We start from the raw sequence: 44747 nt of genomic DNA, 5'->3' as shown, positions 1-44747 counted from the left end.
CTTATTTCAGGACGGGACATAGAAACTAAAAAAGCGGGCTTACTAAAAAGTCCGCTTTTTTTTAGTAGAATGGAAGCCGGTGAGCCAAAGAGAATAGAGATGAAACAAAAATTCAAGCTATTTTTTAGAGCTATCACTGAGGTTTTCTTTGCTAGCCCAAAATGTTTTTAAGGGTAGAACTAACGATTTCAAAGTCATAATTAGGCTCGTAAAAATGTGAAGGCATAGGTTCAAAATAATTGCGTATAAAGCGAAGTCCTTACTTCAAATTGGAATAACAATTCGTACCATTTTTTTACAATGAACCTTGTATTTCTTAGGTTAATATAATTTGTAATACAATTATCTGTATTGTTTTTAAACCTAATCAATAAACAAACCGAGGCAACACCATGGCAGAAGAAAATAATAAATCTAAAATAGTGGCGCTTATAACTCTACAAGAGGGCAAAAGTGAACAATTCCACCAACTTACTGATGAATTGATCGCCAACAGTAGAAAAGAAGCGGGCGTTGTGACCTATAAATTATTTAAAAGTACTGAAAATGACAACGAAGTCCTGTTCTTTGAAGAATATGCTGACCAAGAAGCGATGCAACAGCACTCAAAATCTGATCATTTCAATAAGTTTATGGAAGCGGTTAAGCCTTTATTGGCAAGTGAGCCACGATTAGAAATGTTCTAAAAGTTATCTTTTAGCCATTATTAAATGCTCAATATTAATAGTCAAATGATGCAACTTAGACTCGTAACTTAAAACCGTAGCCTTTTTTGCTAATAGATAAAAGCGCAAAATAAAACCCCATTTAAGGGGTTTTATTTTATTGATAACTAACGAAAGAACATCTAAGATAAGTTAGGATTCAACCACTTCTCAGCGGTCTTGATATCCCAATCCTTACGTTTGGCATAGTCCTCTAACTGATCACGCTCAATTTTACCCACGTTGAAGTAGACACTCTCCGGGTGTGAGTAGTAGAAGCCACTCACCGAAGACGCAGGCCACATCGCAAAGCTTTCAGTTAGATAAGTACCGATGGTATTGGTGGTGTCTAACCAATCAAACAGTTTGCCTTTTTCAGTATGCTCAGGGCAGGCAGGGTAGCCTGGTGCAGGGCGAATACCCACATACTTCTCTTTAATTAGCTCTTCATTGGTTAGCTGCTCTTCAGGCTGATAGCCCCAATACTTAGTACGGATCAGCTCATGCAAATGTTCAGCAAAGGCTTCTGCTAAGCGGTCACAAAGTGCTTGAACCATGATGGCGTTATAGTCATCACCAGCTTCTTTGTAAGAGTCGGATAACTCTTGAGCACCTTCAATAGAGACGGTAAATCCGCCTAAATAGTCAGTGTGTTCATCTGAGGGTGAGATAAAGTCCGCCAAGCTATAGTTGGGTTTACCACTGGCTTTATCTGACTGTTGACGCAGATGCTCAAATACATGGGTTGGCTGACCGCCTTCACTAGGCGGTTTGTCATAGACAGTAACCGTGTCATGATCCGTGCGTTTGGCTGGCATGATTTTGAACACCCCTTTCGGCGTCACTAAGTTCTCATCCATAAACTTCTGTAGCAACTCTTTGGCATTGCCAAATAAGTCTTTGGCTTCTTCACCGACGACTTCATCGTCAAAGATTTTTGGATATTTGCCCACTAAGCCCCAAGAAATAAAGAACGGTGTCCAGTCGATGTAGGGAAGTAAGTTTTCAATAGGATAGCTGTCGAAAACAACTTGTCCCAGCTCATTCGGAGTAGGCGGAGTATAAGTCTCCCAATCAAACTGGAAGCCTTGCTCGATAGACTCTTCATAGCTTAGTTTGGCCGCTTTTGGCTTACGATTGGCCAGACGCTCGCGTACTTTTTCATACTCTTCACGCGTCTCACGAATCAGCTCGACACGGTGCTCTTTAGAAAGCAGCTTGGTCACCACACCCACAGAGCGTGAGGCATCAGACACGTAAATTACTGCATCGTTTTGATAATTGGGCTCAATTTTAACCGCAGTATGGGCTTTAGAGGTAGTCGCACCGCCAATCATGAGAGGTAGGTCCATGCCACGCTCTTGCATTTGCTTGGCCACATAGACCATCTCATCAAGACTAGGAGTAATTAGACCAGACAGACCGATAATGTCTGCTTTTTCAGCAATGGCCGTGTCCAAAATTTTGTCGCAAGGCACCATAACGCCTAGGTCCACAACGTCATAGCCATTACAGCCCAGTACCACGCCGACGATGTTTTTACCGATATCGTGAACGTCACCTTTGACCGTGGCCATAACCACTTTACCCTTAACTTCACCCTCTACCTTTTCAGCTTCGATGTAAGGGTTTAATACCGCCACCGCTCGTTTCATAACGCGGGCTGACTTCACAACTTGAGGTAGGAACATTTTACCCGCCCCAAATAAATCGCCGACCACGTTCATACCGTCCATTAATGGCCCTTCAATCACATGTAGCGGTTTGGGGTATTTCAGGCGTGCCTCTTCGGTATCTTCATCAATGTAAGTGGTAATACCTTTGACTAAAGCATGCTCAATGCGCTTTTCAACCGACTGTTCACGCCATGATAGATCGACTGTACCATCGTTTTTCTTACCGCCAGCCACATAGGCTTCGGCAATAGTCATCAAGCGTTCAGTAGCGTCTTGACCACTTTCACCTTGGTTGCGGTTAAGCATCACATCTTCGATGGCTTCACGCGCCTCTTTTGGAATTTCGTCATACACCTCAAGCATGGCGGGGTTGACGATACCCATGGTTAGCCCCGCTTTAATAGCGTGGTATAAGAAGACCGCGTTAATCGCTTCACGAATGGGGTTACCACGGAAACTGAACGAAACGTTTGAGACACCACCTGATACCATCGCATTGGGTAGATTGTCAGTAATCCATTTGGTCGCGTTAATAAAGTCTGCGCCATAGTTGTTATGCTCAGGGATACCGGTTGCTACTGCAAAGATATTGGGGTCAAAGATGATGTCCTCACTTGGAAAGCCCACATCATTAACTAAGACGTCATAACTGCGCTGACAGATTTCGATTTTACGCTCAAAAGTATCGGCCTGACCGTCTTCATCGAAGGCCATAACAATGATTGCTGCACCATAGCGCATGCACAGCTTGGCTCTTTCAACAAATTCGTCATGGCCTTCTTTTAGCGAAATGGAGTTCACCACCGCCTTGCCTTGAGTGCGTTTTAAACCTTCCTCGATGATGTCCCATTTTGAAGAGTCAATCATCAGCGGCACACGGCTAATGTCGGGCTCGCCAGCGACTAAGTTTAAGAAGTGAATCATCGCCCCTTTGGAGTCGAGCATCCCCTCATCCATGTTGATGTCGACGATTTGAGCGCCGCCCTCTACTTGGTCGCGCGCCACATCCAATGCTTCAGTAAATTCGCCAGTCTTAATTAAGCGTAAGAACTTTTTAGAACCGGTGACGTTGGTACGCTCACCGACGTTCACAAATAAGCTGTCTTCGGTGATATTAAAAGGCTCTAGACCAGACAAGCGACATGCTGGTGGGATAGTCGGAACTTTACGAGGCGGATATTGTTGCATCACGTCATGAATAGCTTTGATGTGCTCAGGGCGAGTTCCACAGCAGCCCCCAACGATATTTAGGATTCCCGCTCTACCAAAGCCATTGAGTAGGGCAGCGGTTTCTTCAGGAGTCTCGTCATATTCACCGAACTCGTTAGGCAAGCCGGCATTGGGGTGCGCAGACACATAAGTATCAGCAATATCCGATAACGTTTGAATGTGAGGTCTTAAAGCATCAGCGCCCAAAGCACAGTTGAAACCCACTGATAGCGGCTTGGCATGACGAATTGAGTTATAAAAAGCTTCAGCGGTTTGACCCGATAAGGTACGGCCCGAGGCATCGGTAATCGTACCTGAAATCATAATAGGTAACTCATAACCGATTACTTCAAATACCCCAGTAATGGCGAAAATAGCCGCTTTAGCGTTTAGGGTATCAAAGATAGTTTCAACCAAAATAAGGTCAATACCACCTTCAATTAAAGCGTATAAAGCTTCGGTATAGTTATCGACTAGCTCATCAAAAGTGACGTTACGAAAGGCAGGGTCGTTAACATCAGGTGATAGCGAGCAGGTGCGAGAGGTTGGTCCGATAACCCCGGCCACAAAGCGAGGCTTGTCAGGGTTTTGCGCAGTGAACTCATCAGCTACTTCACGAGCGATACGCGCCGCTTCACGGTTAATCTCTGGCACAAGATGTTCCATTGCATAATCTGCCATAGAAATCTGAGTCGCATTAAACGTGTTGGTTTCGATAATGTCGGCCCCCGCATTCAGGTGATCGCGGTGAATGCTTTTGATGATATCTGGCTGGGTCAGTACCAGTAAGTCGTTGTTACCTTGGACATCTCGATGAAAGTCAGCAAAGCGCTCGCCTCGATAGTCCGCTTCTTGCAGCTTAAAAGTTTGAATTTGGGTACCCATTGCCCCGTCAAGCATCAAGATACGTTGTTCTAAGTGTTCAACGATACGCTGGCGGGCGGTTTGTTGCTGCTCTTTATAAGGCAAGGTGGCGGGAGGTACTAAATTGAAGTTATCGGGATTGTGTTCTTTTTTTGCAGAATTTTCTGGGAGGTCTTTTTGGGTATTGTGTTCAGGATGTGAGCAATTGGCCATAGTGCTATCTTATATATTGAGTTAACAGGGACAGAAATCTCTTCTACAGCTATATATATTTGGAACTACGGGTTGCCAAATAAGATTTCTAAAATCTAGCTTAGTGTAGCATACTGCTTGTGAATATCTAATTCTCTACAGGGATAAATCCATAGCAATATGGAGCAAGGTAGCTAAGCTAATGGGACTAATTTGACAGGGTTACCCCTAAAATTAATAACATAAAAAAAGTTTGTCTGAGTATACAAGAAAATAGACACAACTTATTTTCTTTGTATAAACTAAGGTGACTTATACAAAAGGACGTATTTTATGATAAAAACTATGCCCGTATGGACACTGGCTATGGCTTTAATGGCATTTACTGCTGGCCCAAGCAATGCACAGACTAAGACGCCTGTTTCTAGCGGCTCAGCCACAAACTCCATCGTTAATGAATCTATGCTGCGACAGCCCAATGCTATTTATAGCAGCTTCGGTCAAAGCTCCTCAGCGCTTAGTCAGCCTGTGCAAGCTCCTTTATCTAATACCGCCACTGCATTTACTTCTACCCCCATAAATTATGATGCTTCAGAGAACGCCTTACAGTTGGCAAGACGAAATCCTAATTTATCAATATTGGTAGAGGCTATTGATGCAGCAGGGTTAACGGGCGTGCTTAGATTTGCAGGGAGTAATTACACAATTTTTGCGCCAGATAATGCCGCCTTTGAGGCTTGGTTTAATGAAACTACAATGACCAAACAAAAGCTGATGCAAAATAAGCCCTTACTGCGTATTTTATTGGCTTATCATGTGCTAAAAACACCTCAGCCACTAACTGTAGCGCAAATGCAGCCCAGTCGGTTGACCACTTTTAATAATTATCAATTGACTATCACCAATCAAAAGATGATTAAAGATGGCATAGGCCGAACAGCGATGATTAAAGCGGCCGATATTCCTACTCGCAATGGTACGGTTCATGTGATTGATAAGGTGCTTTTTCCAGAGGGCTAGTGCAGTAGATTATAGACAGACATAAAAAAACCCGATGCTTATAAGTATCGGGTTTTTTTAAATTAACTGGGTTGTTAACTTGCTGATTTATTTAAGATCGTTTTTACGATTGGATTCAACAGTCTGCTTGTAGCGCTCTTCCCAGTAAGTGGCATTTTTGATACCGAACTTCTTAGGATCAAACACGAAGCGTTTTTCTGAAGTACCGCCACCCGCTTTTAACTGTGCCTCATAGTCTTTAAGCATAGTTAATGTTGGTTTGGCTACAAAGAAGATAACAATAATACCAACGATGTTTAACCAAGCCATCAAGCCAACACCTACGTCACCTAAGCCCCAGATATAGCCTGAGCTGTTTAAGGCGCCATAAGCTACCATAATCATGATGACAACTTTTACTAAGAAGGTACCCGTTTTACTGGCGCCTTTACCCATAGAGCGGGTTAAGTAAGAGATGTTAACTTCAGCGATATAGTAGTAGGCTAAGATAGTAGTAAACGCGAAGAAGAATACCGCAATCGCAATAAATGAGTCACCGAAGGTACCATACACTGATTCCATCGCCATTTGAGTAAATGAAGGCGAGTTAATCTCAATATCTGCAGCAACATTTTGGACGATAAACTGACCGTCAGGTAATGTGCCTTGAATGTTGTACATACCGGTAGACAAAATCATGAACGCAGTAGCAGAACAAACTAGCAGAGTATCTACATAGACTGAGAAAGCCTGAACCAAGCCCTGTTGTGAAGGATGATCCACGGCGGCAGCAGCTGCGGCGTGTGGTCCTGTACCTTGACCGGCTTCATTAGAGTAGATACCACGTTTTACACCCCAACCAATAGCGGCACCAAAGCCTGCTTGAGCTGTGAAGGCATCACCGATAATCATACCAAATACTTCAGGAACTTTACTGAAGTTGGTGAACATGATTAAGATGGCTAAAACGATATAACCTACGGCCATAAAAGGAACGGCATATTCAGCGAAGTTAGCAATACGCTTAATACCACCGAAGATGATGAAACCTAGCACTAATAAAATAATAGCTAGAGCAATTAGACGGCTAGAGCCAACGTCCATGCCCATAAAGTTCATCAATGTACCTTCACCGGTTACTTGGGCTACAGCGTTAACCACACCGTTGGCCTGCACACCAGGTAAGAAGATACCACAAGCAATAATAGAAGATATAGCAAATAAAATACCATACCATTTTTGACCTAAAGCTCGTTCAAAGTAATAGGCTGGACCACCGCGATATTCGCCAGTGATAACATCACGCTCTTTATAAATCTGACCTAAGGTAGATTCTACATAAGCAGTAGAAGCGCCTAAGAAAGCCACAATCCACATCCAGAATACTGCCCCTGGACCACCGAAGCCGATAGCAGCAGCAACACCGGCAATGTTACCCATACCGACACGGCCGGCAAGGGCAACAGCAAGAGCTTGGAATGAAGAGATACCGTCATTGTCTGGTTTGCCTTTAAAAAGAAGACGAAGCATCTCTTTAAATAGACGAATTTGAACAAAGCGGGTCATGATTGAATAGAATAAACCTGCGCCCAAACAGAGGTAGATTAGGGCAGGGCTCCAAATAACGGAGTTTAAAGCACTTACGATGCCTTCCATAGTGTGTTTCCTAGTGTTAACAAATTGAGTAACTTACCTGTCGCTCAATTAATTGTAATAATCTAAAGGTGTGTACAGCGCTTATTTAATTAACAGTTCTGTAGAAAAAATCTAACCAATACAATTAGATAAACACAAACACATAAGTAAGTTGTACTCTTAGTAACTGTAAGTTAGATTAGCTAAATGTTACTAAAAAGTACCTCTAAGTAACTGCAATTTGCCACAAAAAAAAGCAAATTGCTAGATTATTTTTTACTATTTGATAAAAAAAAATATAAAAATTAGCAAGTTGATAGACTTTGCCTAGGCCATTACTATCGTTATATTGGGGTAAAGAGGTTGTATTTAGGTAACAAAAAATTGTATTAATTGTGCTTTGACATCATTCAACAGTACAATTGCAGTACCTTACTATTAAGTTTAAAAAATCTAAAGTGAGATTACTGGGTTTACCTTTAATGTAAAATAATTTGAAAATTTTCGGAGTAGTTATGTCACGTAAATCAATCCTTAAGCCGCTTATGTTATCTACTGTTTTAGGCATGTCGGCAGTGAGCTTATCAGGTTGTGGTTATAACAACCTGCAAGCACAAGATGAGCAAGTTAATGCAGCTTGGTCAGAAGTAGTTAACCAATATCAGCGCCGTGATGACTTAGTACCAAACCTAGTCAAAGTGGTTAAACAATATGCGGATCAAGAGCAAGAAGTATTCACTCAGGTTGCTGAGGCCCGTTCAAGAGCAGGTAGCCTTCAGCTAACGCCTGAAACCTTGAATGACCCACAAGCAATGGAGAACTACCAAGCGGCGCAAGCTGAAATGACCGGTGCTTTATCTCGCTTAATGGCCGTGTCTGAGCGTTATCCTGAACTTAAATCAGATAAACTGTTCCAAGATCTACAAGCACAGCTTGAAGGTACTGAGAACCGTATTACTGTAGCTCGTAACCGCTATATTCAAGAGGTTCAAGGCTACAACACCACCGTCCGTCAGTTCCCGACCAATATTACTGCTAAAGTGTTTGGCATGGATCCTAAGCCTAACTTTACTGTTGAAAATGAGAAAGAAATCTCTACAGCGCCAGAAGTTAATTTCGGTGAGTAGTTAGAGACTAGCTAAAACCTTGGCTGATATTCAGTTAAACATGATGTTGTTTTAATAAAGTAGCTTATAAGCATTTGGCCTATAAGCTACAAATTTACCTGTCTTTTCATTAGTTAGTTTTTTAGCTAATTGGGTTTTATGAGAGGACAGCTATAAAATAAGTTTCTTAGAGTAAAGTGGTGATGATGCGCATGCAAAAGTTGAAACGTAGTTGGTCAATATTGTCAATAATAGGCGCGACCCTATTGGTAACGCCTGTAAGTTTCGCTGTGAATGGTGAAGCTTCGAGTGCGGCATCATCTCAGTCTTCTCAGCAGTTGGGCGACCAAAGTGTTGAGGATATGGTGGCCATTGCCAAAGCTGGCCAACAAAACGAAGCTATTAATGACGCTATTTTCGGCAACGAGGCCATTACTGATAATATACCTACTCTTGGTGAGGCTAGTGCTGAGGATAATCGCAGTCAATCAGAGGTAGCCACGGCTGAGCCTCGTCAATCTACTGCCCAAGGGGTTGATAGCGATAAACTTATTTTAAACTCGCCTGTGGTTGACCAGGCCAATATTTTTACCCCTCAAGAAAAACAACTATTAACCCAAAGATTACGTCATATTTACGATCAAGGCTTGGCCCAGGCCGCCTTAGTAACCGTACCTACCACCAATGGTATGGATATTTTTCAATACAGTTTGCAGGTGGCAGAAAAGTGGCAATTGGGTAATAAAGATACCGATGATGGTCTATTGATACTGGTCGCAGTTAACGATCGTAATATATATATCTTGTCAGGTTATGGTTTAGAAGGGGTGCTCCCTGATGCTGCTTTAAATCGTATTATCGATGAGGAAATTACTCCTTCATTTAAGCAAGGTGATTATGCGGGTGGCTTGGTCAAAGGGATTAACCGTATCGAAGAGCGTTTGGTCGCCGATCCTGATGTTTTAGCACAGTCAGATGCCCTAGCCAAAGAGCGTGCTCAGCAACAAAATCAAGCTGTGGGTGATTCTCCTTCCTTATTTGGTACTTTTCTTATTGCCCTAATCTTTGGTATGTTTTTAACCTCAGCTTTAGGCCGTATCCTTGGGTCGTTTCTTGCAACAGGTGGTTTTGCCTTGATGGCTCTATCTGCAGGCGCTGGGCTATTTACCACTATTTTCATGGCCATCTTTTTATGGCTATTCCTAATTTCACGCGGCGGTGGCGGCGGTGGAAAGGGGGGCGGAAAAGGTGGTAGAGGCCGTCGTGGGGGTGTGGTTGTATTCCCAGGTGGTGGTTTCGGTGGCGGTGGTTTTGGTGGTGGCGGCTTCGGCGGCGGTGGTTTTGGCGGTGGTGGTGGCGGCTTCGGTGGTGGCGGTGCTGGTGGCTCATGGTAAAGCTGGCATTTATCTCGTAACATATCGCATTAATGCCCTTAATACATAACTCTCTATGGCTACGATAGCTAATATAAAAATAAGGTTTGAGGTAAGACTGACATGCAACAAAAAGCAAAGCCCGACTTAAAATCTGTGCACCCCAATGTCGCTGAAGGACATACTGTGGTCAGTGAGCCAAGCTTTGCAAGATGGTGGCGTCAAGCAATATTCATCCCGATATTGCACAATCGTTGGGTATCTGATGAAGTCATGCAACGTCTTACTCAGAAGGTCACCGAAGTAGAGAAGGGTCATCGTGGCGAGGTGTTCTTAGTGATAGAAAACCACTTGCCCATTAATCTAGCTTATAGGGTAGGTACTCGTGAGCGAGCTATTGATTTATTTAGCTTGTACCGAGTGTGGGATACAGAGGAAAATACTGGGGTACTGGTATACGTTAACGTTTGCGAGCATAGCTTAGAGATTGTGGCAGATAGAGGGATTAATACTCATGTTAGCCCGACAGTTTGGCAAGCCATGTGTGATAAAGCAATAGCAGGTATGGCCAAAGGCAATATAGAACAAAGCTTGCTGGATTTATTAGATGAAATCGGCTTATTGCTAAAACAGCATTACTACTTAGAGCACGATCCAGAAGGTAATGAGCTTTCGGACACTGTGGTATTTTTAAAATAAAATTGTCCTTGTAAAGTAAAGAGTGACATTGGCCCTAAATAATAAAAAAGCTAGGCTTCGTAATAAAGCCTAGCTTTTTTTATGTTATTTGTTTTATAGCTCTTTTATACCAAATCCATTAGAGCAGTGCGGCAGATAGGGTAGGCAACACCTCTCCAGCTTTGCCTGCCAATACCACATCAATTAATGGGTTTTGAGTCGGATGCAAGTTAATTTCAATTAGTTTGGCTCCCTGACTCTTTGCCAATTGTGATAAACCAGCCGCCGGATAAACTAAGCTTGAAGTACCGATACTTATAAAAACATCACAGTCTGCTGAAGCCTGTTCGGCATACTGCCAAGCACCCGATGGTAACATCTCGCCAAACCAAACAATGTCCGGTCGAATATAAGCCTCACATTCAGGGCAATTAACCAGAGCGTCCTGGCTATAATCAATGTCACCTTGGTAGGCTACATCACATTGACTGCATTTGTTTTTCCATAAATGACCGTGCAAGTGAGTGACCTGACTGCCTGCTTGTTCATGAAGGTCATCTACATTTTGGGTGATGAGGCTTAAAGTTTTGCCCTGAGTCTTCGCCCACTGTTGTAGGCTGGCTAGAGCGTGATGAGCAGGGTTGGGCTGTTTGTCTTTGACCAGATTGCGTCGCCATTGATACCACGACCAAACCATCTTAGGGTCACGCTCAAAGGCCTCAATACTGGCTAAATCTTCTGCCCTAAAGTTCTCCCAAAGTCCCGTTTGCTTGTCCCGAAAAGTAGGGATGCCGCTTTCTGCAGAGATACCTGCTCCAGTTAAGACGCAGATATGTTGTGCGTTTTGAAGTAGAGTAATGGCTTGTTGTACATCATTGGTCATAAAACACCTATATAAGCTTGGGTTTGTGTATCATAATATACTATCAATAATAGGAGGACGTATGAATCAGACTTTTAGTGGCGTGGTGTTGCTCGGAGCGGTGCTCTTATGTGCTCTGGTATTGTTCGTTATTGGCTTGGTTATGAAGCCTAAGACAGCAGGTAAGGGGCTTCATAAATCTGCCAACAATAAAATGAATTTAGATAAAGCCAAGCCTAAGTTTAATAGTAAGGCTGGAGCATTTAGCAAAACATCCAATGAACAATTGTTAAAGCTAAAAAACTTAATCAGTAAGAATTTTCCAGATATCACGGCCCTGATGCGTGAGCACCATTTGGTGTTAGAAAGAAATGCCAAAAAGGTAGCTTTACTGACGTTAGATGTCAATGCTGCCTTGGGACGTCGACGCTTGGGTGAGGTGACAGTTATTAATTTTCATAAGCTTCCTAGTGTGGAAGAGCTAAGAATAGAGCTAAGTGGCGTATAGCTGGGCTATTAACCTTTGTGATAATACAGTAAACTGGGTGTTTTAAATTTTGTGAGGCTCATTTACTGAGCTCAATATAGATCATTTTTTTATTCATTAAATTTACAGGCTCACGTTACTATGCGATGGCAACAAGAAAAAACTCTACAGGATGTTGAGTTAAGGGCAGAGAGTAGACCAGATACCGGTTTTTTATCTTGGTCCAACTATATAAAAAAGCACAGGGAGGATCCCAATCAAAGATACCAAGTCGCTCAACAGTTTTTGCCTTGGCCCATCGGTTTTAAAGAATCCGTACTTGCCCTTAGAGCCATAATTCGAGATAAAAACAAAGCCAATTTGGATTATAAGTCTGATCTGTTGTCTCTGTATCATCTTGCAGCCTGGGAGTCTTTTTGTCCAAAGCAATGTGAAAGCATAGAAGAGCCTGCTTTTAAAGTATTTGAGCAAATACCAGGCGGGCTAGTGGCTGACCTGCCAGTTGACTATCAGCAATTAGGGTATGAGCAACTAAAATTGCTAACCAAAACCGATGCCAAAATGCTGGTCAACTTATATGGTGAACCAAAGCAGCACAGCACTTTGAATCAGCTATATGCAGAGGTTTGGCAACAAGCTGAGCAAGACTATATTCAGCGCTTACAGCAGTGCCAATCTGCTGAGCAGCTCAAGAACCAACCCAAGGATTATGGTGCTGAATTAAAGCCAAAATATGGAATCAGCAGTGCTTCTAAAAAATATGATGCTAACGGACAAGCGATTGTCGCAGCAAAGCCTGCTTCTCAAGCGGAAAAGCACATTAAGGCCAGGATAAAGTCTAGCCAAAAGGTAACTCAGGATAAGCAAAAGGAAGGTAGATATTCAGCTGTGGTTGCTCGGGGCAAACAGTTCACTGGATTGGCTGTACAAGCTTTAAGAGAGAGAGCTTTAATTAAAGAGAGGGTTTTGGGTAGTTCCCTAAAGAATATCACACATACCTTAGCGGACAAAAAAATGGTGGTGGTTTTGGGGGTAAGTTGTTTAGTAGTAAGTAGAAAACTGCGCTCTCAGAATCGTAATAAGTAGTCCACTATAAGAACCTACGATGGGCTTTGCGAGCCCTATTTTATAATGTGTTTAGCTAGGCTCGTTTTTTATTGCAAGCGGGAAGGGATGTAGAGATAATACAGACTTACAGAAGATGGTGCGCTTGGCGGGAGTCAATCTAAACTATGAAGGCCTTTAATACAAAGGGTTTTGGAGTTTTATTAAATCATATGCACAACATTATGTACAACATTTAGCAAGTGCTACTGACGTTTTATAGTGCTTCTTGATTGAGTAAAGGTAGATAAAAAATATTGTTACCATTTGTAATTTAATCAATGTTTCCTAGCATCAATAGTTTGTACGCTCACCTTGATAGCTCCTATGCTGTTTGTGTTGCTATCATCAATGCCACTATCCAAGCCACATATCTTGGCCTTACTCATAGTTGCACTTATCATGGCAGTAGGGTTGCCATTCTCCTTGGCTATGTGCCTTGCCTCATCAAGCTCAGCTATTAAATCATCAATAGTCAGCTTTGTCATTATTCACCTCACTTGATAGCTCATCAATCAGATCACTCAGCAAGCTTACCTCGCTTGGCTCATTGGCAGGCTGTGGCTGATCATAACCTAAAAGCTTGGCCTGACTCATCACACTATTAATGAGGCCATTAACATTCTCATTTTTTATCGCAATCTCTTTAGCTAACTGTAAATCTTGGATAAGGTCATCTAGTGTTGGTAAGTATGCCATTATATTAACCTCTCTATTATCTGTTGTGCTATCTCATCATGCTCATTAACTAGCCTGTTATAGGTCTTTTGCCACATACCTCGAGGCTTACCACCATGACCATTAACAATGCCTTGAGGCCAGCCTAAACGCTCTCTAATGACTGCTACACGCTTGAGTAGCTTATCAACTGGCTGTTGTAGTTGTGATTGATAGTTAAGGCCTATGCAATGCCTGCACTGGTAGGATTGATTGAAGTATAAGACTGCTACACGCCTGCCACACTTAGGGCAATGCCACCAATGACGATGCCCACCATAGGTGCAAGGTGTGTTACTGATATTAATAGTTATGCTGTGGTCATTGCCTAGGTAGTTATAAGATATGGTTACAGTCTTAACTAGGCCATGCTGTTTGAGGTAGTCACGATATGAGCTAATAGGTAGTTTAGAATAATTGTTAAGGGTAGGTGTGTTTGCTAGTTTTGGCATAATCGTTATCTAAATAATTAATACTTTTGTTATATTATAACAATAATAGGTATGATTGCTCATTTTTTAAACAATTTAACCTTAAAATTTATCAATATGCTCAGATATGGCACTGACAAAACCTATTAACAGACACAAAAAAGGGCACTATTTTTGAATAATGCCCTAATTAACTTAATTACATTTGAGTCGTAAAGTAGTAATAGTTATTTATTGGTATAGTAGATATTTAATAAAGGTTTTTCTATAATATTCCTGACTATAAATCTTGATCCTTCTCTACTTAAATGACCATAATCTGTCTGAATTAGCTTTTGATCATTTGTATAAACTCGACACTTTATATTCTCATCCGTGTTTTTTATGCAGAGCTTACTTATTAATGAAATATATTGAAATTCTGATTCTTCAGCTAATGACCTCATTGCTTGATCGGTAAGAATCACATCGTTATTTAGATTTTTATCTTCTATGAAAAGCTCTTTGGTTTTCCAATGGTTTGGCTGAACTACAATGCTAGGTAGACTTTTCTCCCACTGAGAAACAGGGCCTATTACTAATAACTCTGCATCAGATATCTTAGAGATTTTTGTACTGAGCTCTTTCCAATCCTGTTTATCATGTTGATCTTTTTGAGCAATTATTATCAACTTAGGATGGATTTGATTGATAGTATCAAGTGCTTTCTTATTAGCATAGTTACAAGGCTCACTTAACTCAGCTCTTTCATATATATCTGGTTTTAAAGAAGGTCTACAGCCAGAGGATGTAACTTGAGAGAAACCTATATTTCTTTCTTGAAATAGCTCTCTGAGACCTAAAGATAGCGCCTGTGCATGTGAGTCTCCCCATAACAAAACGCCATCCGATGATGACGTATTAATACAACTACTGTCTAAATTGTACTCTTTGCTTTTATTATGAGCTGAATACATATCGCATTTTAACCAATAGTCTTCATATTTATTTTCTTTCTCTTGTTTAGCATAATAATCTATGAAGACTGCTCTTTCAGAAATAGCACCTGGTCTAAAGCTAAGTGGGCTGCCTCCTGAATAAAAAACTGCTGTGCTTCCTATTAATATTATTAAAGATATATGTATAGGCTTACATTTAAGATAGCCTAGAAGAGTAGGAAAGCTTCTAGGAAATCTAATGCGTTCAATATACTTATAACTTAAATATCCAAGTAAAACGGATAAAGCCATTCCAATGTAGATATATTGGTTTGGTAATGAGAATGTATAAATAGCAACAACAAAGGGCCAGTGCCATAAGTAAATAGAATAAGACCAAGCACCTAGTTTTTGGAATAAAATATTACCAGTTATGATACTTTCATTACGCTGAGCTTGGATAATTAAAAAAGTACCTAATACAGGGAACAGTGCTAAGTAACCAGGCCATGGATCATCACCAGTAATAAAGACATATGAACCTACAATTAATACTAAGCCCAGTATTTCTACTAGCCTTTTATTATTTTCTTGCAGTTTAATAGGATATAGAAAAGCAACACCACCTAACATCATCTCCCACGCTCTCATTGGGAATAGGTAGTAAGATGCACTTGGCCATTTATATGTTGCGTAAACTGAGAATATAAAACCTACTACTGTAGCTGCTATGATTAGTGACTTTAATGTTTTAAGGCTAAATACTCTTTTTAAAACAAGCAGTACTAGCGGATAGATAATATAAAATTGCCATTCGACAGATAGTGACCAAGTATGTAGTAGCCATTTCTCATGCGATGCAGCATCAAAATATCCTGCTTCACGCCAATAAATTACATTGGATAAGAAGCCTACACTGCTGGCAGCGTGTTTACCCAATGCTTTATACTCTAGGGGTGTTAGATAGAACCAACCAAAGACTAGAAGTGCTAAGCATAGGGCTGCAAGTGCTGGAATAATTCTATTTGCTCGAGCAACATAAAAATTTAGAACTGAAAAGTTATTGTTCTCTAATCCTTTAAAAATAATCCCTGTCATCAAAAAACCAGAGATAACAAAGAATACGTCAACACCAGCAAAACCGCCTGGCATCCAAGAAGCATTAAAGTGAAATAGTACAACTGCAATTACTGCAAAGGCTCTAAGGCCATTAATATCCTTTCTAAACTTCATGTAAGATACTCAGCATTAATTAAAAAATTCTGAATATTGTATAGGAATATTAATGATTTGTAATTAGAACTAAATGTTTCTTATCTTTGACAATAATGTATCTGATTGAAGTCAGATAAAAAAGGGCACTATTTTTGAATAATGCCCCAATTCACAACTGACAAAACTGACGAAACCTAACTATATGAGCTCTTTAATACGTGGGTTAATGTAATAACGCTCAGTAGGCCTACCACCTTGGCCAGTGCTCTCTACTGTTTCCCATCTTAGCCAATCATGCTCAGTAAGCACCTCTAAAGCATTAAGCACCTCATCTGTATCGGTAAGGCTTTTCCACCCTCTACGGATAAGCTGGCGAGCTGTAAAGCCATAGTATAGCCAATCTGTTTTATCATCTTTATCACCTCCCTTTTTAACCATAGCTTTGAGCTTATCTGCTAGATAGCTGGCCTTAATGTTTGAGCTGTCAGTAACTAGGCTGTAAATTCTATTCATGTGCGTTTCAAGCATCAGATGCCACTCAATAGCAGTCTTTAAAGCTGTTTTGCTTACTGCACCTAAGTTAGCTTGATACTCTATGCAATCCACTAGATGAAATATTAAAGCCAATGATGCTACTGTGTTTGGGTACTTGGTCATGTGCTCAGCTATTACGCTATGCTCAGCATCATCGGCCTCAGCTTTGAGCTGGTCATACCAAGGCATAAACACATCATAGGCCTCTTTACTAAAGCGGTAATAAGGCCGTTTGTGGTACTCATCGGACTCATTTGCACCATAGTTAATAAAATCCCACTCACTCATGTTATCTATTGTTTCAAACAGGTCATACACTACTTGCCTGATATCTTTATCAGGTGCTATGTCATTCTCTTTACGCCCTTTCATATGATCAGGATAAACGGCAAGTTGGAAACGTTGCATCATGCCATCATTATCTAAGCCTTTAATGGTTCTCTCTAAGTAACGCTCGAGCTTGTTTGGCTGTATGCCTCCTATGATGGATAGGCAATGGCTTTCAATAAAGACTGAGCCCCTGCCAATCCTATCCATGATATGACTGCCAGTACCGTTAAAAGCCTCCAAGTAGAAGTTACGAGCCTCTGAGTTGCTTTCTCCATCTAATGAGGCAAGCAGGCCAGTAAGCTCATCACGCTCAATTACAAGGCCGTTGCTGGTCTGGCTCAGCATCTCTCCTAGTTTCTGATAGGTGCTATCATTGGCTATGTATCGCTTTAGCTTTGGCTCATACTCATCAGCATTGGTGGCCTCTGCTATGGCTTGAGCCTTGGCCAGCATATCATCATCAGTTACTTTGGCCTCATCATCATCAGCTTGCTTGGCTTGTTTCTTAGCCATTGCTTTTAACTCATCATCTAAAGCCTTGGCCTTATGCTTGTTAATCTCCTTATATGTTGCAAACTCTTTTTGTGCTTGCTCATACTCAGCTTTAGCTTTATAAGTGAGGTTATGTAATGGCTTCATGCCTGCACTAATAGAGGGTGTCTTTTTAGTTGAGGGGTTACCAATAATTGCACCCCATAAGTTTGGCACTATTTCCCAATCATCTAAGAATTTAGGGAATATGCTTACCTTAGTACCTATGATGCCAGCCAATGCGGTAATTAATGGAATAGCTACATACTCATGCGGTACGCTTAAACGCTCAGCTTGGTTATCAACATAACGCCATAAGCTGTCAGGTAGCATATTCTTGGTAATTGTCTTGACTGGTGGCAGGTCTGTTAGTATGGCTTTGGGTGCGTCCCAATCACCGCCCATGGTGCTCTTTAGGTCATCGGGTGACACTAGCCCCATAGCGGATAAAGCCCCTGTAATAGCCTGTATTGCACTGCTTACGCCCATTCCTGCATGGTCAGCTAATAAGCTAAAGCCATCGCCTGATATGGGTTCGCCTGTACCTTGTGAGCATATAAATGTACCTTTACCATGCTCATCATCAAATCTAAAGCGATCTGAGCCACTGCAAACAGGGCAGGGCGTATGGGCTTTGGGGTCACTGCTTACGCCATAGCCTAAAGCATTAAGAATAGATGACCAATGGCCTCTACTTAACGCCCTTACCTTATCGGCTGTTAATGTGCTTAACTGGCTATCATGCTTAGCTTGAGGTAAAATAGTAGGCGTGTGTTGGTAATGTTTGCTATTGCTTGCTTGCTCTATCATAGGTAGGGCTGGCAAGCTCTCCATACTATCAAGCCACTCTATCAACTCTCTTGCCTCATATCGTTTACCCTCGTAAACAACTCTAGTCATAAACGGCTTACCTGTTAAACCATCTTTAGCTTTAACCTTTACATGGTAGTAACCTGCCAGCCTCATGACTCTAGGTAAGTCATGTATAGCTTTGTCAGGTGCATCACCAGTACCAGTAAAAAAACCTATGAGCCTCTTTTGGTACTCAGTAAATTTATCAATAGGCAGGCCATCAGCTAACCAATAGGCATGATGCTTGTTTGGTGAGCTTTCTACTATCATAGAGGGCTTTAATTCAAGGCTGGTTAAGCGGTTCACTCTGTCAGCATCTTGGGTATCAAAATCAACATACAAGCCCCTGATAGCTGTTACTGTTTCAGCTAAACGCCTGCTACCTTGTACCTCATTAATAGTTACATACACGCCTACGCCCTTATTGTTGAGCTGTGTTAGTTGCTCATGCCTATCTTGTAGCGTGCCTGCCAGTGTTCTAGCAAAAATATCATATCCTTTGTTGGCCTTTTTTCTCTCAGTGTTGTCATCAAACACTTGGAATACAAACTTATCTGTATTAGGTGCAAGCAGTGCCAGCATCTTATCTGTTTGGCTGTGGTCAGGTTGTAAGCTCATTATTTAGCCTCCTTATCACTTGCTGGCAGGCTTACGCCCTCTAAGCTATCCAATGCATCATAAATGCCAATCTGTAACGATCTGATTGAGTCATCTATACGCTTGCTATGGTATGTGTCTGTTCTCTTATCTCTGCTTATGTGAGCTAAGATATCAGCATGATAAGAGGTACTGTGTAGCTCATCACTCATACGATGCAATAGCTCAATAGCCTCAAGTTGTTCGCCTGTATCAATCTGCTCATAGTCAGCTTTGGGCACCTCATTACGGTATGCTGGCAAGCATCTGAGCATAGTAATAGCTTGTCTTAACTCATAGTAAAGGCTATCTATGATATAGCTGGTATCAACTTTATAGCCTGTTGGATTGCTTGCTAAGGCGGTAAGCTCTAAGCAGGTGCATAGCTTCTTATCAAGCCTGCCATGCTTTGTGCGTGGATTAGGCATAGCATCAGCAATAGAATGAGCCTCAAATAACTTATCCTTAATCATGTTATACGCCCTCCATGCTGATAGAGTGATCCAGTGGTAGCTCTGGCTGTACGATGGCCTCAAGTTTCACTATCTCAGTTTTAATGGCAGGCTTAATCTTTTTGCCATAGTAGTTAAGGGCATAACCTGCCTTGCCAGCCTCGAGCGTTGCATAGTCATACTCTCTATGTAACTGCATCAAGTGCTTATAGCTATGCTGGCGTGTCATCATGTCATCAAATGCACGTATAACAGCTAAGGCAAACTCTGGGCTAATCCACATAGCATAGGCATACACAAGCTCTCTACATAGATAAGTGCCTTGTCTTTTGCCTTTGCCTCTTACGATAATAACGGCCTTTCTTTTTGATGTTGGAATATCAACATCATAGGGCTCAGCTTCATAAGCCCCTTGCATCTCTTTAATGTGTTTCTGTTTTAAAAAGTAGGTAACTCTGTTTTTATTCTGAGCACCACTGGCATTAAATAAGTCTAATGCTGAATAATGAGTGCCGTTTATAGTGTGTATGGCTTTGTTTGCTATGGTCATCATCTTACACGCCCTCCACATCAGTTGAGGTGCTATGACTTTCTATCCACTGGTTAATATCAGAGACACGCCATAAGCTAGCTCTGCCAATTTTGATAGGGGCAGGGAACTTGCTTTGATTGATTAGATGGTAAAGGTGTTTGGCAGAGAAACCAGTAATGCCACGTGTAGCAGGTTTTGCTGTAACGGTTCTAGTTTGGCCGTTTTTAGTTTGGTAGGTTTTTGCCTTGCGCTCAGGTTGGTTGGCAAGGTCTGACATTCTTAGGTACTGATCTTTGACTTTCATTGCTATTCACTCCATAGCTATTAAAGGAATGGGCAGTAATGCCCTTGGCTATGGAGGAATATAGTTAAGACAAAAAATTATTGCAGAATGTGAGGGTGTTGAATGACATTAAAGGGGGTAAAATGATAAATTAAGTTTTAGATATGGCGCTTCTATGCTTACTGATTATATTAGATAGCGAGCGCTCGGTATAATTAAGGCTGTCATTTTTTGCTTTGAAATACGCGATAATCTCTCTCGCTGTTTCATCGTTTGAATAAATGAATTTTCCGTTATCCTTTCTTTTCATGAAAAACTTATCATGATATGCAAGCGCTTTTTCCTTATCGGGACTATATATCTCTCTTTTTTTACTACCACCTATCTTTCCAGCTCTGACGCTTTTTAAATGTACTGTTAGCATACTATTAGTTTCATCGAATATAGCCTTAAATCCTAAAGACGCTATATAGTTTTTATTGAGATAAGAAATGTAAGTTAAGTAGAGTTCTAGTGTAGCTTGTAATAGTATTTTAAAAATCTTGTCAATAGTAAATGACCTGGTGAAGTCTGTAGTCTTATAGCCTTGAAATATTTCCTCACAGTTGTACTTGGTTGCAATTGAATTTGTAGAATATAGGCGCTCAGCTTGAGAGTAAACCTTGGATAGAATTGCATACAAGTCATTTACTAAAATATCTCTATTAGACAAGCATGGATTGTCGCGATACGTGCTTATTTTTTTATGTTTTGAATATAGGTTAAATCTGACCAGTTGATGATAACTATATATTGCGTATAGATAGGCATGACCTAAACTCTCATTTGCTTCTTTCTCGCTAGTCACGCCTATATCTATAAACTCATACGGCTCTTTAATGTACTGAAAACTCATAAATCACCTTTGCACCTTTATATAAATAAGATGCAAGGCGGTGACTGCTTAAAGGTGTAAATGGCAGTCGTTCGGGTAATTACTCCTAGCCTTGCAATGGGGTTTTGTCAGTTTTGTCAGTCATGTTTCTGAGCATTTCTAGTTTTTTAACTGCTTTGTTAGCTGTTCAATTAATTCAGGCGATACGCCTTGCACTTGTAAACTATTAATGAGCATATCTGTATCATGGGTAATAATATCTGTAGCTTTACGACCTCGCTTGGCCATAACCTCATCAAGCTCTTTTGGTGAAAGCAAATCAAACTTAACAGGCTTGCCAGCTCTCAAGTCATCAAGATGGCTTGCCCATTCATTCATCATTACTTGGCGCTCAGGCAGATGCTCAGAGGTATCATATCTCTTTTTAACACTGCTTTGCTCTAAGTGTGCAAGCTGTATTTCAATAACATCAGATGAGAATTTAAGCTCATATAAGCCAGTGCTGGCAAGTTTCCTAAAGCCATGACCTGTCATTTTAGGATAGGGGTCACCAGTGTAGCCCATTCGCCTTAATGCCTGATTAAACCACCCCTCGCTATAAGGCTTACCACTATCAAAGTTGTAAAACACATAGCCTGTATTGCCTGTTATAGGCCTCATACGCTCTATTATTTCCATTGCCTGTGGTGATAGTGGGATAATGTGATCTTGTCTCATTTTCATCTTATGGGCAGGTATGCGCCATACGTTTTTATGATAATCAATCTCTGACCATTCAAAATGCCTTAATTCCTTAGTACGTACAAAACAGAGCGCCATAAGCTGTAAGCCTGCCACTGTTTGCGGGTGTGCTTTAGCGTGGTTGTCAGTATAGGCATCTATATTTCTAAGTAGGTCAGCAAACTGGTGTTGCTCTACTGCTTTCATGCCCTCAGCTTTATGAGGTCTTAGGGCTTTGTTTCTGCCATGTGCAATATTAACTATGTCATAACCTTGAGTATTAATAGCAAACTCATAAATAGAGCTGATTAATCCCATACACTTATGGGCAGTCTCAGAGGTACGCTTGCCCTGTGCCTCAAAGTCACTTTGAATGGCTAGGCCTGTTTGGATAATATCTTGAGCTGTGATAGCACCAATCGGATAATCACCGATATGCTTGAGAATGTGATTATTCAGAAAGCCTTTAAGCTTTTGAACATTTTTGGGAGTGGTTTCTTGTTTCTCAGAGATATAAGCTCTAGCTATGACTTTAAATAAGTCTTTTTGCTCATACTGGTTTTTTGCTTTGCTTTTTTGCTCATTAGGATCAATACCATCAGCTAATAACTGTTTAGCCTTATCTCTTTCAATTCTTGCCTGCTTTAAAGATACCTCTGGTTTGAATTGACTATCCACTTGCTGGCTTGCTGGCTTATATGAGCCAATATGATATGTTTTTTGTTTTGGCTTAATATCTTTGTCAGATTGATAGCGATATGACATTACCCAATATAAAGCGCCTTGGGGGTCATGTATTAATGATAGGCTGTCACCATCAGAATATCTAACACGCTTGGCAGGTGGTGACTGCTTAGCTATAGATTTAACGCCATTATCAGAAAGCAAATAATTCTTTCTCTTACTCATCTTTGCACCTATAAGATATAAATTGCAATGTACAACATTATGTACAACATTCTATAGGTGATAGTAGGTAATGACAAGATACCTTAAAAGACTAAAGTCTTGTATAATAAAGGCTTTGAGGGGGTAGAGGTAATAAGAGGTAATGCTGAAAGATGGGGGTTGGTGCGCTTGGCGGGAATCGAACCCACGACCCTCGGCTTCGGAAACCGATACTCTATCCAACTGAGCTACAAGCGCATATTTTGGCAATATTGAGTGAATTTTAGCTCTCTAACTCAAAAACAATCTTTTGAATTGCTAACGATAACCGCACTCAAGCTCGCTAGTCTAGCAAAATACATCAAAAAAACCAATGTTATCACGCTTAATAAATGACAAAGCCTACGAAAATTTGATACATTAGGCACCATTCGTAATAATTGGGTAACTTAATTAGGTCAAAAACTGCCTTTTGTCGTAAGAGTCACCATTGAAACATGGCTTTTAACCCCCTTTTCCCATTATAATATTGGGGAAAAGAATTTATTACTGGTTTTATATTAAAAAGTTAAAACAATTCACTCAATCATACACGACATCTTGGGATTGCTTATATTTAGCGATAATCACCCAGAGAAGTCGCTCTAAAAAGAGATTGTGACGCATGAAAAAAATCGTGATGTTATCCGCCGCCGCCATCCTTGGTCTATCAGGCATTTCTTTAAGCCAAGCTGAAGACGCTGCTGCTCCAGCTGCGCAAACCACTGAAGCGGCTACTGCGACTACTGATGCTAAAGCAGAAACCACAGATGCAGCAGCAGGTGAACAAGCTACTGATGAAGCTGCTGCTGATGCGACAGCTACTGATGGTGCGGCTACTGATGCCGCTGCTGCCGATGGAGAAGCTGCTGCTGCCTCTGCAGAGCCAGTGGAAGAAGAGCCTATTCCTGAGGACACTCCTCAAGTTAAAAAGTTAATCGCTTTATATCCAAAACTTGTTGAACGTATTCAGCCTTACGGTAAAGTTTGCTTTGACGGTGATGACAACTGTGACATCACTTTAACTGCCTCAAGTGCCGGTGTTGAAGGTCAGGTTCGTGATGGTAAAGCGGTTTATGAAGCCATTTGTCAAACTTGTCATGGCAGCGGTGTATTAGGTGCGCCTAAGTTTGGTGATGCAGGTGCATGGGGTTCTCGTATCGCACAAGGTAAGAACACTTTATATGATCACGCTATCAACGGCTTAAATGCTATGCCAGCCCGTGGTGGTGCAGACATTCCAGATGAAGAAGTTCAAAACGCTGTTGATTATATGGTTGAACAGTCTAGCTAATCGCTGAAGACTGAACGGCTTTCATAACGGCTATTTGCTATAACCCAAGCTGATTAGCGCTCTATTACAGCCCTAATTGAAACTTGGGTTAGAACCTTCTAACGCTAATAGCGTATAACGAAGACGCTTACTGTAAAGTGAGCGTCTTTTGTTGTTTCAATGATTGATTGAAATTATCAATGCCTATGTTTGCCTCAAGGTGGGTTTAAGAATAGATTTTCGGCACCATATATAGCCATTATCATCCCCACTATAAAAGCTAATAAAGATGTGAGTTTATGACTAATACAACGCCTGCATTACAGATTAATAATCTATCTAAAGTCTATGGCAATGGTTTTACTGCCTTAAAGAACGTGAATTTAACTGTACCACAAGGCGGTTTTTTTGCTTTGCTAGGGCCTAATGGTGCTGGGAAATCAACCATGATCGGCATTATTAGTTCGTTATTTAAGCCTACTGAAGGTAGCGTTAAAATATTTGGTACTGATTTATTACAAAACCCTTCAATTGCCAAGCAGTACTTAGGTATCGTTCCGCAAGAATTTAACTTTAACCAGTTTGAGAAGGTTGAAGACATCTTAATTACTCAAGCGGGTTACTTCGGCATTGCTGCAAAAGAGGCTAGACCAAGAGCCAAAAAATTGCTGACCGCTTTAGGGCTTTGGGACAAACGTAATAATAAAGCCCGCGAACTCTCAGGGGGTATGAAGCGTCGATTAATGATTGCCCGAGCGCTAATCCATAAGCCCAAGCTTCTTATTTTGGATGAGCCGACTGCAGGGGTGGATATTGAGCTGCGACGCTCAATGTGGGAGTTCATGCAGCAGATTAATCAAGAAGAAAAAACCACCATTATCCTGACTACCCATTACCTAGAAGAAGCAGAGCAGTTGTGTCGTTATATCGCCATTTTAGACCATGGTGAAATTCGTATTAACACTGAAATGAAAGAGCTACTAACTCAGCTGTCTATTGAGACCTTTATATTAGATTTCAAAAAGCCCGTGTCAGGTGAGGTGTCTATTAGCGGTATCACCTCTTATTCACAGCCTGATAATCAAACCCTTGAGGTTACTTTAACGGAAGGCGAGTCTTTAAACGGGGTGTTCCAACAATTAACACAGCAAGGCATCGAAGTATCAAGTATGCGCAATAAAGCCAACCGCTTGGAAGAACTATTTATGCGTCTGGTAGAACAAGGTGTCCAAAGCAAAGATAGTATGAAGGAGGCTGGACTATGAGCAACATCAATAATCAACCTGTTAGCAACGCCACAAATAATGACGGCTTAACTTTTGCTCAAAAGTGGATTGCCTTTCGCACTATCTTGATAAAAGAAATTCGTCGTATTTTACGTATTTGGCCACAAACCCTGCTGCCGCCTGTGATTACCATGAGTTTGTATTTTATTATTTTCGGTAAAATGATTGGCTCACGTGTGGGAGAAATGGGCGGTGTGCCTTACATGCAGTTCATTGTACCGGGTCTAATTATGATGTCGGTCATTACCAACAGTTACTCTAACGTGGTCTCAAGCTTCTTTAGTGCCAAATTTACTTCCAGTATTGAAGAGCTCTTGGTGTCTCCGGTCTCTAAACATTCCATATTAATTGGCTATATTGGAGGCGGCGTATTTCGGGGACTTATGATTGCGATTATTGTCTCTATTGTGGCTCGGTTCTTTACTGAATTAGGGATCGAACACTTCTTTGTTATGGTGTTTACCGTATTAGGAACTTCTATTTTATTCTCATTGGGCGGATTTATTAACGCAGTATTTGCCCGCTCATTTGATGACATTTCGATTATTCCAAGCTTCGTGCTGACCCCGTTGACTTATTTGGGTGGGGTGTTTTATTCCTTAGAGAACTTATCCCCATTTTGGCAAAACATATCGCTATTGAACCCGATTGTTTATATGGTTAACTCATTCCGCTACGGCATCTTGGGTTATTCTGATGTGAATGTCTGGTACTCAATGGCCGCAATATTCGTATTCTGTGCGATTTTTTATGCCATTGCTTATCGTCTACTGGATAACGGCTCTCGCTTAAGACTATAACCTTTTAATTTTATATTTAAGATAGGACTTACTTATGAGTATTCATGGTGTATTAGGGGAGAGCACCAGCTACCCAAAAACTTATCAACCAGATACTTTATACGCAATCCCACGCTCCATGGGCCGTAACGAAATTAATTGGCAAGAGGATAAGTTACAGGTTGGGGTAGACTGGTGGCATGCCTTTGAAGTGTCTTGGTTGAATTCTCAAGGCATTTCACAGATGGCGATTGCCCGCTTTGCCATACCTGCCAGCTCACCCAACATCGTTGAGTCCAAGTCACTTAAGCTATATCTAAATAGTTTAAACTTTACTGAATTTGAAAGCTGGGAAGCCGTTGAGCAAACCATAGCAAAAGACTTGGCGGCTTGTGTTGGAGCCGAAGTTCAAGTCTCGCTGTTTGGTCTGGATGCCATTAGCTCTGGCAGTGATGCTGACTCAGGATTTTTAATTGCTCATCCTCAAGGCAAATGTATCGATCAGGCATTAGATAACTTACCAGGTAAAGTTGAGCTGGTTGAGCATCCTGATGCTAGCCTACTAGCAGAGGATACAGACGTTAGTGCTTCGCTTGATCAAGCAGAGAAACAGTATCAACTGTACTCAAACTTGCTGCGCAGTAATTGTCCAGTGACTAATCAGCCGGACTGGGGGACTTTAGCGATAGATATTAGCACCTCACAGAACATTGATGAAGCGAAATTATTAACCTACATTCTTAGCTTCCGTCAGCATAATGGCTTTCATGAGCAGTGTGTAGAGCAAATATTTGCTGATTTAAGTCAAAGATATAGTCCTTCAAAGCTGATGGTTCGTGCTTGGTATACTCGTCGTGGTGGCATTGACATTAACCCTTGCCGCGTTAGTGATAGCAGTTTACTGCCGCAACCTAGCCGTTTAGTACGCCAGTAGAAGCGGTCTACCTTATAGAGTTTACTAAAGCTAAAAAAGGTCTAAAACACCGTTCAGCTTATTGAGCTTTATCATTTTATCATTGTATTTATTTATTAAACCCAAGAGTAACTCCACTCTTGGGTTTTTTTATGTCCAAAAATTTATCATTTAGTCGCAATTGATAAATTTAGGTATGGTGTCTCATGAATTAAATTTAGTTGACATAACTATCAAAACAACGGATTATAGAATTATGATTAGTCGGTTAACCTTCTCTACCGAGTTAGTTAACTAAAAAGTAGCAACTATTGTTGAATTACCATTCGCTTTAGGGTGGCTTCTTTTGATGTGATGAATTAGACAGTTTGCTTTTACTGTTATTAGTTCAGGGACTTATCGGTCTACAGCGACTAAGTAATCATTCTGAATAGTAGTCATAATCTTATGATAGCTTCAGTTTGATGGGTATAATTTTTTATACTTTTTAACCCGATTTGTATGTTTCAATAGTGGCATTTAACCATGCAGCTTTGAGTCAATAGCACACCAATCTTGTTAAATTCTTAAAAATGCTCTTATTTCTCTGATAAGACATTGCTTTGTTAAGCGTCGTTTCGTCACCGTATTTTTAAGTTCCCATATCACATGGCTGATGCCTGTTGGTATTTTTTGTCGTGTCTGTAGGGTTATTTAATTTTATGGATATGAGCTGTAAATTATGAATAAAATGAAAGTTTGAATAGAGTTAAAAGTAGGTCAAGAATCTTTTAACAGACTATTTAAAGTATTAGGTGCATACCACGAGTATGCTTTGCTGACCAGCAACTTTTATAATAAAAGCCTTATCACATCCCGCAATAAAATAGGTGATGACAGTGACTCAAACAACCCAAAGCCCTAATATGACAGGGCATACCCAAACCGCACACGCTGCCATTAACTTTGGTAAAAAGCGTGAACTTCTAGAAAATGGCGATGGGCCAATCATGCTCTCTGGCGGTGAAATGCTTGTCCAGTCATTAATTGACGAGGGCGTCGAGTATATTTTTGGTTATCCAGGTGGTGCCGTCCTACATATTTATGATGCTATCTTTAAGCAAGATGCTATTGAACATATCTTAGTGCGCCATGAGCAAGCGGCGGGTCACATGGCAGATGCCTATTCACGTCGCACTGGTAAAACAGGCGTGGTACTAGCAACTTCAGGTCCTGGTGCAACCAACACGGTAACCGCCATCGCTACTGCGTTTATGGATTCAATTCCAATGGTTATTATTTCAGGTCAGGTACCTAAGCACCTAATTGGTGATGATGCCTTCCAAGAAACAGACATGGTTGGGGTTTCTCGTCCTATCGTGAAACACAGTTTCCAAGTACGCCATGCCAGTGAAATCCCTGAAATCATCAAAAAAGCATTTTATATCGCTCAGTCTGGCCGTCCAGGTCCAGTCGTTATTGATATTCCAAAAGACACTACTGCGCCGCACGAGAAGTTTGAATACAACTATCCAGAATCTGTAAACCTACGCTCTTATCAGCCTTCAGTAAAAGGCCATAGTGGTCAGATTAAAAAAGCGATTGAAACTTTATTAGCAGCTAAGCGCCCAATTTTATATTCAGGGGGTGGCGTTATCTTGGGTAATGCTCATGAAGAGTTAACCAAGTTGGCACGTCAATTGAACTTGCCCGTTACCAATACGCTAATGGGCTTAGGGGCTTTCCCAGGCTCTGATCGTCAGTTCGTGGGTATGCTAGGCATGCATGGTACTTATGAAGCCAACATGACCATGCATCATGCTGATGTTATTTTGGCAGTAGGTGCACGTTTTGATGACCGCGTAACCAATGATGTGAAAAAATTCTGTCCAAGTGCGACTATCATTCATATCGACATTGATCCTGCGTCAATTTCAAAGACCATTAATGCCGATATTCCAATCGTAGGTGATGTGAAGTCAGTATTAACGGATATGCTTCAGCTACTAGAAGGCGATGATAAACAGTTGGATCAGCCTGCCTTGCTAGACTGGTGGTCACAGATTAATGAATGGCGCAAGCGTCATGGTCTACGTTATGACACCAGTACTGATAATGGCATGAAGCCGCAAGCTGTTGTTGAGAAGCTATATGAAGTGACCAATGGTAATGCCATTATTACCAGTGACGTGGGTCAGCACCAGATGTTTGCTGCGCTTTATTACAAATATAATGAGCCTCGCCAGTGGTTGAACTCAGGTGGTCTAGGCACCATGGGTGTTGGCTTGCCGTATGCAATGGCCGCCAAATTGGTAGAGCCTGAGCGTGATGTGGTCTGTATCACCGGTGAAGGGTCGATTCAGATGAACATTCAAGAGCTGTCTACTTGTTTCCAGTATGGATTGCCGGTTAAGATTTTATGCCTAAATAATGCTCAGTTGGGTATGGTCAAACAGTGGCAGGATATGCTGTATGAAGGTCGTCATGCCTCTTCTTATATGGAGTCACTACCAGACTTCGTTAAGCTTGCAGAGAGTTATGGCCACGTTGGTATTAAAATTACTGATCCAGCCAAGTTAGATGAGCAACTGGCTGAAGCAATGGCAATGAAAGACAAACTTGTATTTATTGATGTTTACGTGGATCGTAATGAACACGTATATCCAATGCAAGTTGCAGGGCAGTCTATGCGCGATATGTGGTTATCTAAGGGGGAGCGTACCTAATGCAACACTTAATCTCTGTACTAATGGAAAACGAAGCTGGGTCGCTATCACGTCTGGTTGGATTGTTTTCACAGCGTGGTTACAACATCGAAACCCTAAACGTAGCCCCTACTGAAGACGAAACGATTTCGCGTTTGACATTGACTACCAACGCCAGTGCCGACAAAATTGAACAGATCACTAAGCATTTGCACAAGCTAATTGAAGTAGTTAAAGTAATTGATTTAACAGACAATGCTCACGTAGAGCGTGAGCTGATGTTGATTAAAGTACGAGCTACCGGCAGCGCTCGAGCGGAAGTTAAGCGCAGTGCAGATATCTTCCGTGCTCAAATCGTGGATGTCACTTCAAGCCTTTATACCATTCAAATTGTTGGTGATGAGGCTAAGCTTGACGGCTTTATCGAAGTTATCGGCCGTGACCGTATCTTAGAAGTGGTACGTTCAGGTGTGATTGGTATCTTACGTGGTGAGCGTACCCTCAGCCTGTAGTTTTATTTAGTAGTAGTTTTATTTGGTAAATTTATTTTGTAATCGCTCAAGCCCTTGTCGATTTCAGTTTAAATAGTTATTTGCAAAGGCTTGAGCTAATCTGAAAGTTGTAAAATTAACAAGTTGAATTTCAACACCACCCTCTATTTTCAAAACTATTTGAAAGTATTTAAAAGGACTAAATTATGAACGTTTATTACGATAAAGATTGTGACTTATCAATCATCCAGGGCAAAAAAGTAGCTATTATTGGTTATGGTTCACAAGGTCACGCCCATGCGCTTAACCTTCAAGACTCAGGTGTTGATGTAACTGTAGGTCTACGTGCAGATTCAGGCTCATGGAAAAAAGCTGAAAATGCTGGCCTAAAAGTAGCTGAAGTTGCAGAAGCGGTACAAGCTGCTGAAGTGGTTATGATCCTAACTCCAGATGAGTTCCAAAAATCTTTATACGAAGACGTTATTGAGCCAAACATTAAGGAAGGCGCCACTCTAGCATTTGCTCATGGTTTCTCTATCCATTATAACCAAGTAGTGCCACGTAAAGATCTAGACGTGATTATGGTTGCTCCGAAAGCGCCAGGTCACACAGTACGTTCTGAGTTCGTTAAAGGCGGTGGTATCCCTGATCTAATCGCTATCTATCAAGATGCTTCAGGTCAAGCTAAGCAAGTGGCTTTATCTTACGCAGCCGGTGTGGGTGGTGGTCGTTCAGGTATTATCGAAACTACTTTTAAAGATGAAACTGAAACTGACTTATTTGGTGAGCAAGCTGTCCTTTGTGGTGGTGCAGTAGAGCTGGTTAAAATGGGCTTTGAAACCCTAACTGAAGCGGGTTATGCTCCAGAAATGGCTTACTTTGAGTGCTTGCATGAGCTGAAGCTTATCGTAGACTTAATGTATGAAGGCGGTATCGCTGATATGAACTATTCAATCAGTAACAACGCTGAATACGGTGAATACGTAACCGGTCCTGAAGTGATCAACGAGCAGTCACGTGAAGCCATGCGCAATGCTCTAAAACGCATTCAGTCTGGTGAGTATGCGAAGATGTTCATCAACGAAGGTGCTACTAACTATCCTTCAATGACCGCTCGTCGTCGTAACAACGCCGATCATGAAATCGAGAAAACTGGTGCTAAGCTACGTGCTATGATGCCTTGGATTGGTGGTAACAAAATCATCGATAAAGAAAAGAACTAATTTAGTTTTAGTTGTCAGCTAAAAGTGCTGGCTGGGCTTAGATAGCTGTTATCACAGTTTATGTGATAAGCTGTGATGAAGTAAGCAGGGCTAGCATTGATTAAAGCTCATGTGTCTTAGACGCATGAGCTTTTTTAATGTTAGATTTTTTGATGCTAGGTTTCTAAGGTTAGACGACGGCCCCTTGAAGCAATCAAAAAAATCGCTATATAGACTCTAATGTCTAAATTACTAAAAATCGAACAGAAAACAAAAAAGGAACGACTTAGATTATGGATACCCAGTGGCTTGTTAATATTAATCTTCCCTCAATTTATATAGCCCTGAGTGCAGGGGTAGCGCTGTTAATCTGGATAGAGGGGCAGATGCTAAAAAAAACTGAGGGTAAGCTGCCAAAATCAAAGTTTTTCCAGGTGAGCTCGGTAGTGGATACTTTATGGTTATTTGTCTCTATTGCAGTGGTTTACCTATTAGATTTCAAGTCTATTGAGATGACAGTGCCGGTAGCCTACTGGATTTATGCCTTATCTGGCTGGGTGTATGGCAGTCGCTTATTGAAACGCTCTGGACTGCCGGCCAGTCCTGAAGAATTGGTTATTCCTAAACCCTATATAGCTTTCAGCCAGTCATTTGCCACGACATTCTTTGCTTTATGTGTCTTTGTATTACTGTTTTCTAAGCCAATTAATTAGTTAAAATTTACATTTTTTACATCAAACCAACCAAAACTACAGATATTGTTAGGACAAGCCGTTTAAAGCTGTTATACTATCCCATAGTAAGTAAGTTACTTTTTGAATGAATAGCACAGCTACTGATTCAAACATGACTGCATTTAATCGTAGAAATGTAACCTAAGTGGCTATTTATTAGAGTGATGATTAGTCAACATTCTAATCAATACTACTCGATTTACGTTTTCTACTGGCTCGTTATCTACCCACTAGAGTAGAGCAAGTCTGTTAAAAGCATCATGACTATAGTTAAATCAATTTTATATTAGGAAAAGTTATGTCAGAACGTGTACAAGGTACTGTTAAGTGGTTCAACGAAGCTAAAGGTTTTGGTTTCATCGCACAAGACGATGGTGGTCAAGACGTATTTGCTCATTACAGTGCTATTCAAGGCAGCGGTTTCAAAACCCTAGCCGAAGGTCAAAAAGTTACTTTCGTATTAGGCCAAGGCCAAAAAGGTCCACAAGCTGAACAAATCGAATCAGCTGAATAATTTATTGTAGGCTTTGACCTACAAATAAGCATGAATCGCCTAAAAAGGTGATAATGCTATAAAAAGACAACCACTGGTTGTCTTTTTTTTGGCTAAAATTCATTATTTCATGCTTAGATGGCCTAAAACAATCTAAAATAACAGGTAATATCGGCATTACTAGAGACGAAAAAAAAGAATTCTAGGTTAAAATTAATAAATATTGAAAAAATTTATGACCCTTTATTCACGGCAACGGCTTGACCTAATGGGGTTGGTCACGCAATATAAGAGTCGTTTGATAATAAATGTTTATTTGTATCCTGCTAAAACCAAAAAAATGGTTGTTCAATACTATCTTGGGTTTAGTAAAACTGATTAGGGGTGAATTAACGGGCCTAAATAGGGAATTAAATCTGTTAATTAAATCCTACAAATTGTTATATATATTGGCTCCTATATTGGCTAAGATGTATAAGAATTAATTTTTCGGTGCGAGATAAGATATACTTTGCACTGGGTTTGAAATCGTAAGTTTAATTATTCATAACATTAATAAACGAGGAACGTATGAAAGCATTAGTCGCTGTTAAGCGTGTGATTGACTATAACGTAAAAGTTCGCGTTAAAGCTGATAATTCTGGCGTTGATCTAAGCAACACAAAAATGTCTATCAACCCATTTTGTGAAATCGCTGTTGAAGAAGCAGTGCGTCTGAAAGAAGCAGGCGTGGTAGATGAAGTTATTGTTGCTTCTATCGGCCCTAAAGAAGCTCAAGAACAAATTCGTGCCGCTCTAGCACTAGGTGCTGACCGTGGTATTTTGGTTCAGACTGATGACAAAGCATACCCTCTACAAGTTGCTAAAATTCTTAAAGGTATTGCTGAGCAAGAAGGTACCGAGCTTATTCTTCTTGGTAAACAAGCTATTGATGATGACAACAACCAAACCGGTCAGATGCTTGCTGCCTTAATGGGTATCGGCCAAGGTACTTTTGCTTCAGAAGTTAAAGTAGAAGGCGATAAAGTAAACGTTACTCGTGAGATTGACGGTGGTCTTCAGACTGTTGCGCTACCATTGCCTGCAGTAATCACTACTGACTTACGTCTAAACGAACCACGTTATGCAAAACTTCCAAACATCATGAAAGCTAAGAAAAAGCCACTAGATGAGAAAACACCAGCAGATTTCGGTGTAGACATGGCTTCTAAGCAAGAAATTGTGAAAGTAACTCCACCAGCTGAGCGTTCTGCAGGTGTTAAAGTTGGTTCAGTGGATGAGCTAATTGACAAACTAAAAAATGAAGCAAAAGTTCTTTAATTCTTGAACTTAACTTCTAATAAATTTGATTAGTTTTGTTGATTATCAGCCTGTCATAAAATGAATTAGAGTCAGTTAGAGCTAATAGGGCAGGCGATAAAGAACAGTTACCAAATCACAATCTTCTATAATTATTTGAAAGGATAATAATCTCATGGCAATTTTAGTATATGCAGAACATGATAATGCCGAGCTAAAAAAGGCAACTCTAAGCACAGTTACCGCTGCAAATCAAATGGGTGGCGACGTTCATGTATTAGTAGCGGGTTCTGGTTGTAAGCCAGTAGCTGAGCAAGCTGCTAAAGTAGCAGGCGTAAGCAAAGTAATTTGTGTTGATAACCCAGCATACGAATATCAATTAGCAGAAAACGTAGCTTTATTGGTTAAAGATCTTGCTGGCGATTATAGCCATATCGTTGCTCCAGCAACTTCTAATGGCAAGAACTTCTTACCACGCGTAGCCGCTTTATTAGACGTAAGCATGATCACTGATGTGATGCAAGTTATCGATGCTAACACGTTTGAGCGTCCTATCTATGCCGGTAACGCCTTAGCCACTGTTAAAACTTCTGAAGATAAAGTATTAGTTACTGTACGTGCTACAGCATTTGATGCTGCAGCTGCGGAAGGTGGATCAGCCTCTATCGAAGAGCTAGACAACGCTCAAGATGCTAGTAAATCAAGCTTCGTTGGCGAAGAGTTGGCTAAGTCTGACCGTCCTGAACTAACTTCTGCTGAAATCGTTGTATCTGGTGGCCGTGCATTAGCAAACGGTGAAAACTTCACTAAATACATTGAGCCATTAGCAGACAAGCTAGGCGCTGCTATCGGTGCTTCACGTGCCGCAGTTGACGCAGGTTATGTTCCTAACGATATGCAGGTTGGTCAAACTGGTAAAATCGTTGCTCCAAGCTTATATATCGCAGCCGGTATCTCTGGTGCTATCCAGCATTTAGCAGGTATGAAAGATTCTAAAGTTATCGTTGCTATCAACAACGATCCAGAAGCACCAATCGCAACAGTTGCTGATTACTTCTTAGAAGCAGACTTGTTTGACGCACTACCAGAATTAACTAGCAAGCTGTAATTTCTTTACGCTAAGATAGTTTTTCAGTAGTCAAAAGCCTTCAACCTAGGGTTGAAGGCTTTTTTGATGCTTTTATAAAATCGTTTGTTTGTCCTCTAGCCATAAGTATTTAAAGGATTTGCCCCCATGAGATATTCTGAAATCCCTAATCTCTGCCAAATTACCACTGCAGACTCTGACCTGCACTTACTACGTCAAGTCGCTGAAATTGAGCAAATGTTGCAGTTAGACAACTGGAGTGAGCAACAGATTAGTGAGCTACTACAGCAAGATATTAATCAGTGTTGGGGTTTATTAGAAACTGACTTATCCCAGAGGTCTGAAGAGAAAATAGTGGCTTATTGCCTTATCAGCACCGTATTTGAGGTGGCGGAAGTATTACGAATAGGCACTCATCCCGATTATCAACGTCGAGGGTTGGCAGCTGCTTTGCTACAAGCTTTAATCAAGGTCATGCCTCAAAGACAATTAGAACGAATTTTGTTAGAAGTTAGGCAAGATAATGTGGCTGCTATCGCTCTGTATAAAAAAATGGGCTTTGAAGTGATTCATGTTCGCAAAGGCTATTACTCTATCGCCTCAAAGGAGGGGGAAGAGGAGACCAATTGTGATGCGTTAATTATGCAATATGAGCTGACAGCCTAATAACGAGCAAAGTTTTATTTATATCAGAAAATTTGTAATCAGAAAAACTTTGCAGGTGAGGTATTAATTAAACTCAATACTTCATTATGATCTGGTGTTTGTGAGAAATAAGTCCAATGGTTATTTATTAATAACTCAATGGGAGTGTAATCAGTTTTGTAGCTCATCTTTTTGACAGTAGGAATCCAAAAGCCCAAATACACATAATCTAAGCCTAAGCTCTTAGCAGCCTCGATCTGTTTTAGAATACAAAATACCCCAAGGCTGCGAGAGTTATAACTGGAGTCGGGATTAAAAAAAGTATAGATGCTGGATAATCCATCACTTAATCGGTCGGTTACGGCCACTGCAATGAGTTTATTATTGGGCTCTCTTACCTCCATAAATAAAGTATCTGTTGGACTGTCTACCAAAAACTGCTCGAAAGTATGTAAGCTGGGTGGGTACATATCTCCATCAGCATGACGTCCAGAGATGTATTTTTGGTACAAAGCATAGTGTTCTTGCGTGGCTTGGGTAGCAGCAACAAATTTAACGCTTACCTCACTATTACGATTGAGCACTTTGCGATAGCGCCGAGAGGGCAGGAACTCTTTCACGACCACTCGACTGGAGATACACTGAGCACAGTTTTGACAATTTGGTCGATAAAAAGCATTGCTACTGCGTCGAAAACCTTGAGTGCTTAGCTGAGTATATAGCTCAGAATCGATACTTTGATTCGGCTCTAGCAGCAAAAAAGTCAGCTGAGATACTTGGTAGGGAAGGTAACTACACAGGCTTGGAGGAGAGAGATTAAAGTGGATTGGATGCTCTAAACTCTCTTGATGTATTGTATTTTCACGGGTGACACTGTTGTCTGCGTAAGGATACATTTTACTTAATCCTTGCAGTTAGGTTGGGTGGTACTAGAGAAGGGGTCAGAAGAGGCGCTGGATGTCTGGCTAAGTGTTGGCACAGTGGTCTGCGCTAACTGGTTAACTAAATATCGCGTGTCAGAAAATAACTGCCAATCTAAGCTAGGGTGGGATATCCAGTCATTTAACTTGGCTAAAAAAAGCTGTCTTGGCATGATATCTGCACCTAGGCTTTGCAAATGGGGATTGGGCAATTGACAATCTATTAGCTCAACGTCCGTATGTTGGCAAAAATTATTTAATGCCCAGAAGGCAATTTTTGAGGCATTACTTTGACGATGAAACATCGACTCGCCAAAATAGATTTGACCGATTTTTAAGCCATATAGGCCCCCAATCAAATTCTTACCCTCCCAAATCTCAAAGCTGTGTGCATAACCCAGCTTATGAAGCTCGGTATAAGCTTGTATCATCTCTTCATGAATCCAAGTGTCCTCAGCATAACTACGGGGAAGGCTACAAGCATGAATAACTTCTTCAAAGGCACTGTTAACACTCCAGTGCCAGGAACTGGCTTTGGCTAAGCGCTTTAAGGACTTACTAGGAGTAAAAGAGGTTGGATCAAGCACGCAACGCGGCTCAGGAGACCACCAAGCAATCGGCTCATCTTCATTAAACCAAGGAAAAAGCCCTTGTGAGTAAGCGGATAGCAGCGTTTCAGGCGATAAGTCAGCACCAATAGCCACCAGCCCTAAACCTTCAGGATCTGCCACATCAGGTTTTGGGAATAAGTAGTTACAGTCAAATAAAGCAGAGGTAATAGGTGAGTCTTGTCTACTTTGTGAAGGGAAGTTTGAGTCGCTTTGATGGTCTGAAGTCACAAAGTTTATCCCATATCAAAAAAGTAAATTAGTAAGTTATATCCGCTAAGATAGCACGATAGAGCCACGATTTATTAAGTATATCAATTGCATACGCATTGGCAATGATTACGATTTATTATTAACGTAAAAAAAGTGCCAATCAATATCTGATCAGCACTTCTATGATTTTAGCTTAACTCATTAGTCCTTATGGAAGATAAATTATCAGCTATCAGCTTAGGCTTGGTCGTCTGCAGTTAAAGTCGAGGCGTAAGTATGATCTTTGGCATTGGCCTCACCAACTGAGTCAAGATATTTCTCAGCATCTAACGCTGCCATACAGCCGGTACCTGCTGAGGTAATGGCTTGACGATAGACGTGATCTGCCACATCACCAGCTGCAAATACCCCTTCAATGCTGGTTTGAGTGGCATTGCCTTGAGTACCACTGTTAACGATTAAGTAGCCGTCTTTCATGTCTAATTGACCAGCAAACATATCCGTATTTGGCTTATGACCAATGGCCACAAACACACCCATAACGTCCAGCTGCTTAGTGCTGCCGTCTTGGGTTGAATCGATGATCAAACCGTTGACTCCCATATCATCACCCACCACTTCTTTTACTTGGTGGTTCCATTCAATGGTGATGTTGCCATTTTTGGCTTTTTCAAATAGCTTGTCTTGCAATATTTTTTCAGAGCGTAGGCTGTCACGGCGGTGAACTAAAATCACTTCTTTAGCGATATTTGATAGGTATAAAGCCTCTTCAACGGCTGTGTTACCGCCACCGATAACCGCAACTTTTTGGTTTTTGTAGAAGAAACCGTCACAAGTTGCACAAGCCGATACCCCTAAGCCTTTAAATTTAGTTTCTGATTCAAGACCTAAATACTGAGCAGAAGCACCGGTGGCGATGATTAGCGCATCACAAGTATAAGTACCGGCATTACCTTCTAGCTTAAAGGGACGCTCAGTCAGAGTTACTGAATTTATGTGATCATTGACGATTTCAGTGCCAAAGCGTTCGGCGTGTTCTTTCATGCGGACCATTAGATCTGGACCAGTTAAACCATGAGCATCACCTGGCCAGTTATCAACCTCTGTCGTTGTTGTAAGCTGTCCGCCGACTTGCATACCAGAGATAATTACTGGCTTTAAGTTGGCTCGCGCTGCATAGACTGCCGCTGAATATCCAGCAGGGCCTGACCCTAAAATAATTAATTTTTCGTGGCGAGCAGCATTGGTGTCTTGTGTCATGTTTTTTCCTTATGTTTTGGCATATTTTATCAGAGGGTGTCAGTTGAATAAGGGCATAAATAACTGTGTTAATGCCTCTTTTTATCGACGTCTGTATTTATAAGAATGGGGGCATTTGTTTACAATAGCAAATGAGTTTAAGTTATCATGTTTATTTATATGATAAATAAGCCAGTCAAGGCTCGAAAATACAATGCAATTTGCTATTATAGTGGATTATACAGGCTAGGCTAATATTTTTGCCAAATCGCACCTATTCACAAACCACGAACGTCTACTTGTCACCATAGTTAAGTTTCAAATGTTGGGAAAAATTAATGATAACGGCACATCATCTTTACACGCTTAAAAAAATCGTTTTTACCTTGCTTGCCGTCCTCTTGTCTGCATTCTTGTTCGTTATCTTGGTTACTTACACCCCCAATGATCCCAGCTGGTCGCGTATCAGTAGTGACATGGGGCAGGTGAGTAATATGGGCGGCTCTGTTGGCGCTTGGCTGTCAGATTTGCTATATACCTTCTTGGGCTGGCCAGCTTGGTGGTTAATGGCATTTTTGGCTTATGAAGCGATATGTCTTTGGTGGAGCCGTGAACAAGCGTTTGGTCCTTTACGAGCCATAGCTTATGTGTTCTTGGTATTGGCCAGCTGTGGGCTTACCGCTATCACTCCACAGTTGTTAGGTTATAGCACCGATAATGGTGCCCGTTTTGGCGGTATTTTAGGAGCAGAAGTTGCTACGCGCTTAGCAAGTCTGCTGACCATCTATGGAGCAGCACTATTTCTGCTGGCCTTTAGTCTAATAACCATTACTTTTGCTTTTGATATTCATTGGAAGCGGGTATTCAAACAGATCTTTAGTCTGTCATGGCTTGGTAGTGGTATACAGCGAGACTCTGCAGAGAAAGAAGAGCTTATTGAGGACAGCCCGGCTTTAACTGAAGAGGAATTGCTGGCTGCACAACAAGCAATGAATGAAACCGAGGGCTCTCAGACAGAATCGCCTTTATTTCAACAGCTAAAGTTATCCTTGCCCGAGAGTTCTGATGAGCAGGAGGCTGATGCTCACTCACAGCAGTCAGAAGCTACTCAGAAATCGGATCCCGCCTTAAGCAATGTATTGGATGATTTCTTAGTTAACTCAGGATTGACTGAGAGTATCTTGGCATTACGTGAGCAAGAGGCGCAGCAGGAGCAAGCTGAATCAGAAAGGCAGCAAAAAGCTCAAGCTGGTCAGCAGCCCTCTATAACTGCAGCGGGCGCGAAAAAGCAAGAACCCAGCTTTGCGTGGAATGATCAAGAGGTGATTAATGAGCTGCTTGATGAGCAGGCTTTACCAGAGGCTGTGGCCAATAACCCTGAAACCTCAACCTCTCCTGCAGTACAAACACAAACCTTAGAAGTACAGTCTACCGAAACAGTTGATGAGACCCCTACTGAAGAGGCAATTGAAAGTGAATCAATGTTTGTAGAAAAAGCAGAGGATGACTTTGCAGATTCTATAGCCGCTGATTCTGAGCCAAAGCAGTCAGAGACGACAGTAACTATAGCCGAAGCGGAAGAAGTAGAAGAGCAACCAGAACTAACAGCAACTGATACTGCGGATGTTGAGCAAGCTGATTTTGACGCTGTGGATGAGCCGGTAGGACAGGAAGAGTGGAGCAGCCAAGACGACGAAGCTCTGCTTGATGAGGAAATAGATTTAACTCCGACCAACACCCCACCGTCTAATCCAAAAAAGCCGCATGAGCCTAGTAATGAGGACGGCCCAACTCGAGTGACGCCAACCATACGCTTTGCTACCCCAGAGGGCGATGCGAGCAATCACATCGAAGATATGGTACCTGATAGTGACGATGAAATAGACGAGCAGAGCGAGGTCAGCCTTCCTGAGATTCACGATGATTCGGCATTTGCCTCTAGCAGTCGTGCAATGCAGACCGCTAAGTATCGTGAAGGCTTATCACCGATTCCAGAGCTGTCTATTTTGGATAAGCCAGATCCAGATCGTAAGCCAAGCTATACCGAAGCTGAACTAAAGCAACTATCTGAGCTGCTTGAAATTAAACTACAAGAGTTTAACGTAAAAGCAGAAGTGGTAAACGCCATTCCTGGGCCTGTGGTCACGCGGTTTGAAGTGGATTTAGCCCCTGGAGTAAAAGCCAGTAAGGTGACCGGTATTTCACGCGATTTGGCTCGCTCGTTATCTATGGCTTCATTGCGTGTGGTAGAGGTTATCCCAGGTAAGCCTTACATTGGTATTGAAGTACCTAATAAAAAACGTGAAATGGTGCGTTTGGTTGAATTGCTGCAAACCGAAGATTACAAGAATCCCAAAGCACAAATTAGTATGGCCATGGGTAAGGATATTGGTGGTAAGCCCATTATCACTGACCTAGCACGTGCGCCGCATATGCTTGTAGCGGGTACCACAGGTTCAGGTAAGTCAGTATTGGTTAACGCCATGCTGTTATCTATGCTGCTGAAATACAAACCGTCAGAGCTGCGTTTAATTTTAATTGACCCTAAGCAGCTTGAATTGGCCAACTACAATGATATTCCTCACCTATTGACCCCTGTGGTGACCGATATGAATGAGGCTGCAAGTAGCTTGGCTTGGTGTGTGGCTGAAATGGAGCGCCGTTATCAGTTAATGAGCTTACTCAAAGTGCGTAAGTTAAGCGAGTTTAACAAAAAAGTCATCGCTGCCGAAAAGGCAGGTAGACCGATGTTAGACCCCCTATGGCGTCCTAATGATAGTGTTAGCATCGATAAAGCGCCTAAGCTTAAGACCCTACCGATGATTGTCATCGTAGCCGACGAATTCGCTGATATGATTATGCAGGTAGGTAAGCAGGCGGAAGAGCTGATCACTCGTTTGGCACAGAAGTCTCGTGCGGCTGGTATTCACTTAATGCTAGCCACGCAGCGCCCATCGGTAGATGTGATCACGGGTTTGATTAAAGCCAACATTCCAGTTCGAGCTGCCTTACGCGTTAACTCAAAAGTGGACTCTCGCACTATCTTAGATGCAGGCGGTGCTGAGGATATGCTGGGTAACGGTGATATGTTGTTCTTAGGCCCAGGTCAAATTGAACCGGACCGTGTGCATGGTGCCTATGTCAGTGACGAAGAGGTTAACCGAGTTTGTGATGCTTGGCGTGAGCGAGGGGCTCCCGATTATATTGATAATATGGCAAGCAACTTCGATTTAACTAGCCCTAGTAGCAGTGGTGCTGGTAATACCTCTGGAGAGGATGATGCGCTTTATGATGAAGCAGTGGCTTTTGTCATGGAGACTCGAAAAGTATCAGCTTCGAGTATCCAGCGTAAATTCAGTATTGGTTACAACCGCGCTGCCCGCATTGTTGACTCTATGGAAGAAGCGGGTTTGGTCAGCTCTATGGGTAAAAGTGGTAAGCGTGAACTGTTAATGTAGTAATTTAAAGTAAGCATAATTTATTAAGAAAAGGGGCTTCGGCTCCTTTTTTTATGGCAACTATCTCGATCATTTAATAGCCCCTTAACACTCCTTTTAACAGGTATTAAACTCTTTACACAATTAAACTTAAGTTAATAGTATAAGTTGTTGATTAAGATAATATTCATTATATAATAGCCTCATTGAATAAAATACAGCTATAAAAATGAGGATTACCTATGAAAACTATCGTACATAAAGCCAATACCCGTGGTAACGCAGACCATGGTTGGTTAAAAAGTAAACACACTTTTAGCTTTGCAAACTACTATAATCCTGAACGTATGGGATTTGGCGCCTTACGTGTTATTAATGATGACCATGTAGAAGGGGGAATGGGTTTCGGTACTCACCCTCACCGTGATATGGAAATCATCTCAATTCCAACGGCAGGTAAGTTAGCTCACAAAGATACTATTGGCACCAATGGTATCATTGAAAGTGGCGAGATTCAGGTGATGTCAGCAGGAACAGGGATTGCCCATAGTGAAATGAATGGCAATGCGGATGTACCGGTTAAATTCTTTCAAATTTGGGTAATGCCAAACAAACAAGGGGTAGAGCCTCGTTATCAACAGTTAAAAATAGCAGATATGTTGAAGCCTAATGAATTTGGCCAAATTTTATCGCCAAACCCAGATGATGCCGGGGTATGGATTCACCAAGATGCCTGGTTCCATATGGGCAACCTTGATAAAGGGGTGAGTGCTAGCTATGAGCTAAAAGGCAACCAGCACGGGGTTTATGCCTTTGTCATCGAAGGTAAGGTTAAAGTGGGAGATGAGGTATTAGATACTCGGGATGGTATGGGGATCATCGATACTAAAGGCTTTGAGGTAGAAGCTTTAGAGGACTCTCGTGTTTTACTTATGGAAGTCCCTATGTAATCCCAGTAGCTAAACACGAGCCAACAAAAAGCCAAACTTTCGGGTTTGGCTTTTTTGTTGGCTTTCATATAAGCTATCTACTTATGAATCCACACAACTGAGCAAGGAAGGCTATGTTTAAAGAATATCCACAATATGATGCCATCGGATTGGCAGAGCTTATCCAGTCAGGCGATATCAGTGCCAAGGAAGCCTTAGAAGCTGCCATCTATCAAGCCAATAGCTTAAATCCTAAGCTAAACGCCATTATCCACCGCTTTGACGAGCGAGCATTTAACGCTGCTCAGCAAGGTTTACCGCAGGGAATATTCACCGGCGTTCCCTATCTACTAAAAGATTTAAACTACTTGTTTGCTGATGAGCCTATCAAGATGGGCAGTCGCAGTGTGCATATCGTGCCGGAGCAAGACAGCGAGATAGTAAAACGGATGCGAGCGACTGGGGTTAACACGTTTGGTAAAACCAATACTCCAGAGTTTGGGCTAATTATTACCACAGAGCCCAAATCCTTTGGTCCCACTCACAACCCATTTAAAAAAGGCTATAGCAGCGGTGGCTCATCTGGGGGCAGTGCTGCCGCAGTAAGTGCTGGTATTGTGCCTATGGCGGGTGGCGGCGATGGGGGTGGCTCAATTCGTTTCCCTTCTGCTTGGTGCGGCGTGTTTGGGTTAAAGCCCAGCCGAGGTCGTAATCCCAGTGGTCCTATCTATGCCGAGGGCTGGGAAGGAGCTGTGGCAGATCATGTGATTACTCGTAGTGTGCGTGACAGCGCTGCCATGCTAGACGCTACTGCTGGTAGAGAGGTGGGTGCTCCTTTTGTGACCGACGCCTCTAATAAAGGCCAGTTTTTACAGGCCACAAAGACTCCGTGTAAACCATTAAAAATTGCTCTAATGGCAGAGCCCTTGTTTCCGGGCGCTAAAGTAGATAAAGAGGTGTTGGCTGTATTAGAAAAAACAGGGCAACAGCTTGAAGATATGGGGCATAAAGTAGAATACGCTGCGCCAAAGATTGATAGTGATCGTATGTGGCGAGATTTCTTCACAGTAGTTTGTGCTCATACTGCCTATTTTGTAGAAGACTTATCTTTGCGCTACGGACCTCAGCAAGTAGCGAATTTGGAGCCACAGACGCGAAATATGGCTATGATAGGGCGCTCACTAAGCGTGGTAGATCTGCTTAAAGCCAAGCAAGGCTGGCACGACGTACAGTATCAGACCGGACTTATTCTTGAAGAGTATGACATGATTTTGTGCCCGACAGTGCCAACTACTGCCGTCAAACACGGGGTGCTCCCTCCTAGCCGTATTGATGAACTACTGCTAAACGTAAGTGGCGTTATTGAAAAAGGAATTAATCTGGGCAAATGGATTTATAACTCAAGTTTGGTTGAGAAGCTAAGCTCACCTGTATTAAGCAAAATGGCCTTTACCACATTGGGTAATATCACAGGATTACCGGCGATGTCTGTTCCCTTAGGGATGAGCAATAAAGGCTTACCGATTGGGATGCAATTTATTGGACGTATGAATGATGAAGCAAGGCTTTTTGCTTTAGCAGCGGACTTTGAGCGGGCAGGATTATTTACCGATCCGGCTATTTAGTATTCTCTAAGTTAATTTTTTAAGCTAGCCATGTCTCGTCCTGAAATACA

At 41.6% G+C, this 44747-nt stretch carries 37 protein-coding genes and 1 tRNA gene; 22 read left to right on the top strand and 16 right to left on the bottom strand.

The window, feature by feature from the left end; all coding sequences use genetic code 11:
• The first annotated feature begins 392 nt into the window (after positions 1-392).
• Positions 393-686, top strand: coding sequence for a putative quinol monooxygenase (locus tag B3S92_RS08070; protein WP_296204722.1), 294 nt, complete (start codon positions 393-395; stop codon positions 684-686).
• 161 nt (positions 687-847) lie between these two features.
• Here B3S92_RS08070 and metH read toward each other — a convergent pair whose 3' ends face one another.
• On the bottom strand, positions 848-4666 hold the full coding sequence (gene metH, locus B3S92_RS08065) for a methionine synthase (protein WP_296204720.1): 3819 nt from the start codon (positions 4664-4666) through the stop codon (positions 848-850).
• A gap of 312 nt (positions 4667-4978) precedes the next feature.
• Here metH and B3S92_RS08060 point away from each other — a divergent pair, with 312 nt between their 5' ends.
• Positions 4979-5665: a fasciclin domain-containing protein gene (locus tag B3S92_RS08060; protein ID WP_296204718.1), complete on the top strand. Its 687-nt coding sequence runs from the start codon at positions 4979-4981 to the stop codon at positions 5663-5665.
• A gap of 87 nt (positions 5666-5752) precedes the next feature.
• Here the strand turns inward: B3S92_RS08060 and B3S92_RS08055 are convergent, their stop codons facing one another.
• A complete protein-coding gene (locus tag B3S92_RS08055; RefSeq protein WP_296204715.1) occupies positions 5753-7300 on the bottom strand; it encodes an alanine/glycine:cation symporter family protein in 1548 nt (515 codons plus the stop codon).
• A gap of 494 nt (positions 7301-7794) precedes the next feature.
• On the opposite strand from B3S92_RS08055, the gene B3S92_RS08050 reads away from it, so the two are divergent.
• From B3S92_RS08050 to B3S92_RS08040, 3 genes are all read left to right on the top strand, one after another.
• Positions 7795-8406, top strand: a complete 612-nt coding sequence (locus B3S92_RS08050) for a LemA family protein (RefSeq protein ID WP_296204713.1) — start codon at positions 7795-7797, stop codon at positions 8404-8406.
• Between the two features lie 191 nt (positions 8407-8597).
• The gene (locus tag B3S92_RS08045) at positions 8598-9779 is read left to right on the top strand and encodes a TPM domain-containing protein (protein WP_296204711.1); all 1182 of its coding nucleotides are present in this window, start codon (positions 8598-8600) and stop codon (positions 9777-9779) included.
• A gap of 102 nt (positions 9780-9881) precedes the next feature.
• Positions 9882-10457 carry a TPM domain-containing protein gene (locus tag B3S92_RS08040; RefSeq protein WP_077451624.1) on the top strand — a complete coding sequence of 192 codons (576 nt, stop codon included), beginning with the start codon at positions 9882-9884 and terminating at the stop codon, positions 10455-10457.
• Positions 10458-10575: 118 nt separating this feature from the next.
• Here B3S92_RS08040 and B3S92_RS08035 read toward each other — a convergent pair whose 3' ends face one another.
• Positions 10576-11319 (bottom strand): SIR2 family NAD-dependent protein deacylase, encoded by a 744-nt coding sequence (locus B3S92_RS08035; RefSeq protein WP_296204708.1) that lies wholly within the window; start codon positions 11317-11319, stop codon positions 10576-10578.
• Positions 11320-11380: 61 nt separating this feature from the next.
• On the opposite strand from B3S92_RS08035, the gene B3S92_RS08030 reads away from it, so the two are divergent.
• Both B3S92_RS08030 and B3S92_RS08025 read left to right on the top strand, forming a co-directional pair.
• The gene (locus tag B3S92_RS08030) at positions 11381-11806 is read left to right on the top strand and encodes a hypothetical protein (RefSeq protein ID WP_296204706.1); all 426 of its coding nucleotides are present in this window, start codon (positions 11381-11383) and stop codon (positions 11804-11806) included.
• Positions 11807-11926: 120 nt separating this feature from the next.
• Positions 11927-12871, top strand: a complete 945-nt coding sequence (locus B3S92_RS08025; protein ID WP_296204704.1) for a hypothetical protein — start codon at positions 11927-11929, stop codon at positions 12869-12871.
• Positions 12872-13167: 296 nt separating this feature from the next.
• Here the strand turns inward: B3S92_RS08025 and B3S92_RS08020 are convergent, their stop codons facing one another.
• The 10 genes from B3S92_RS08020 to B3S92_RS07975 all read right to left on the bottom strand — a co-directional run bounded on the left by B3S92_RS08020 (position 13168) and on the right by B3S92_RS07975 (position 23059).
• Entirely contained in the window at positions 13168-13377 is a 210-nt protein-coding gene (locus B3S92_RS08020; RefSeq protein ID WP_296204701.1) for a hypothetical protein, read from the bottom strand.
• A complete protein-coding gene (locus tag B3S92_RS08015; RefSeq protein WP_296204699.1) occupies positions 13358-13588 on the bottom strand; it encodes a hypothetical protein in 231 nt (76 codons plus the stop codon). The genes B3S92_RS08020 and B3S92_RS08015 overlap by 20 nt, the downstream gene beginning before the upstream one ends.
• Before the next feature lie 676 nt (positions 13589-14264).
• Positions 14265-16187 carry an acyltransferase family protein gene (locus B3S92_RS08010; protein ID WP_296204697.1) on the bottom strand — a complete coding sequence of 641 codons (1923 nt, stop codon included), beginning with the start codon at positions 16185-16187 and terminating at the stop codon, positions 14265-14267.
• 180 nt (positions 16188-16367) lie between these two features.
• On the bottom strand, positions 16368-19034 hold the full coding sequence (locus B3S92_RS08005) for a DUF3987 domain-containing protein (protein WP_296204694.1): 2667 nt from the start codon (positions 19032-19034) through the stop codon (positions 16368-16370).
• On the bottom strand, positions 19034-19525 hold the full coding sequence (locus B3S92_RS08000; RefSeq protein WP_296204692.1) for a hypothetical protein: 492 nt from the start codon (positions 19523-19525) through the stop codon (positions 19034-19036). The genes B3S92_RS08005 and B3S92_RS08000 overlap by 1 nt, the downstream gene beginning before the upstream one ends.
• A 1-nt stretch (position 19526) precedes the next feature.
• Entirely contained in the window at positions 19527-20057 is a 531-nt protein-coding gene (locus B3S92_RS07995) for a KilA-N domain-containing protein (RefSeq protein WP_296204690.1), read from the bottom strand.
• A 1-nt stretch (position 20058) separates the two neighbouring features.
• On the bottom strand, positions 20059-20340 hold the full coding sequence (locus B3S92_RS07990; protein ID WP_296204687.1) for a helix-turn-helix transcriptional regulator: 282 nt from the start codon (positions 20338-20340) through the stop codon (positions 20059-20061).
• Between the two features lie 130 nt (positions 20341-20470).
• Entirely contained in the window at positions 20471-21214 is a 744-nt protein-coding gene (locus B3S92_RS07985; protein ID WP_296204684.1) for a hypothetical protein, read from the bottom strand.
• Positions 21215-21352: 138 nt separating this feature from the next.
• Positions 21353-22822: a tyrosine-type recombinase/integrase gene (locus B3S92_RS07980; protein ID WP_296204682.1), complete on the bottom strand. Its 1470-nt coding sequence runs from the start codon at positions 22820-22822 to the stop codon at positions 21353-21355.
• Between the two features lie 160 nt (positions 22823-22982).
• A tRNA-Arg gene (locus B3S92_RS07975) sits at positions 22983-23059 on the bottom strand.
• Between the two features lie 406 nt (positions 23060-23465).
• Between B3S92_RS07975 and B3S92_RS07970 the strand changes: the two genes are divergently transcribed.
• The 12 genes from B3S92_RS07970 (at position 23466) to rimI (ending at position 35747) form a co-directional block, all read left to right on the top strand.
• Positions 23466-24134 carry a c-type cytochrome gene (locus tag B3S92_RS07970; RefSeq protein ID WP_296204681.1) on the top strand — a complete coding sequence of 223 codons (669 nt, stop codon included), beginning with the start codon at positions 23466-23468 and terminating at the stop codon, positions 24132-24134.
• Between the two features lie 278 nt (positions 24135-24412).
• On the top strand, positions 24413-25378 hold the full coding sequence (locus tag B3S92_RS07965) for an ABC transporter ATP-binding protein (protein WP_296204679.1): 966 nt from the start codon (positions 24413-24415) through the stop codon (positions 25376-25378).
• Entirely contained in the window at positions 25375-26199 is an 825-nt protein-coding gene (locus tag B3S92_RS07960; RefSeq protein ID WP_296204677.1) for an ABC transporter permease, read from the top strand. The genes B3S92_RS07965 and B3S92_RS07960 overlap by 4 nt, the downstream gene beginning before the upstream one ends.
• A gap of 34 nt (positions 26200-26233) precedes the next feature.
• Positions 26234-27112, top strand: coding sequence for an NADPH-dependent 7-cyano-7-deazaguanine reductase QueF (gene queF, locus B3S92_RS07955; protein WP_296204674.1), 879 nt, complete (start codon positions 26234-26236; stop codon positions 27110-27112).
• Between the two features lie 968 nt (positions 27113-28080).
• A complete protein-coding gene (locus B3S92_RS07950) occupies positions 28081-29796 on the top strand; it encodes an acetolactate synthase 3 large subunit (RefSeq protein WP_296204727.1) in 1716 nt (571 codons plus the stop codon).
• On the top strand, positions 29796-30287 hold the full coding sequence (ilvN, locus tag B3S92_RS07945) for an acetolactate synthase small subunit (protein WP_077451190.1): 492 nt from the start codon (positions 29796-29798) through the stop codon (positions 30285-30287). Before B3S92_RS07950 ends, ilvN begins: the two co-directional genes overlap by 1 nt.
• 185 nt (positions 30288-30472) lie before the next feature.
• Entirely contained in the window at positions 30473-31489 is a 1017-nt protein-coding gene (gene ilvC, locus B3S92_RS07940; RefSeq protein ID WP_077451191.1) for a ketol-acid reductoisomerase, read from the top strand.
• A gap of 272 nt (positions 31490-31761) precedes the next feature.
• Positions 31762-32181 carry a hypothetical protein gene (locus B3S92_RS07935; RefSeq protein WP_296204666.1) on the top strand — a complete coding sequence of 140 codons (420 nt, stop codon included), beginning with the start codon at positions 31762-31764 and terminating at the stop codon, positions 32179-32181.
• Between the two features lie 319 nt (positions 32182-32500).
• Positions 32501-32716 (top strand): cold-shock protein, encoded by a 216-nt coding sequence (locus tag B3S92_RS07930; protein WP_007394029.1) that lies wholly within the window; start codon positions 32501-32503, stop codon positions 32714-32716.
• Between the two features lie 549 nt (positions 32717-33265).
• A complete protein-coding gene (locus tag B3S92_RS07925) occupies positions 33266-34015 on the top strand; it encodes an electron transfer flavoprotein subunit beta/FixA family protein (protein ID WP_296204658.1) in 750 nt (249 codons plus the stop codon).
• Between the two features lie 154 nt (positions 34016-34169).
• Positions 34170-35102 (top strand): electron transfer flavoprotein subunit alpha/FixB family protein, encoded by a 933-nt coding sequence (locus B3S92_RS07920; protein WP_296204654.1) that lies wholly within the window; start codon positions 34170-34172, stop codon positions 35100-35102.
• Positions 35103-35228: 126 nt separating this feature from the next.
• Positions 35229-35747 (top strand): ribosomal protein S18-alanine N-acetyltransferase, encoded by a 519-nt coding sequence (gene rimI, locus B3S92_RS07915; RefSeq protein ID WP_296204652.1) that lies wholly within the window; start codon positions 35229-35231, stop codon positions 35745-35747.
• 38 nt (positions 35748-35785) lie between these two features.
• Here rimI and B3S92_RS07910 read toward each other — a convergent pair whose 3' ends face one another.
• The 3 genes from B3S92_RS07910 to trxB form a co-directional block, all read right to left on the bottom strand.
• Entirely contained in the window at positions 35786-36622 is an 837-nt protein-coding gene (locus B3S92_RS07910) for an arginyltransferase (protein ID WP_296204650.1), read from the bottom strand.
• A gap of 5 nt (positions 36623-36627) precedes the next feature.
• On the bottom strand, positions 36628-37425 hold the full coding sequence (aat, locus tag B3S92_RS07905; protein ID WP_296204725.1) for a leucyl/phenylalanyl-tRNA--protein transferase: 798 nt from the start codon (positions 37423-37425) through the stop codon (positions 36628-36630).
• A 279-nt stretch (positions 37426-37704) separates the two neighbouring features.
• Positions 37705-38727: a thioredoxin-disulfide reductase gene (gene trxB / locus B3S92_RS07900; protein WP_296204648.1), complete on the bottom strand. Its 1023-nt coding sequence runs from the start codon at positions 38725-38727 to the stop codon at positions 37705-37707.
• Positions 38728-39044: 317 nt separating this feature from the next.
• Here trxB and B3S92_RS07895 point away from each other — a divergent pair, with 317 nt between their 5' ends.
• The 3 genes from B3S92_RS07895 to B3S92_RS07885 all read left to right on the top strand — a co-directional run bounded on the left by B3S92_RS07895 (position 39045) and on the right by B3S92_RS07885 (position 44697).
• A complete protein-coding gene (locus B3S92_RS07895) occupies positions 39045-42164 on the top strand; it encodes a DNA translocase FtsK (RefSeq protein WP_296204646.1) in 3120 nt (1039 codons plus the stop codon).
• 221 nt (positions 42165-42385) lie between these two features.
• On the top strand, positions 42386-43093 hold the full coding sequence (locus B3S92_RS07890; protein ID WP_296204644.1) for a pirin family protein: 708 nt from the start codon (positions 42386-42388) through the stop codon (positions 43091-43093).
• A gap of 113 nt (positions 43094-43206) precedes the next feature.
• Positions 43207-44697 (top strand): amidase, encoded by a 1491-nt coding sequence (locus B3S92_RS07885; protein ID WP_296204641.1) that lies wholly within the window; start codon positions 43207-43209, stop codon positions 44695-44697.
• The last annotated feature ends 50 nt before the right edge of the window (positions 44698-44747 follow it).

The organism is Psychrobacter sp. UBA3962, from assembly GCF_002385225.1.
Lineage (GTDB): Bacteria > Pseudomonadota > Gammaproteobacteria > Pseudomonadales > Moraxellaceae > Psychrobacter.
Note: the sequence above shows the minus strand (reverse complement) of the source record. Positions and strands in the feature narration are given on the sequence as shown.

Coding starts and splice junctions, on each gene's coding strand:
- B3S92_RS07885 (WP_296204641.1), top strand. CDS start 43,207: ATGTTTAAAGAATATCCACAATATGATGCCATCGGATTGGCAGAGCTT.
- B3S92_RS07995 (WP_296204690.1), bottom strand. CDS start 20,057: ATGATGACCATAGCAAACAAAGCCATACACACTATAAACGGCACTCAT.
- B3S92_RS07990 (WP_296204687.1), bottom strand. CDS start 20,340: ATGAAAGTCAAAGATCAGTACCTAAGAATGTCAGACCTTGCCAACCAA.
- B3S92_RS07890 (WP_296204644.1), top strand. CDS start 42,386: ATGAAAACTATCGTACATAAAGCCAATACCCGTGGTAACGCAGACCAT.
- queF (WP_296204674.1), top strand. CDS start 26,234: ATGAGTATTCATGGTGTATTAGGGGAGAGCACCAGCTACCCAAAAACT.
- B3S92_RS07895 (WP_296204646.1), top strand. CDS start 39,045: ATGATAACGGCACATCATCTTTACACGCTTAAAAAAATCGTTTTTACC.
- B3S92_RS07935 (WP_296204666.1), top strand. CDS start 31,762: ATGGATACCCAGTGGCTTGTTAATATTAATCTTCCCTCAATTTATATA.
- B3S92_RS07985 (WP_296204684.1), bottom strand. CDS start 21,214: ATGAGTTTTCAGTACATTAAAGAGCCGTATGAGTTTATAGATATAGGC.
- B3S92_RS08035 (WP_296204708.1), bottom strand. CDS start 11,319: ATGACCAATGATGTACAACAAGCCATTACTCTACTTCAAAACGCACAA.
- B3S92_RS08045 (WP_296204711.1), top strand. CDS start 8,598: ATGCAAAAGTTGAAACGTAGTTGGTCAATATTGTCAATAATAGGCGCG.
- metH (WP_296204720.1), bottom strand. CDS start 4,666: ATGGCCAATTGCTCACATCCTGAACACAATACCCAAAAAGACCTCCCA.
- B3S92_RS08010 (WP_296204697.1), bottom strand. CDS start 16,187: ATGAAGTTTAGAAAGGATATTAATGGCCTTAGAGCCTTTGCAGTAATT.
- B3S92_RS08005 (WP_296204694.1), bottom strand. CDS start 19,034: ATGAGCTTACAACCTGACCACAGCCAAACAGATAAGATGCTGGCACTG.
- B3S92_RS08040 (WP_077451624.1), top strand. CDS start 9,882: ATGCAACAAAAAGCAAAGCCCGACTTAAAATCTGTGCACCCCAATGTC.
- B3S92_RS08020 (WP_296204701.1), bottom strand. CDS start 13,377: ATGACAAAGCTGACTATTGATGATTTAATAGCTGAGCTTGATGAGGCA.
- trxB (WP_296204648.1), bottom strand. CDS start 38,727: ATGACACAAGACACCAATGCTGCTCGCCACGAAAAATTAATTATTTTA.
- B3S92_RS07960 (WP_296204677.1), top strand. CDS start 25,375: ATGAGCAACATCAATAATCAACCTGTTAGCAACGCCACAAATAATGAC.
- B3S92_RS08050 (WP_296204713.1), top strand. CDS start 7,795: ATGTCACGTAAATCAATCCTTAAGCCGCTTATGTTATCTACTGTTTTA.
- rimI (WP_296204652.1), top strand. CDS start 35,229: ATGAGATATTCTGAAATCCCTAATCTCTGCCAAATTACCACTGCAGAC.
- B3S92_RS07965 (WP_296204679.1), top strand. CDS start 24,413: ATGACTAATACAACGCCTGCATTACAGATTAATAATCTATCTAAAGTC.
- B3S92_RS07910 (WP_296204650.1), bottom strand. CDS start 36,622: ATGTATCCTTACGCAGACAACAGTGTCACCCGTGAAAATACAATACAT.
- B3S92_RS08070 (WP_296204722.1), top strand. CDS start 393: ATGGCAGAAGAAAATAATAAATCTAAAATAGTGGCGCTTATAACTCTA.
- ilvC (WP_077451191.1), top strand. CDS start 30,473: ATGAACGTTTATTACGATAAAGATTGTGACTTATCAATCATCCAGGGC.
- B3S92_RS07920 (WP_296204654.1), top strand. CDS start 34,170: ATGGCAATTTTAGTATATGCAGAACATGATAATGCCGAGCTAAAAAAG.
- B3S92_RS07925 (WP_296204658.1), top strand. CDS start 33,266: ATGAAAGCATTAGTCGCTGTTAAGCGTGTGATTGACTATAACGTAAAA.
- B3S92_RS07970 (WP_296204681.1), top strand. CDS start 23,466: ATGAAAAAAATCGTGATGTTATCCGCCGCCGCCATCCTTGGTCTATCA.
- B3S92_RS08030 (WP_296204706.1), top strand. CDS start 11,381: ATGAATCAGACTTTTAGTGGCGTGGTGTTGCTCGGAGCGGTGCTCTTA.
- B3S92_RS07950 (WP_296204727.1), top strand. CDS start 28,081: ATGCTCTCTGGCGGTGAAATGCTTGTCCAGTCATTAATTGACGAGGGC.
- B3S92_RS07980 (WP_296204682.1), bottom strand. CDS start 22,822: ATGAGTAAGAGAAAGAATTATTTGCTTTCTGATAATGGCGTTAAATCT.
- B3S92_RS08060 (WP_296204718.1), top strand. CDS start 4,979: ATGATAAAAACTATGCCCGTATGGACACTGGCTATGGCTTTAATGGCA.
- ilvN (WP_077451190.1), top strand. CDS start 29,796: ATGCAACACTTAATCTCTGTACTAATGGAAAACGAAGCTGGGTCGCTA.
- B3S92_RS08055 (WP_296204715.1), bottom strand. CDS start 7,300: ATGGAAGGCATCGTAAGTGCTTTAAACTCCGTTATTTGGAGCCCTGCC.
- B3S92_RS08000 (WP_296204692.1), bottom strand. CDS start 19,525: ATGATTAAGGATAAGTTATTTGAGGCTCATTCTATTGCTGATGCTATG.
- B3S92_RS08015 (WP_296204699.1), bottom strand. CDS start 13,588: ATGGCATACTTACCAACACTAGATGACCTTATCCAAGATTTACAGTTA.
- B3S92_RS08025 (WP_296204704.1), top strand. CDS start 11,927: ATGCGATGGCAACAAGAAAAAACTCTACAGGATGTTGAGTTAAGGGCA.
- B3S92_RS07930 (WP_007394029.1), top strand. CDS start 32,501: ATGTCAGAACGTGTACAAGGTACTGTTAAGTGGTTCAACGAAGCTAAA.